This window comes from Actinophytocola xinjiangensis (assembly GCF_001921215.1).
GTDB lineage: Bacteria > Actinomycetota > Actinomycetes > Mycobacteriales > Pseudonocardiaceae > Actinophytocola > Actinophytocola xinjiangensis.
The window spans coordinates 113,370-171,040 of record NZ_MSIF01000014.1 but is presented as its reverse complement, the minus strand read 5'-3'; the positions used below and the strand labels follow the sequence as shown (position 1 = coordinate 171,040).

At 71.6% G+C, this 57,671-nt stretch carries 50 protein-coding genes, 1 tRNA gene and 2 pseudogenes (2 of these 53 cut by a window edge); 12 read left to right on the top strand and 41 right to left on the bottom strand.

Annotated elements, in window-relative coordinates:
* The 4 genes from BLA60_RS26225 to BLA60_RS26210 form a co-directional block, all read left to right on the top strand.
* Positions 1–28: the end of a beta-class carbonic anhydrase gene (locus BLA60_RS26225; RefSeq protein WP_075135656.1), read on the top strand. 464 nt of this gene lie to the left of the window's left edge; the window shows 28 of its 492 coding nt (coding positions 465–492); its start codon lies beyond the left edge, outside the window; it ends in the stop codon at positions 26–28.
* Positions 29–45: 17 nt separating this feature from the next.
* On the top strand, positions 46–921 hold the full coding sequence (locus BLA60_RS26220; RefSeq protein WP_075135655.1) for an HhH-GPD family protein: 876 nt from the start codon (positions 46–48) through the stop codon (positions 919–921).
* A 124-nt stretch (positions 922–1,045) separates the two neighbouring features.
* Complete coding sequence (locus BLA60_RS26215) at positions 1,046–2,056, top strand: peptidoglycan recognition protein family protein (RefSeq protein WP_075135654.1); 1,011 nt, start codon at positions 1,046–1,048, stop codon at positions 2,054–2,056.
* Between the two features lie 72 nt (positions 2,057–2,128).
* Positions 2,129–2,632 carry a hypothetical protein gene (locus BLA60_RS26210; RefSeq protein WP_075135653.1) on the top strand — a complete coding sequence of 168 codons (504 nt, stop codon included), beginning with the start codon at positions 2,129–2,131 and terminating at the stop codon, positions 2,630–2,632.
* On the opposite strand, the gene BLA60_RS26205 is transcribed toward BLA60_RS26210, so the two are convergent.
* On the bottom strand, positions 2,622–3,401 hold the full coding sequence (locus tag BLA60_RS26205) for an alpha/beta fold hydrolase (RefSeq protein WP_245812155.1): 780 nt from the start codon (positions 3,399–3,401) through the stop codon (positions 2,622–2,624). The genes BLA60_RS26210 and BLA60_RS26205 overlap by 11 nt on opposite strands.
* 54 nt (positions 3,402–3,455) lie before the next feature.
* Here BLA60_RS26205 and BLA60_RS26200 point away from each other — a divergent pair, with 54 nt between their 5' ends.
* A complete protein-coding gene (locus BLA60_RS26200) occupies positions 3,456–4,955 on the top strand; it encodes a M1 family metallopeptidase (protein WP_245812154.1) in 1,500 nt (499 codons plus the stop codon).
* A gap of 4 nt (positions 4,956–4,959) precedes the next feature.
* On the opposite strand, the gene BLA60_RS26195 is transcribed toward BLA60_RS26200, so the two are convergent.
* The 3 genes from BLA60_RS26195 to BLA60_RS26185 form a co-directional block, all read right to left on the bottom strand.
* Positions 4,960–5,952 (bottom strand): endonuclease/exonuclease/phosphatase family protein, encoded by a 993-nt coding sequence (locus BLA60_RS26195; RefSeq protein ID WP_154814585.1) that lies wholly within the window; start codon positions 5,950–5,952, stop codon positions 4,960–4,962.
* On the bottom strand, positions 5,945–6,151 hold the full coding sequence (locus BLA60_RS26190; RefSeq protein ID WP_075135652.1) for a hypothetical protein: 207 nt from the start codon (positions 6,149–6,151) through the stop codon (positions 5,945–5,947). Before BLA60_RS26190 ends, BLA60_RS26195 begins: the two co-directional genes overlap by 8 nt.
* Positions 6,152–6,273: 122 nt before the next feature.
* Entirely contained in the window at positions 6,274–8,826 is a 2,553-nt protein-coding gene (locus tag BLA60_RS26185) for an ATP-dependent Clp protease ATP-binding subunit (protein WP_075135651.1), read from the bottom strand.
* Between the two features lie 390 nt (positions 8,827–9,216).
* Between BLA60_RS26185 and BLA60_RS26180 the strand changes: the two genes are divergently transcribed.
* Positions 9,217–9,939 (top strand): (2Fe-2S)-binding protein, encoded by a 723-nt coding sequence (locus BLA60_RS26180; protein ID WP_075135699.1) that lies wholly within the window; start codon positions 9,217–9,219, stop codon positions 9,937–9,939.
* A gap of 37 nt (positions 9,940–9,976) precedes the next feature.
* Here BLA60_RS26180 and BLA60_RS26175 read toward each other — a convergent pair whose 3' ends face one another.
* Entirely contained in the window at positions 9,977–10,948 is a 972-nt protein-coding gene (locus tag BLA60_RS26175; RefSeq protein WP_075135650.1) for an ArsR/SmtB family transcription factor, read from the bottom strand.
* A gap of 66 nt (positions 10,949–11,014) precedes the next feature.
* Here BLA60_RS26175 and BLA60_RS26170 point away from each other — a divergent pair, with 66 nt between their 5' ends.
* Positions 11,015–12,214: an MFS transporter gene (locus tag BLA60_RS26170; protein ID WP_075135649.1), complete on the top strand. Its 1,200-nt coding sequence runs from the start codon at positions 11,015–11,017 to the stop codon at positions 12,212–12,214.
* An 89-nt stretch (positions 12,215–12,303) separates the two neighbouring features.
* On the opposite strand, the gene BLA60_RS26165 is transcribed toward BLA60_RS26170, so the two are convergent.
* Together BLA60_RS26165 and BLA60_RS44290 are read right to left on the bottom strand one after the other, a co-directional pair.
* A complete protein-coding gene (locus BLA60_RS26165; protein WP_075135648.1) occupies positions 12,304–12,651 on the bottom strand; it encodes a histone-like nucleoid-structuring protein Lsr2 in 348 nt (115 codons plus the stop codon).
* 608 nt (positions 12,652–13,259) lie between these two features.
* On the bottom strand, positions 13,260–13,424 hold the full coding sequence (locus BLA60_RS44290; RefSeq protein ID WP_162293008.1) for a hypothetical protein: 165 nt from the start codon (positions 13,422–13,424) through the stop codon (positions 13,260–13,262).
* Between the two features lie 177 nt (positions 13,425–13,601).
* On the opposite strand from BLA60_RS44290, the gene BLA60_RS26160 reads away from it, so the two are divergent.
* Positions 13,602–14,345, top strand: coding sequence for a class I SAM-dependent methyltransferase (locus BLA60_RS26160; RefSeq protein WP_075135647.1), 744 nt, complete (start codon positions 13,602–13,604; stop codon positions 14,343–14,345).
* Here BLA60_RS26160 and BLA60_RS26155 read toward each other — a convergent pair.
* From BLA60_RS26155 to dacB, 21 genes and pseudogenes are all read right to left on the bottom strand, one after another.
* The gene (locus tag BLA60_RS26155; RefSeq protein WP_075135646.1) at positions 14,342–15,118 is read right to left on the bottom strand and encodes a type III pantothenate kinase; all 777 of its coding nucleotides are present in this window, start codon (positions 15,116–15,118) and stop codon (positions 14,342–14,344) included. The two genes, BLA60_RS26160 and BLA60_RS26155, sit on opposite strands and share 4 nt — an antisense overlap.
* A 6-nt stretch (positions 15,119–15,124) precedes the next feature.
* A complete protein-coding gene (gene panD / locus BLA60_RS26150) occupies positions 15,125–15,625 on the bottom strand; it encodes an aspartate 1-decarboxylase (protein ID WP_075135645.1) in 501 nt (166 codons plus the stop codon).
* Between the two features lie 10 nt (positions 15,626–15,635).
* Positions 15,636–16,523 (bottom strand): pantoate--beta-alanine ligase, encoded by an 888-nt coding sequence (gene panC / locus BLA60_RS26145; protein ID WP_075135644.1) that lies wholly within the window; start codon positions 16,521–16,523, stop codon positions 15,636–15,638.
* Complete coding sequence (locus BLA60_RS26140; protein ID WP_075135643.1) at positions 16,520–17,422, bottom strand: Rossmann-like and DUF2520 domain-containing protein; 903 nt, start codon at positions 17,420–17,422, stop codon at positions 16,520–16,522. Before BLA60_RS26140 ends, panC begins: the two co-directional genes overlap by 4 nt.
* Before the next feature lie 79 nt (positions 17,423–17,501).
* Complete coding sequence (locus tag BLA60_RS26135; RefSeq protein ID WP_211288852.1) at positions 17,502–18,611, bottom strand: PrsW family intramembrane metalloprotease; 1,110 nt, start codon at positions 18,609–18,611, stop codon at positions 17,502–17,504.
* A 126-nt stretch (positions 18,612–18,737) separates the two neighbouring features.
* Complete coding sequence (locus BLA60_RS26130) at positions 18,738–21,047, bottom strand: DUF6779 domain-containing protein (protein ID WP_075135641.1); 2,310 nt, start codon at positions 21,045–21,047, stop codon at positions 18,738–18,740.
* Between the two features lie 58 nt (positions 21,048–21,105).
* Positions 21,106–21,585 (bottom strand): DUF3180 domain-containing protein, encoded by a 480-nt coding sequence (locus BLA60_RS26125; RefSeq protein WP_075135640.1) that lies wholly within the window; start codon positions 21,583–21,585, stop codon positions 21,106–21,108.
* A 528-nt stretch (positions 21,586–22,113) separates the two neighbouring features.
* On the bottom strand, positions 22,114–22,611 hold the full coding sequence (gene folK, locus BLA60_RS26120) for a 2-amino-4-hydroxy-6-hydroxymethyldihydropteridine diphosphokinase (RefSeq protein ID WP_075135639.1): 498 nt from the start codon (positions 22,609–22,611) through the stop codon (positions 22,114–22,116).
* Positions 22,608–22,991 carry a dihydroneopterin aldolase gene (folB, locus tag BLA60_RS26115; RefSeq protein ID WP_075135638.1) on the bottom strand — a complete coding sequence of 128 codons (384 nt, stop codon included), beginning with the start codon at positions 22,989–22,991 and terminating at the stop codon, positions 22,608–22,610. The genes folK and folB overlap by 4 nt, the downstream gene beginning before the upstream one ends.
* A complete protein-coding gene (folP, locus tag BLA60_RS26110; protein WP_211288848.1) occupies positions 22,988–23,839 on the bottom strand; it encodes a dihydropteroate synthase in 852 nt (283 codons plus the stop codon). The genes folB and folP overlap by 4 nt, the downstream gene beginning before the upstream one ends.
* A 5-nt stretch (positions 23,840–23,844) precedes the next feature.
* Positions 23,845–24,192, bottom strand: a pseudogene (gene folE / locus BLA60_RS26105) (GTP cyclohydrolase I); the annotation flags it as partial.
* A 522-nt stretch (positions 24,193–24,714) separates the two neighbouring features.
* A pseudogene (locus BLA60_RS26100) lies at positions 24,715–24,972 on the bottom strand (GTP cyclohydrolase I); the annotation flags it as partial.
* 45 nt (positions 24,973–25,017) lie between these two features.
* Positions 25,018–27,378, bottom strand: coding sequence for an ATP-dependent zinc metalloprotease FtsH (ftsH, locus tag BLA60_RS26095; protein ID WP_075135637.1), 2,361 nt, complete (start codon positions 27,376–27,378; stop codon positions 25,018–25,020).
* A gap of 208 nt (positions 27,379–27,586) precedes the next feature.
* On the bottom strand, positions 27,587–28,327 hold the full coding sequence (locus tag BLA60_RS26090) for an ESX secretion-associated protein EspG (protein ID WP_075135636.1): 741 nt from the start codon (positions 28,325–28,327) through the stop codon (positions 27,587–27,589).
* Positions 28,317–29,690: a hypothetical protein gene (locus BLA60_RS26085; protein ID WP_075135635.1), complete on the bottom strand. Its 1,374-nt coding sequence runs from the start codon at positions 29,688–29,690 to the stop codon at positions 28,317–28,319. The genes BLA60_RS26090 and BLA60_RS26085 overlap by 11 nt, the downstream gene beginning before the upstream one ends.
* A 19-nt stretch (positions 29,691–29,709) precedes the next feature.
* Positions 29,710–30,282 carry a DUF3558 domain-containing protein gene (locus tag BLA60_RS26080; RefSeq protein ID WP_075135634.1) on the bottom strand — a complete coding sequence of 191 codons (573 nt, stop codon included), beginning with the start codon at positions 30,280–30,282 and terminating at the stop codon, positions 29,710–29,712.
* The gene (locus tag BLA60_RS43595; RefSeq protein ID WP_075135633.1) at positions 30,279–30,650 is read right to left on the bottom strand and encodes a hypothetical protein; all 372 of its coding nucleotides are present in this window, start codon (positions 30,648–30,650) and stop codon (positions 30,279–30,281) included. Before BLA60_RS43595 ends, BLA60_RS26080 begins: the two co-directional genes overlap by 4 nt.
* Positions 30,651–30,756: 106 nt before the next feature.
* Positions 30,757–31,311 carry a hypoxanthine phosphoribosyltransferase gene (gene hpt / locus BLA60_RS26070; RefSeq protein WP_075135632.1) on the bottom strand — a complete coding sequence of 185 codons (555 nt, stop codon included), beginning with the start codon at positions 31,309–31,311 and terminating at the stop codon, positions 30,757–30,759.
* Positions 31,312–31,327: 16 nt separating this feature from the next.
* Positions 31,328–32,281, bottom strand: coding sequence for a tRNA lysidine(34) synthetase TilS (gene tilS / locus BLA60_RS26065; RefSeq protein WP_075135631.1), 954 nt, complete (start codon positions 32,279–32,281; stop codon positions 31,328–31,330).
* A complete protein-coding gene (locus tag BLA60_RS26060; RefSeq protein ID WP_075135630.1) occupies positions 32,257–33,336 on the bottom strand; it encodes a zinc-dependent metalloprotease in 1,080 nt (359 codons plus the stop codon). The genes tilS and BLA60_RS26060 overlap by 25 nt, the downstream gene beginning before the upstream one ends.
* Before the next feature lie 56 nt (positions 33,337–33,392).
* The gene (dacB, locus tag BLA60_RS26055; RefSeq protein WP_075135629.1) at positions 33,393–36,041 is read right to left on the bottom strand and encodes a D-alanyl-D-alanine carboxypeptidase/D-alanyl-D-alanine endopeptidase; all 2,649 of its coding nucleotides are present in this window, start codon (positions 36,039–36,041) and stop codon (positions 33,393–33,395) included.
* A gap of 77 nt (positions 36,042–36,118) precedes the next feature.
* On the opposite strand from dacB, the gene BLA60_RS26050 reads away from it, so the two are divergent.
* Positions 36,119–36,616 (top strand): inorganic diphosphatase, encoded by a 498-nt coding sequence (locus BLA60_RS26050; protein ID WP_075135628.1) that lies wholly within the window; start codon positions 36,119–36,121, stop codon positions 36,614–36,616.
* Between the two features lie 59 nt (positions 36,617–36,675).
* Here the strand turns inward: BLA60_RS26050 and BLA60_RS26045 are convergent, their stop codons facing one another.
* Both BLA60_RS26045 and BLA60_RS26040 read right to left on the bottom strand, forming a co-directional pair.
* Entirely contained in the window at positions 36,676–38,283 is a 1,608-nt protein-coding gene (locus tag BLA60_RS26045) for an MDR family MFS transporter (RefSeq protein ID WP_075135627.1), read from the bottom strand.
* The gene (locus tag BLA60_RS26040; protein WP_075135626.1) at positions 38,284–38,844 is read right to left on the bottom strand and encodes a MarR family winged helix-turn-helix transcriptional regulator; all 561 of its coding nucleotides are present in this window, start codon (positions 38,842–38,844) and stop codon (positions 38,284–38,286) included. It lies immediately after the preceding gene.
* 179 nt (positions 38,845–39,023) lie between these two features.
* Here BLA60_RS26040 and BLA60_RS26035 point away from each other — a divergent pair, with 179 nt between their 5' ends.
* A complete protein-coding gene (locus tag BLA60_RS26035) occupies positions 39,024–40,589 on the top strand; it encodes a glycoside hydrolase family 10-like protein (RefSeq protein WP_075135625.1) in 1,566 nt (521 codons plus the stop codon).
* A 617-nt stretch (positions 40,590–41,206) separates the two neighbouring features.
* Here the strand turns inward: BLA60_RS26035 and glyA are convergent.
* Both glyA and BLA60_RS44285 read right to left on the bottom strand, forming a co-directional pair.
* Positions 41,207–42,460 (bottom strand): serine hydroxymethyltransferase, encoded by a 1,254-nt coding sequence (glyA, locus tag BLA60_RS26030; protein ID WP_075135624.1) that lies wholly within the window; start codon positions 42,458–42,460, stop codon positions 41,207–41,209.
* Between the two features lie 45 nt (positions 42,461–42,505).
* Entirely contained in the window at positions 42,506–42,952 is a 447-nt protein-coding gene (locus BLA60_RS44285; RefSeq protein WP_075135623.1) for an HIT family protein, read from the bottom strand.
* A 48-nt stretch (positions 42,953–43,000) separates the two neighbouring features.
* Here BLA60_RS44285 and BLA60_RS26020 point away from each other — a divergent pair, with 48 nt between their 5' ends.
* On the top strand, positions 43,001–43,768 hold the full coding sequence (locus BLA60_RS26020; protein ID WP_075135622.1) for a GNAT family N-acetyltransferase: 768 nt from the start codon (positions 43,001–43,003) through the stop codon (positions 43,766–43,768).
* On the opposite strand, the gene BLA60_RS26015 is transcribed toward BLA60_RS26020, so the two are convergent.
* From BLA60_RS26015 to BLA60_RS26005, 3 genes are all read right to left on the bottom strand, one after another.
* Positions 43,759–44,817, bottom strand: coding sequence for a threonine aldolase family protein (locus BLA60_RS26015; RefSeq protein WP_075135621.1), 1,059 nt, complete (start codon positions 44,815–44,817; stop codon positions 43,759–43,761). The genes BLA60_RS26020 and BLA60_RS26015 overlap by 10 nt on opposite strands.
* A gap of 175 nt (positions 44,818–44,992) precedes the next feature.
* Positions 44,993–45,850: a TIGR03619 family F420-dependent LLM class oxidoreductase gene (locus BLA60_RS26010; RefSeq protein ID WP_075135697.1), complete on the bottom strand. Its 858-nt coding sequence runs from the start codon at positions 45,848–45,850 to the stop codon at positions 44,993–44,995.
* 202 nt (positions 45,851–46,052) lie between these two features.
* A tRNA-Thr gene (locus BLA60_RS26005) sits at positions 46,053–46,129 on the bottom strand.
* 95 nt (positions 46,130–46,224) lie between these two features.
* On the opposite strand from BLA60_RS26005, the gene BLA60_RS45695 reads away from it, so the two are divergent.
* The gene (locus BLA60_RS45695) at positions 46,225–48,429 is read left to right on the top strand and encodes a hypothetical protein (protein ID WP_075135620.1); all 2,205 of its coding nucleotides are present in this window, start codon (positions 46,225–46,227) and stop codon (positions 48,427–48,429) included.
* A gap of 1,019 nt (positions 48,430–49,448) precedes the next feature.
* Here the strand turns inward: BLA60_RS45695 and BLA60_RS25990 are convergent.
* From BLA60_RS25990 to topA, 6 genes are all read right to left on the bottom strand, one after another.
* The gene (locus tag BLA60_RS25990; protein WP_084735272.1) at positions 49,449–50,639 is read right to left on the bottom strand and encodes a DNA polymerase III subunit delta'; all 1,191 of its coding nucleotides are present in this window, start codon (positions 50,637–50,639) and stop codon (positions 49,449–49,451) included.
* 589 nt (positions 50,640–51,228) lie between these two features.
* Positions 51,229–53,337: a bifunctional MFS transporter/dTMP kinase gene (locus tag BLA60_RS25985; RefSeq protein WP_075135617.1), complete on the bottom strand. Its 2,109-nt coding sequence runs from the start codon at positions 53,335–53,337 to the stop codon at positions 51,229–51,231.
* A 92-nt stretch (positions 53,338–53,429) separates the two neighbouring features.
* Positions 53,430–54,023: a hypothetical protein gene (locus BLA60_RS25980; protein WP_154814581.1), complete on the bottom strand. Its 594-nt coding sequence runs from the start codon at positions 54,021–54,023 to the stop codon at positions 53,430–53,432.
* A 15-nt stretch (positions 54,024–54,038) separates the two neighbouring features.
* The gene (locus BLA60_RS25975) at positions 54,039–55,265 is read right to left on the bottom strand and encodes a hypothetical protein (RefSeq protein WP_075135615.1); all 1,227 of its coding nucleotides are present in this window, start codon (positions 55,263–55,265) and stop codon (positions 54,039–54,041) included.
* 26 nt (positions 55,266–55,291) lie between these two features.
* A complete protein-coding gene (locus tag BLA60_RS25970; protein WP_075135614.1) occupies positions 55,292–56,038 on the bottom strand; it encodes a CPBP family intramembrane glutamic endopeptidase in 747 nt (248 codons plus the stop codon).
* Between the two features lie 37 nt (positions 56,039–56,075).
* Positions 56,076–57,671: the 3' portion of a type I DNA topoisomerase gene (gene topA / locus BLA60_RS25965; protein WP_075135613.1), read on the bottom strand. The gene runs 1,191 nt beyond the window's last position; the window shows 1,596 of its 2,787 coding nt (coding positions 1,192–2,787); its start codon lies beyond the right edge, outside the window; it ends in the stop codon at positions 56,076–56,078.

The following is a 57,671-nucleotide window of genomic DNA, read 5'->3' as shown; positions in this document are numbered from 1 at the left end:
CACCGCTGAGCTGACCGAGGTCTTCTGAACTAGCATCACCTCTCGATGAGCCTCGATCCCCACGTGCTGACCGACTGGTTCGCCGACCGTGCCCGCGACCTGCCGTGGCGGGCACCCGGCGTGTCGGCGTGGGGTGTGCTGGTCAGCGAGATCATGTTGCAGCAGACGCCGGTCGCCAGGGTCGAACCGTCGTGGCACGAGTGGATGGCGCGGTGGCCGACGCCCTCGGCGCTGGCCGACGCGACGCCGGCCGACGTGTTGCGAGTGTGGGGCAAGCTGGGCTATCCGCGCCGGGCGTTGCGTCTGCGGGACGCGGCGGCGGTCATCGCGCGACAGCACGGTGACGTCGTCCCCTCCGATGTGGACACCTTGTTGGCGTTGCCGGGGATCGGGGCGTACACGGCGCGCGCGGTCGCCGCGTTCGCCTACCGCAAGCGGTGTCCGGTGGTCGACACGAACGTGCGGCGGGTGATCGCCCGCGCGGTGCACGGCGCCGGGGACGCCGGCCCGGCGTCCACCACCCGGGATCTGGCCGACGCCGAGGCGTTGCTGCCCGACGACGACGAGTTCGCCGCCCGGATGTCGGTGGCGATGATGGAACTCGGCGCGCTGGTCTGCACGGCCCGCTCGCCCCGGTGCGCCGACTGCCCGGTCCTCGACGACTGTGCCTGGCAGCGCGCCGGCAAACCCGCCTACGACGGTCCGGCCAAGCCGGTGCAGAAGTTCGCGGGCACCGACCGGCAGGTCCGAGGTCTGCTGCTGGATGTCCTGCGGGACACGTCGATCCCGGTGGCGAAGGCGCGGCTCGACCTGGTGTGGTCGAAAGCGGGCCAGCGCGACCGTTGTCTCGATTCGCTGCTGGTCGACGGCCTGGTCGAGCAGACATCCGACGGATTGTTCGCCTTACCCGGAGAGCACTGAGCCAACCGGCAACAGAAAGCTCTGGTAATTGGGGAACTCTTGTCGTCCTCGCATGTGGTGACTACCGTCAGGGACGCCAGTCACCGATCTGGGGCGAACGCCCCCTTGTCGAGGGAGATCGAAGATGGCCGTATCTCGTCGTGCCCTTTTACGCGGCGGACTCACCGTCACAGCTGTCGGCGCGCTCGGCGCCTCGGTCCCGATCGTCGCGGGTGCCTCATCCGCGGTCGACCGGCCGCAGATGTACGGCTGTGACGAATGGGGAGCCAGGCCGCCCAACGGCACCATCGAAGTGCTCGACCGCACACCCACCTACATCGTGGTTCACCACACCGCCGGCGGGAACTCGCAGGACCTGTCACTGGAGCACGCGTTCGAGATTTCCCGTGGGATTCAGAACTTCCACATGGACGACCGAGGTTGGGTCGACTCCGGACAGCAGTTCACCAACAGTCGCGGTGGACACATCACCGAAGGGCGGCATCGCAGCCTGGAAATTCTGGACGGCGGGACCCAGCACGTGATGGGCGCCCACGTCGGGAACCACAACAGCGAGACCATCGGGATCGAGAACGAAGGTCTCTATTCCTCGGTGGACGTCACCCCGGAGTTGTGGGACTCGTTGGTCCAACTGGTGGCCTACATGGCCCAGCAGTACTCGGTGACGCCGGACCTCATTCGGGGGCATCGGGATTTCAACGCCACCGAATGCCCGGGAGAGGTTCTCTACGGGCGGCTTCCGGAGTTGCGGGAGGCCGTCGGCGCCGTTCTCGGGCTTCGGGTGACCCATCCCGAGACGTGGCCGTTGCTGCGGCCAGGGGACCGCGGCGCGAAGGTCCTTGCCGCACAACACCTTCTGCGGGCCCAGGGTGCCTTGGTCGAGGCCGACGGGGTGTTCGGTCCGGCCACCTTCGCCGCTGTCCAGGGGATGTCGGTTGCCTACGAGCCCTGTTACGCGAGCCGGGTCGCGGACGAGAGCGGGTTCGTCGGGGCTCCCACCTGGGAGCGGCTGGTCCGGACCGTTCGCGCCGGGGAGAACAGTGAGGCCGGGCGAGCCGCTCGGGCCCTGCTGGGCGACCGGGGACGTTCGGACCGGGTGATCGACCTCGCCGAGTGGCGACGGCTGCTCGGTTGATCCACTGACGGGGCCGCGCGCGAGCGCGGCCCCGTTCGGTGTTGAGGTGGTTGGGCTGGAACGCTGGTGGGCATGAGCCACGTGGTGCAGTTCTGGTTCGACGACGGTGGGGATCGGGCTGTTCGGGCACTCCGGGACCGGCTGGAGGAGGCCGGGGTGTCCAGCGTGCGTGGCCGGCCACATGTCGCGTTCGCCGCCGCTGGCAGTATTCCCCGGCAGGCCAGGGACATCCTGGCGGCCGATCTGCGGGTCGTGTCGATCCCAACCCTCTGGTTGGCCACGCTGGCCGCCTCGCCGGGCGGCGGACTGATGCTGGCGGCCGTGGTGGACACCGAGCTGCTCGCGGTGCACTCCGTCGTGCACGACGCGTTGGCCAAGCGGGTCAGGGCACCGTCGGCCTACCACTTCCCGGGGTCCTGGGTTCCGCACTGCCCACTCACCCCCGAGGCGGCCGACGTGTCCGCCGGTTTCGCGGCGCTGCATCCGGTCGAGCCGGTGCGGGCCAGGGTCAGTCAGGTCGCCGTGGTCGACACCCACACCGGGGACGCCCAGACCCTGTTACGCGTCAACGACTGAGCACTTCGCTCAGGAACGCCTCCACCGCGCCCCGGTAGAACTCCGGTGCGTCGCGGTGAACCACGTGACCGGCCCCGTCGGCGATCACGTGGTGGCCGCCGCCGGGAGCTCGGGTGGGCAACTGGCGCATCTGGCCGGGGGGCATCGCCGACAGGCCGGCCTCGATGGCGAGGATCGGACACCGGACCCGCTCCACGTACGGCCAGAAGTCGCGGGTTCCCCATTCCGAGGCGATGCCGTACAGGTCCGTCAGGTCGGCGGTCAGGTGGTAGCCGTCGGGACGCTGGTCGAAGCAGTCGGTGAAGTAGTCGCCCAGCGGCGCGAAGAACTCGCGGATCTGGTCGACGCCCGCGAAGGGAACCGGCCACGACTCGAAGTACTCGCGCCACGGGTCCACGGTCCGGCCGCGTTGGTCGGGGGCCATGTCCTCCACCACGATCCCGCGCACCAGATCCGGTCTGGCCGCCGCGAGCATCCAGGCGTGCAGGCCGCCCATGGAGTGGCCGATCACCACCGCCGGCGCACCGAGGTCGGCCACGATCCGCGCCGCGTCGGCGGCGAAGTCCTCGGTTCGCCAGCCGCCGCCCCGGTGAGGGCTGGCGCCGTGGCCCCGGGCGTCCAGGCCGATCACCCGGCCGTAGCGGGTCAGCCAGCGGGTCACCGGCGCCCACGTCCGCGCCCGGCCCATCAGCCCGTGGAGCACCACGATCGGCTGACCGGCGCCGCCGAAATCGACGACGTCCGGGCGGTCGAATGTCACGTCCGCCACACCAGATACCTTCCAACTCGGTCATCACGGCACCTGCGCCATCATGGCCGAACCATGGTCGAGGCCACCGGAGAACAGGAGCAGCCCACGATGTACCAGGTACGCGCGGCCTGCCTCGCGCTCGCCACGGTCGGCCTCGCCGCGCTCACCTCCTGCACCGGCGGCTCCGACAACGCCGACCCGGCCTCGCCGGCCCCCGACCGGAGCGCCGAACAGCCCCGCCCCGAGCCCACCCCGGGCGCCGACGGCGCCGGCGACCCCTACTACCCGCAGGACGGCAACGGCGGCTACGACGTCGTCGGCTACCACGTCTCCATCAGCTACGACCCGCCCAGCCAGCGCCTCGACGGCGACACCGTCGTCACCGCGACCGCCACGGGGCAGCTGACCGAGTTCAACCTCGACCTGTTCGGGCTGGAGGTCAGCGGCGTCGAGGTCGACGGGCAGCCTGCCGAGTTCGCCCGGCAGGGTGACCACGAACTGGTGATCACCCCGGAGACGCCGGTCACCGAGAACGCACGGTTCGAGACCCGGGTGCGCTACGCCGGCACGCCGTCGATCGCTGGGACCGGCGGGCTGGGTGAGAACGGGTGGCAGATCGCCGCCTCCGGCGGTGCGTTCGTCGCCGGGGAGCCGCACTCGGCCACCACCTGGTACCCCGCCAACGACACCCCCCGCGACAAGGCCACCTTCCGGCTCGACGCCCGCGTGCCCGACGGGTGGAGCGTGGTGTCCAACGGGCTGGAGAAGCCGGCGACCCAGGGCACCGACGGCTGGACCACCTACCACTGGGACGAGCCCAACCGCATCGCCACCTACCTGACCACCGTCGGTATCGACAAGTGGACCTTCGAGCGGTCGACGCTGCCCAGCGGGGTGCCGGTGGTCAGCGCCTACGCGCCCGGCCAGGAGGACAAGACCCAGGTCGAGGAGCGGCTGCCGGAGGTCATCGAGTTCCTGACCGAGAAGTTCGGGCCCTACCCGCAGAGCGCGGCCGGCGGCATCTACATCAACGAGACCATCCCGTTCTCGCTGGAGACCCAGGGCCGCCCGGTCTACGCCGACTGGGCTGAGCTCGACGTCGTCGTGCACGAGAACGCCCACCAGTGGTACGGCAACTCGGTCACCGTCGAGTCATGGGCTGACATCTGTCTCAACGAGTGTTTCGCGAGCTACGCGCAGTGGCTGTGGGAAGAGGCCAAGGACGACGCCGACCTCGACGAGCGCTACCGCACCGAGGTCGCCAGGGCCACCGACCGCCTCTGGGAGGACCCGCTCTACGACATGGGCGCCGGCAACGAGTTCGGCGCCGTCTACCGCAAGGGCCCGCTGGCCCTGCACGCCCTGCGCCGCACCATCGGCGACGACGACTTCGACCGCGTCCTCAAGGAATGGCCGGCCCGCCACCGCGACGCCAACGCGTCCTGGCCCCAGTTCGAACGGTTCGTCGAGGAGGTCACCGGCGAGGACCTCACCGCGTTCTTCGACGCCTGGTTCCGAGGCACCACCCAGCCAGGCGATGACCACCTCTACCCGGGAACCCTGCGCCGCTGACCAGCTACGACGGCAGAACGATCTCGGACAGCACCGCGCTGTGGTCGGTGCCCGGCACGGCGAACACCGCGTAGCTGCCGATCGCGGCACGGCGGTCGACCAGGATGTGGTCGATGGTCACCGGTGGGCCCGTCGGCCAACTCGACCAGGTCGGGGTCATCGCCTGGCCGGTCTCCTCGGCGGCGTCGGCGTAGCCCAGATCGATCAGGTCACGGAAACCACGGTGGTCCAGGCTCGCGTTGAAGTCCCCCGCGAGCACCCGAACCCGCTCCTTGGGCGTCGGCGGCGGCAACATCGCCAGCTCCTCCTGCCAGGTCCGGGCGCCGCCGTCACGCACCCCCGGATACACGTGCACCGCCGTCAGCTCGACATCCTCCGTGCCGTCCAGGTCCACCACGACCGAAGGCTGGGACAAGGTCGTCTCGTCCATCAACACGATCTGGCGCAGCGGGAACCGGGCGGCGATACCGGTTCCCTCGCCGGTCAGGCCGACGTCGTAGACGCGGTGCGGCAGCAGCGAGTGCAGGCCGGCGCGGTCAAGGCCGGACTCGGCCCCGGCGGTCAGCTCGGGAAGCACCAGGACGTCGACCTTCTGCTCGCGGACCAGATCGACGATCGTGTCGGGGTCGGCCCGGCCGACGAAGAGGTTGGCGGCCATCACCCGCAGACGCTCGCCCCCGACACCAGGCTGTTCGTCGGACAGCACCCGGGGGGCGAGCAGGGTGCCCAGGGCGATGGTGAGCAGCAGGACGAGGCCGGCGGCGGCGCGGCGACGCAGGACCAGGGTCAGCAGGGTCCAGAACAGGCCGAACCCCACCAGGTAAGGGGTGATCGCCATGGCGGCGATCAGCCACTCGGTGTTCTCCAGACCCCACAGGCGCAGCACGGCGAAGGTCAGGAAGGCCAGGCTGACCAGCCAGAGGACGAAGCTCAGGGGTCGTCCGCCACGGCGGGGACGACGTGTCGGCGGATCGTCCAGCTCGGCTGTTCTAGCCACGTTCGTTGCCCCGCTTGTAGTTTCCGGTCACCCTGGCCAGAAGTTGCTGGGCTGTCTCGTCGTCGGCCCGCTCCAGGCGGCCCAGCAGAGCCGCCGCGGCCTTGCCTCGGATGGTCGTCACGACCCGGTTGCCTCGGGAGACCAGTACCTGGCCGTTCTTCGTTGCCCGCCAGTCGAACGGGTCGTCCTCCAAGCCCATGGTTATCAGGATGCCTGAAGTGTTGGGCTTTGACTGGTCAATCAGGACTGGTGTGGGTTCGAAGTGACAAAAGAGAAAGCCGCGCTCCCCTGAGGGGAGCGCGGCTTTCCGCGTGCGGGTGCTTAGGCTGACTCCTCGCCTTCGGCGGGGAGGTCGCCGCTGCTGGCGGCCATGTCGACCGGCGGGGCGTCGGGGACGACGCCTGGCTTGGGCTCACCTCGGAAGGTGAACTTGGCCTTGTCGGTGGACGTGCCTTCCTCGCCGTCCCAGCCTTCGACGTCGCAGATGATGATCTGGCCGGGCTGGATCTCGCCGAAGAGGATCTTCTCCGAGAGCTGGTCCTCGATCTCGCGCTGGATGGTGCGGCGCAGCGGCCGGGCACCCAGCACCTTGTCGAAGCCCCGGGTGGCGAGCAGCTTCTTGGCCGCCGGGGTCAGCTCCAGGGACATGTCCTTGTTGCGCAGCTGCTCCTCGACCCTGGCGATCATCAGGTCGACCATCTTCACGATCTGCTCTTCGGTGAGCTGGTGGAAGACGATGATGTCGTCGATACGGTTGAGGAACTCCGGACGGAAGTGCTTCTTGAGCTCGTCGTCGACCTTCTGCTTCATCCGGTCGTAGCTCTGGTCGCCGCCGCCGGAGGTGAAGCCGAGGCTGACCGCCTTCGAGATGTCCTGGGTACCCAGGTTCGACGTGAAGATGATCACCGTGTTCTTGAAGTCGACCGTGCGGCCCTGGCCGTCGGTCAGGCGACCGTCCTCCAGCACCTGCAGGAGGGTGTTGTAGACCTCCTGGTGCGCCTTCTCGATCTCGTCGAACAGCACCACCGAGAACGGCTTGCGCCGCACCTTCTCGGTCAGCTGGCCACCCTCCTCGTAGCCGACGTACCCCGGAGGGGCACCGAACAGCCGCGACGCGGTGTAGCGGTCGTGGAACTCGCCCATGTCGATCTGGATCAGCGCGTCGTCCTCGCCGAACAGGAACTGGGCCAGCGCCTTGGACAGCTCGGTCTTACCGACACCGGACGGGCCGGCGAAGATGAACGAGCCGGACGGGCGCTTGGGGTCCTTCAGACCGGCGCGGGTACGGCGGATCGCCTGCGACACGGCCTTGACCGCGTCCTCCTGGCCGATGATCCGCTTGTGCAGCTCCTCCTCCATGCGGAGCAGACGCGTGGTCTCCTCCTCGGTGAGCTTGAACACGGGGATGCCGGTCCAGTTGGCGAGCACCTCGGCGATCTGCTCGTCGTCGACCTCGGCGACGACGTCGAGGTCGCCGTCCTTCCACTGCTTCTCGCGCTCCGCCTTCTGGCCGAGCAGCTGCTTCTCGGTGTCGCGCAGCTTCGCGGCGCGCTCGAAGTCCTGCGCGTCGATCGCGCTTTCCTTCTCGCGGCGCACGTCGGCGATCTTCTCGTCGAACTCGCGCAGGTCCGGCGGGGCGGTCATCCGGCGGATCCGCATCCGGGCGCCGGCCTCGTCGATCAGGTCGATCGCCTTGTCCGGCAGGTACCGGTCGTTGATGTAGCGGTCCGCGAGCGTGGCGGCGGCCACCAGCGCCGGGTCGGTGATCGTGACGCGGTGGTGCGCCTCGTACCGGTCGCGCAGGCCCTTGAGGATCTCGATCGTGTGCTCGAGCGTCGGCTCGCCGACCTGGATCGGCTGGAAGCGACGCTCCAGGGCCGGGTCCTTCTCGACGTACTTGCGGTACTCGTCGAGCGTGGTCGCGCCGATGGTCTGGAGTTCGCCGCGGGCCAGCATCGGCTTGAGGATGGACGCGGCGTCGATCGCGCCCTCGGCGGCACCCGCGCCGACGAGCGTGTGGATCTCGTCGATGAACAGGATGATGTCGCCGCGGGTGCGGATCTCCTTGAGGACCTTCTTCAGGCGCTCCTCGAAGTCACCGCGGTAGCGCGAGCCGGCGACCAGGGAACCGAGGTCGAGCGTGTAGAGCTGCTTGTCCTTGAGCGTCTCGGGCACCTCGCCCTTGACGACCATCTGCGCCAGCCCCTCGACGACGGCGGTCTTGCCGACGCCCGGCTCGCCGATGAGGACGGGGTTGTTCTTGGTACGGCGGGACAGCACCTGCATGACCCGCTCGATCTCCTTGGCCCGCCCGATGACCGGGTCGAGCTTGCCCTCGCGGGCGGAGGAGGTGAGGTTGCGCCCGAACTGGTCGAGCACCAGCGAGGAGGAGGGGGTGCCCTCGCCCCGGCCGCCGGTCTCCGCGGGCTCCTTGCCCTGGTAACCGGACAGCAGCTGGAGGACCTGCTGGCGGACGCGGTTGAGGTCGGCGCCGAGCTTCACCAGGACCTGGGCGGCGACGCCCTCGCCCTCGCGGATGAGACCGAGCAGGATGTGCTCGGTGCCGATGTAGTTGTGGCCGAGCTGCAGCGCCTCGCGCAGTGACAGCTCGAGGACCTTCTTGGCCCGGGGGGTGAAGGGGATGTGCCCGCTCGGGGCGTGCTGGCCCTGGCCGATGATCTCCTCGACCTGCTGCCGCACGCCTTCCAGGGCGATTCCCAGCGATTCCAGCGCCTTGGCGGCGACACCCTCACCCTCGTGGATCAAGCCCAGGAGGATGTGCTCGGTGCCGATGTAGTTGTGGTTGAGCATCCTGGCCTCTTCTTGGGCCAGCACAACCACCCGCCTCGCGCGGTCGGTGAACCTTTCAAACATCTGCACTCCTGACTGCTGCGCCGGCGGTCCCTGCCCACCGCTTGCGGTGGGTTCAGCACCGTGAGGACCACTGTAGTCGTCCAGCCGGTCGCGCTCAGTACCACTTGCTGCCGGACGTGGTCCTCGGTTGGTCCTCGTCGTTGACGGTCGGACCGTCACATGGCTCAACGTGCGGCAATCGGAATGGATTCCGCAAGCGAGTGGTGTCCGCTGAGCGCGAACAGGGCCTCGCGGAGATCAACAAGGTCCGATAAGGTTAGGCAAGCCTCACAGGTCCTGAGACCCCTGGAGACGCCCGTGTGGAGCAGTACGAGCCTACGGCTCGTGACCGACGAGCGGCGAGCCACGCTCGCCGAGTCGGTGGCGCGCGCGGAGAGTCGCCAGGCCAGGATGTCCCTGACCGTCGGCGAACCCCCCGATTCACACGATTGGGTGAACTGCGGATCGTTACTCTCCGACGTCACGCGGTTCGGCCAGTGGCGAGCCTCACTCGGCGACTGGTTGGTCGACCAGTACGGCGAAGCCCCCGAACGCACCACCGCCGGCTACGTGATGACGTGGTACCTCGGCGTGCCCGGCTACACCGCCGCGCTGCTGTTCCACCACGAACGGCGGGTCCCGTCGTTGCGACCTGAGCAACTGGCGTTCCGGATGGCTCGACCCAGGCCCCACCCGGAGTCCATCGCGTTGCTAGACAAGCGCTTCGTGTGCCTGCCGGACGACCCAGCGGCCGGTACGCCGGATGCCACCGTCGTCCCTGACGAGCGGGCCCTGGCGTCGGTACTGCGCGGACGTTTCATCGCGCACGCGGCCCGGTTCGTGTCGATGTTCGCGCCGACCGTTCGGTTCGGCCGCCGCACGTTGTGGGCCGCCGCCACCGACGCCCTGGACGACTCGATGTTGTTGGTGGGGCGCTACGGAGGCGACGAAGGCGCCGGGGTGGTGGACGGGTCGTTGGTCCTGCCTGGGCGGGTCGCGCCGTTCACCGCCGGGTCGACGATGAGGGCCGAGGGGGCCGGGTGGACCCGGCGGCGGGAGAGTTGCTGTTTCCACTACCTGTTGGAGCGCGGGAAGGGGCCTTGTTCCACCTGCCCCCGGGTGCTTCCCAAGTAGTCGTGTGATCGCTGTCGGTTGTCCACGCCCGAACGCGTCAGGCGGCCAGGGCATCACCCAACGACGTCCGCCGGTACAGCACGGACCGCCCGGACCGGGCCCGGCTCAGCAACCCGGCCCGGTACAGAACAGCCAGATGGCCCCCCACCGCCCCCGGCGCCAGCCGCAACGTCGTGGCCAGCTGCGTGGTGCTGGCCGGCTCGGTCAGCGCCACCAGGACCCGGGCGCGCGACCGCCCCAGCAACGCGGCCAGTGAGTCGGGCGCGGTGACCCGCTCCGGCTCCAGCAGGGCCGCCGTCCCCCTGGCCGGGTAGATCAGCGCATGCGGCCACGGAGGATCCGTGTAGACCGCGATTCGTGGCCAGACGAACACCGACGGGACCAGCAGCAGACCCCTCCCCTCCAGGTCCACCTCCAGGTCCATCCGGTGCTGGAGGCGGATCTCGCCCGACTCCCAGCGAATCCGGCGGTGCAGGCCGCCGAGTGCCGCCGCCCATCCTCCCCGGCTCAACAGGCCCGCACGGTGGATCACGTCCCGCTCGCAGATCGCGCGCATCGTCGGCCAGTCCACCGCTATCAGCTCGTGCCAGGCGGTTTCCATGGTTGACGCGATGACCGTCACGACCTCGGCGGAGTCCAGGATCTCGCGAACCTCGGGCGACGGGGCGGGCGCGTCGGACAGGCTCACGGCGATCTCCTGGCGGGCCAGGTCCAGCGGCGTCGAGCGGACGGCCGCGAGGTCGTCGGCGAGGGTCTGGGCGAGGCTGGCGGGCGGTGGGGCGATGAACGCGGCGCCGTAGCGGCCCCGGTGCAGGGCCAGGACCGCGTCCAGCGGCGTCGTGCGGCGCAGGTGGCGGAACGCGGGGCGCACCCTGGCCAGCCAGCCCGGCGGCAGGCCCGACGGGGCACTGCCACCCAGTTTGCGCAGCAGGTTGTCCAGTTCGAACAGTGGCGACACGGCGAAACGGCTGTTCAGCAGGTCGTCACGGTGGACGGTGAGCTTCAGCACCCATCGACCTTACGTCCGAGGGCGAATCATTCGTGGTGTGGCGGACCGGTCCCGACGATCTGGGACATGACTCAGCTGGCGGAACGGGCGACCTATCGGCAGGCGCTGGCCTCCCCGGTGTTCCGCACGGTGTTCTGGACGCGGTCACTGGCCGTTGGCGCCGACACCCTCCGAACCATGGCCCTGTCGGTCCTCGTGTTCACCTCGACCGGGTCCGCGCTGCTCGGGGCCATGACGTTCGCCGTCTCGTTCCTGCCGCAGGTCGTGGGCGGGGTGCTGGTGGGCGCCCTGCCCGACCTCGTGCGGCCGAAGATCCTGCTGGTCGGCGGGTACCTGGCGGAGGCCGCCGGCGCGACCGTGCTGGCACTCGCCGGCCTGCCCGTGTGGGCCAGCCTGGTACTGGTCGCCGGCATCGCCTGCCTGGCCCCGGTGTTCAACGGGACCGCCGGACGGCTCACGGCCGAGTCGCTGCGCGGCGACACCTTCGTGCTCGGACGCAGCCTGTTCCAGCTGGCCAGTTCGGTCGCGCAGCTGCTGGGGCTCGCGGGCGGAGCGCTCGCGGTCGCGGCGGCGGGAGCCGAGCACGCCCTGCTGATCACGGCCGGGGCGCACCTGGTCGCGGCGCTCGGCGCCGGCGTGTTCCTCCCGAATCTGCCGGCGCCGGGGCGGGTCGGGGAGCGGGCGCTGGTGCGGCGCAGCTGGAACGGGAACCGGGAGCTGCTCGCCGACCCGGTCGTGCGGCGGATCCTGCTCGCGATGTGGCTGCCGCCGGCGTTCGCCACCGGGGCGGAGAGCCTGCTGGTGCCCTACGCGTTGACCCGCGGGTTCGGCGAGTCGACGCCGGGGCTGCTGCTCGGCTGCGTCACCGTCGGCATGTTCGTCGGGAACCTCGTGATGGCACGGCTGGTCTCGCCCGCCAACCGGGAGCGGCTGGTGCCGGTGCTGGTCGCGGCCTGCGGTGCGTCGCTGGTGCCGTTCGCGTTCGGGGTGGGGGTGGTGGCGGCCGGGCTGCTGCTGGCGGTGACCGGGTTCGGGTTCGCCTACGCGCTGGGGCTGCAACAACGGTTCGTCGACGCGGTGCCCGCCGAGCGCAACGGGCAGGCGTTCGGGCTCATGTCGACCGGGCTGATGACGTTGCAGGGCGTCGGGCCGGCGGTGTTCGGCCTGCTCACCGAGGCCGTGCCGGTCGGGGTCAGCATGGGCCTCGGTGGGCTGGCGGCAGTGGGCGTGGCGGTCTGGATCGGCGGGCAGACCCGACGGAGGTGAGGCGTTTTCACCAAACGAAAGCGCCGGTCCCCCACCCACCGCGAAACCACGGTAAGGAAGAACCGGCGCTTATGCCCGCCCGCAATGGCTCAGGCCTGGGCGTTGTAGGCGTCCGTGACCTCCTTCGGGATTCGACCCCGATCGGAGACGTTCATGCCCTGCTTGCGGGCCCACTCACGAATTGCCTGGTTCTGTTCGCGATCCGCCGACGCGGTCCGCGGCGCGCGCCCGACACCGGCCCGCGCGGCGGCACGCTTACGCCCACCCGCGCGCCGGGCGTGCTCCACGTATTCGGCCAGCGCCTCCCGCAACCGCTCAGCATTGTCCTCGCTGAGATCGATCTCGTAGAACGCGCCATCCAAACCGAACTCGACGGTCTCCTCCGCCTCGGAACCATCAAGGTCGTCGACCAGGGTAACCATGACCTTCTGCGCCACTGCGCCCTCCTAGGCTTGAAAACTCGAGGCCGAACTTCGTCCGTCGCACGATATAAATACTCCCACTAAGGAGGTTAACGCAAATCGTCGCGCATGTTTAGTGACGTTCGTGTCTGGACAGTCTCATTCAGGCCGCACCTGCGGAAACAGGTTGGTCTCGCCGGTCAGCCCCATTCCCGGTCGCACCCGACGGCGACATTCGACACTCACCCCGTTCGCGTGAACACGGCGCCGACCAGCGACAACGGTCCGAAACCAGGATCGGTGCCGCCGCGCTGGCCCAACCAGGGCGGGGCCGGCGACACGGTCCCGGCCGGGAAATCGCGGACGAACGCCGGCTCCACCGGATGGGCGCGATCACCTGCCCCCGCGAGGACTCCGCGAGCTTTCCGTGACCGGCTCCCGGATCCCAGCCCGTCCGGCCCACCCGCCCCGGTGGCCCACTGCGTGAGACACCGCGTCGACACCGGTCAAGACCACGCCAAGACCGCGTCCTTGACCGCGTCCTTGACCGCGTCCTTGCGGATGTTTCGATTGATCTCGACCGCTTCTCGATACCGCCCGACCCACCCGCGCATCACCGGCGCCGCGTCGTCCGGAGCAGCCGATCAGATCACATACCGCCGCCGAATGCGTGTTTCCACGTTGCCCGCCCAGTGCATGACCAGCGACGCCCCGCCCGCCATTCGCCACACGTCCGCCAGTACGCCCGGCCGACCGCCACCGGAGGTCATTACCGGGTCGTGCACGAAGTCCTGCACGAATACGCGCACAGCGATGTCGGTAGTTCCGTTCCGTCACCCTGCGCGAGGGTGGCAAAACACAACTTACCTGTATTGCGCGCGAACACGACCCGTCCGGTGACCCGGACCACGTCACCGGTGACGACCACGCCGGCAAATCGGAATAGTCGTTTCGCCGGTCACCACCGCCGAGGTACGTTCCTCCACGTGGAGGAACCGATCAGTCGCGCACGGTCGTTCGGCCGCCGGCCCGTCGACTACCACACCCACCGGCCCTTCTACCCCGCCGAGGCGATCCGCTGGGCCCTGGCCGGCGCGACCCGCGAGGTCACCCGGGCCCTCGACCTGGCCGCCGGCACCGGCAAGGTCACCGCCGGCCTGCGCGCGCTCGGCCTGGACGTCACCGCCGTCGAACCCGACGAGGCCATGCGCGGCGTGCTGGCCGCCGAGTACCCGGACGTGACCGCGCTCGCGGGCACCGCCGAGGCGATCCCGCTGACCGACGCGTCGGTCGACGCGGTGCTCGTCGGGCAGGCGTTCCACTGGTTCGACCGGGACGTGGCGCTCGCCGAGATCGCCCGCGTGCTGCGCCCCGGCGGCGTGCTGGCCGTCCTGTGGAACGGCGAGGACCCCGACACCGACTGGGTCACCGGGCTGATGACCGCCTCCCAGACCAGCGCCACCGGCGGCTGGCACGGCGAGATCGACCCGCCCGAGCACGAGTCCTTCGACCCGGCCGAACACACCGTCGTCGCGCACAGCCTGCCGCGCACCACCGACACGCTGGTCGACTACCTGCGGACCCACTCGCGGCTGCTGATGGTCGACGACGACGAACGCGCCCGGGTCATCGCCCGGGTCCGCGAGTACCTGCGGCACCGCCCGGAGACCGCCGCCGGCGTGTTCGACCTGCCGCTGGTGACCGACGTGCTGGCGCTGCGGCGCCGCTAGCGGGTGTTGCGCTCGAACACCAGCCGCAGGCCGAGCAGCGTCAGATCCGGGCGGTGGTCGACGATCGTCTCCGACTCGTCCACCACCAGCGGCGCCAGCCCGCCGGTCGCGATGACCGTCACCTCACCGGGGTGGGTGGTGCGCTCCAACTCGTCGATGATCCGCCGCACCAGGCCGTCGACCTGGCCGGTGAACCCGTACATGATCCCCGACTGGAGACACTCGACCGTGTTCTTTCCGATCACCGACCGTGGCCGCACCAGCTCGACCTTGCGCAGCGCGGCCGCGCGGGCGGCCAGCGCGTCCACCGAGATCTCGATCCCTGGCGCGAACACGCCGCCGAGGAACTCGCCCTTCGCGGAGATCACGTCGATGTTGGTGGACGTGCCGAAGTCGACCACCACGCACGCCGTCTGGTGCAGGTGGTGGGCCGCCAGCGTGTTGATCACCCGGTCGGCGCCGACCTCCTTGGGGTTGTCCACCAGCAGCGGCACCCCGGTCCGCACGCCCGGCTCGACGATCACCCTCGGCACCCGCTGGTAGTAGCGGCCCAGCATCACCCGCAGCTCACGCAGCACCGCCGGCACCGTCGACAGCGCCGACACCCCGGTGATCGCGTCGGCGTGCTCGGCGAGCAGCCCGCGCATCGTCAGCGCCAGCTCGTCGGCGGTCATCCTGGCGTCGGTGCGCATCCGCCAGTCGTGCACCAGGTCCTCGCCCCGGTACAGGCCGAGCGCGATGTTGGTGTTGCCGACGTCGATCGCGAGCAGCACCTCGGCTCAGCTCTCCGGCTGGAGCAGGGCGTCGAGCAGCGCCGCCTCGACGGTCTCGGCGGGCGAGGCTGGCACGGTGGCCGCGACCGGCTCGGGCGCCCGCTCGGCGCCCGAGGCCAGATCCCTGCCGGCGGGCACGGCCGCCGGGTCGGAGCCGGCGTCGAGGATCCGGTTGTCCTCGTCGACGAAGATCACCTTCGGCTGGTGGGCGGCCGCCTCTGCGTCGTCCATCAAGCCGTAGGCAATGAGAATGACCAGGTCACCGGGGTGGACCAGGTGGGCGGCGGCGCCGTTGATGCCCAGCACCCCGCTGCCGCGCTCGCCCTCGATGACGTAGGTCTCCAGGCGGGCGCCGTTGGTGACGTCGACGATCGCGACCTGCTCCCCCGCCAGCAGGTCCGCGGCCTCCATCAACACCGGATCGACGGTCACCGAACCGACGTAGTGCAGGTCGGCCTGGGTGACGGTGGCCCGGTGGATCTTCGACTTGAGCATCGTGCGGAACATCGGTCCTCCCCTACTGGTGTTCGCCGTCGAGATCGCCGAGGAACACCGAGACATTGTCGATCAGCCGGGTCGACCCGACCCTGGCGGCCACCAGCAGCCGCGCCTCGCCGCGCTCGGGCGCCGGGCCGAGGCCGGTGCCGCGCAGCGTCAGGTAGTCCACGTCGATCTTGGGTTGGGCGTCGAGCACGGCCCGCGCCGAGTCCAGCACCAGCGCCGCGCCGCCCGCGCTGACCCGCGCCCCGGCCGACAACGCCGCCGACAGGGTCACCGCCGCCGCCCGCTGGTCGGGATCCAGGTAGGCGTTGCGCGAGGACAGCGCCAGCCCGTCGGGCTCCCGCACGATCGGCACACCGATCACCGACACGTCCAGGTTCAGGTCACGCACCATCTGCTTGATCAGCACCAGCTGCTGGTAGTCCTTCTCACCGAACAGCGCGTAGTCCGGGCGCACGACGTTGAGCAGCTTGGCGACCACCGTCAGCACCCCGGCGAAGTGCCCCGGCCGCGACGCCCCCTCCAGCTCGCTGCCCAGCGGCCCCGGCGACACCGTCACCTGCCCGCCCGGCGGGTAGAGCGCCTCCCGCTCGGGCGTGAACACCAGCTCCACGCGCTCCTCGCGGCACACGTCCAGGTCGGCCTCCAGCGGCCGGGGGTAACGCTCGAAGTCCTCACCGGCGCCGAACTGCAACGGGTTCACGAAGATCGACGCGGCCAGCACCGTGTTGGGCAGCCGCCGGCCGGTGCGCAGCAGCTGGCGGTGGCCCTCGTGCAGCGCGCCCATCGTCGGCACCAGCGCGATCCTGCGGCCCACGCCGCGCAGCGCGCGGGTGATCCGCGCGACCTCGTCGACGCCGCTGTGCACGTGCAGCTTGCCGGGGGTGAACTTCGGGGTGGTCATCGGTGCTCCTCGTCGGAGCCGCGTTCGAGGGCGGCGGTGACATCGGGGGCGAGGTCGGCGCGCAACAGGCCGGCCTGCTCGGCGCGACTGGCGGTGCGCACGGCGAGCGCGCGGTAGGCGGGCAGCATCTCAGGTGCGTGGTCGGCCAGCACCCGCAGGTGGGCCAGGACGGTTCCGGCGTCGCCCCGGGCGACCGGCCCGGTCAGCGCGCGGTCACCGTGGCGCAACGCGTTGTCCAGTGCGGCCGACAGCAGCGGGCCCAACATCCGGTCGGGGTGGTCGACCCCGGCGGCACGCAGCAGGTCGGCGGCCTCGGCGACAATCGTGACCAGGTGGTTCGCGCCGTGCGCCAGGGCCGTGTGGTACAGCGGGCGGGCCGACTCCGGCACCCGCACCGGCTCGGCGCCCATCTCCACCACCAGCGCCTCGCCGACACTCCACGCCGTCTCGTCGTCGTCGGTGGCGGTGACGCCGAAGCAGCAGGCGGCGACCCGCTCCAGGTCCTCGGCGCGGCCGGTGAAGGTCATCACCGGGTGCAGCGCCAGCGGCAGCACACCGTGCTCGGTGGCCGGGTCGAGCACCCGCACGCCGTGCGCCCCGCAGGTGTGCACCACGATCTGGCCGGCGCGCAACGCGTCGGCGGCGGCCAGGCCCCGGACCATGCCACCGAGGGCGTCGTCGGGCAGGGCCAGCAGCACCAGGTCGGCGCGGCGCACCACCTCGTCCGGTGGCAGCAGCGGCACCCCGGCCAGCAGCTCCTCCGCGCGGTTGACCGACGCGCGGGACACGCCGGAGGCGGCGACGACCTGGTGGCCGGCCCGCGCGAGCGCGGCCCCGAGCACCGCGCCGACCCGCCCGGCGGAGACCACCCCGACGGCCAGTCGAGCCGGTCGGTTCATCGTGCGCTCGCCTCCTGTTCGCCTGTCGAATCGAGCGTAACCACCGGGAAAGCGCGGTCCACGAGCCGGGTGAGCAGGCTCACCGGCCGGCCGCGCGCCGCTGGGAGAGGTTCGCCCTGGACGTCACCAGGGCCGCGACGAGCTGGTTCTCCCGCTCCGGCGCGCCAGCGTCGGCCAGGCCAAGCCGGTCGGCGTGCCACAGGAACGCGAGCTCGGTGACCGCCGCCTGGTAGCCGGCCAGCGTGCGGGCGGCGGCGCGGCCGTCGCGGCGCGCGACCCTCGCCCGCCACGCCCGCCGCGCGGCGAGGTTGCTCAGCCGGCGCAGGTCGGTGATGTCGACCCAGCCGCGCTCCACCATGCCCGGCAACGCGTCGGCCACGATCCGCTGCTCGCGGCGCCGGTGCCAGCCGACGAACAACACCCCGGAGATGAAGATCGGGACCATGACCAGGAAGTAGACGTTGAGGAAGGTCTGCGGGGTGCCCAGCGTCGCGGCCGCGTTCCACATGGCGTGCAGCACGACGGCCGCCAGGTAGCCGCCGACCGGGGCGAGGATGCGCACCGCCCGGTTGGGGGTGCGCACCGAGACGCCGATCCCGATGCCGATCATCGCCGTGAACAGCGGGTGGCAGAACGGCGCGAGGACCCCGCGCAGGATGAACGCGGTGATCACCCCGGGCGTGGTCGGGTCACCGAAGCCGTACTCGGCGAACGCGCGGCCGAAGTAGTAGATGTTCTCGGTGAACGCGAACCCGGCGGCGACGAACCCGGCGTAGACGACGCCGTCGATCACCCCGTCGAGCTCGTTGCGCAACCAGATCATGATGCCGACGACGAACGCGCCCTTGGCCGCCTCCTCGAACAACGGCGCGGACACCACGGCGCTGATCGTGTCGCCGTGCCCGTTGCCCAGCAGCGCGTCACCGACCGCCTCGGCGGTGTTGTTGATCAGCAGCGCGGTGATCGCCGCGACGCTCGCGCCCCAGCCGAACGCCAGCCACAGCAGCCGCGCCGGCTCCGGCTCCCACCGGTCCACCCACAGCAACGCGGCCACGATCATCATCACCGGGACGATCGCCGCGACCACCCCGACCAGCTCGGCGACCAACCCGACCTTGGCGGTGCTGATGGCCAGCAGCGCCAGCCCGCTCCCGGCGAGCACGACCAGACCGACGGCCGGCAGCATCACCGTGCGCCTGCGCGTGGTGTGCCGGTGCTGGATGGGGCTCTGGCTCACGGATAGCCACCCTACGGTGCGGTAGCCGACAGTCCCGGCATCTTGCCCGGGAATGACGCTTTCGTGACTTGCGGCGGGTTAGTCCTTGCGCCGGCGGCGACGCGGAGTGTTCGGGCGCCCGCCGCCGTGGGAGGCGAGCAGCTCGGAGACCGACTTGCCGGCGGCGTGCGACCCGGAGGCCGGTTCGGGGGTGCCGGCGTCGCGGGACTCCTGCCAGGTGGGCTGGCCCTCGGCGCGCCGACGCCGGCCACCGCCGTCGACCGGTGGTTGGGCCGGTGGCTGGCCGTGGCCATCGGCGCGGTTCACCGGCGGACGGTAACCGTCGGCCGGGTTGACGGCCTGGCCGTAGCCGGACGCCTCGGCCCGGTGGCCCGGTGGCCGGTAGCCGTCAGCGGGGTTGACCGCGTGGCCGTAGCCGGACATCTCGGCCCGGTGGGCCGGTGGGCCGTACCCGTCAGCGGGGTTCCCCGGGGGGCCGTAGCCGTCGGCGCGGTTGACCGGCTGGCCGTAGCCGGAGGCCTCGGCCCGGTTGATCGGGGGGCCGTAGCCCGAACCGCCCGGTCCCGCGCCGAAGCCGCCGGGCGGCGGTTCGGTGTGGGAGAGGTCGCCACCACCGGGACCGAAGCCGCCGGCGGCCGACCCGTAGTCGGCGGGCACGAACCCGCCGGAAGTGGCGGCGAGACCGTCAGGTCCGCCGGGGCCGAAGCCGCCCGTCGCCGAGCCGTAGCCAGAGGACTCCGGCCCGGGGAAGCCGCTGCCGGGCCCGAAACCGCCGCCCGCCGCGCCGAAACCGTCTGCCCCGGAGCCGCTCGCCGCCGCGCCGTAACCGGAACCTTCGGGGCCCGCGGCGAAACCACCGGCCGCCCTACCGAAACCGGAACCCTCTGGCCCGCCGACGAAACCCCCCGCCGACTGACCGAAACCGGAGCCCTCGGGGCCGGCGCCGAAACCAGCTGCCGCACCGAAGCCAGAGCCTTCCGGACCAGCGGCGAAACCACCGGCCGCCCTACCGAAACCAGAACCCTCCGGACCAGCCGCGAAACCACCCGCCGGCTGACCAAAACCAGAGCCCTCGGGACCGGAGCGGAAACCACCCGCCGCCTTGCCGAAACCAGAACCCTCAGGCCCAGCGCCGAAACCACCCGCCGGCTGACCAAAACCGGAACCCTCGGGACCCGAGCGGAAACCACCAGGGGCTGAACCGAAACCGTCGGGGCCACCGGAACCCGGGCCGCCAGGGCCCGACCCGAAACCCTCGGGGCCAGGGGCGAAACCGCCGGGCGGCGGGCCGGGGTTGTCGGATTGGCCGAGCCGGGAGCCGCCGACCGCTGAGCCGTAGCCCGAGCCCTCGGGGCCGGTCGGGAAGCCGTTCTGGTCGGCGCGGGCGACCGCCGGGAGCACGCCGGAGTTCTCCGCGCGGCCCGGGGCGTCCGGTCCGGGAACGGCCGGGCCGTAGCCGGAGGACTCGGCGTGCCGGGTCGGCGGGCGGTCGTGGGCCGGGTCCGGCAGGCGGCCGGAGCGGGGCGCACCGACCGGTTCGACGTAGTCCGACACCACGGCGGAACGCTTGTTCGGCTGGGCCTTGCGCCGCGAACCCTTGGCGCGAGGCTCGGCGGGCGCCGGGGACGGCGCCGGGGTCGGCGTCGGTGCCGGCGTCGGGTTGGTGCCGAGGCCGTCGGGGACGAACCAGCGGTCGGACTGCTCGGCGGGATGCACCGGGCGGCCCTCGACGACCGGCGGCTTGCCCGGGCGCGGCGGCGTCGCGCGGCCACCGGGGCTGCCGGGGCGGCGGGGCAGCGGCTCGACCTTGCGTTTGGGTGACGTGCTCGGCTTGCCGACCGGCTCGATCAGGTCGGTCTGCGCGTCGTGGACGATCGCGGTCGCCGGAGGGAGGCGCTTGAGCTCACGCTCGTCGGGGATCGAACGCATCCTGGTCGACTCGGCGCGCAGCGCGTACCGCTCGACGAGGAACTCGCCGCCGAGCAGGCCCTCCAGGGTCTGGCGCAGGCCGAACATTTCCTGTCGCAGCGCGGCGAGGTCGTCACGCGCCTGCTCGTCGGCCTCGCGGCGGGCCTCGGCGGCGACCTCCAGCTCGTACTCGCGGCGGGCGGCGATCTCCTTCTCCAGCTCCAGCTGGTAGCGCTCGTGCCGTTCGGCGAGCACGTCCTCCTGGTCGACGACCTGCCTGCGGTACCGGGCGGCGACGAACGCACCGGCGAGCGCCGCCCACAAGGCGGCGACGATGCCGAGTTTGAGCCAGCGCCCCTCCTCGGTCAGGACCAGCGCGCCGGTCGCACCGAGACCGAGCAGAACCGCTGCGGTGAGTAGCAGGCGACCGCCGAACGAACCACGCGAAGCCTCGCTGGACGAGTCACGACGCGCGTTCATGGCACACACCGTACCGGTCCGTTATCTGGACGAGACCGAGACGATGCCGACCAGATTGTCAGGCGGACTCGCCGGACCGATACCCGGGCGGCTGATTCTCCTGGTCATCCGGGGTGCGGCAACACCACTCGAGATACAGGGCGGCGCCGATCAGAAGCACGGAACACCCGATTCCGATCACCGCGCCGGGGGTGTCGGACGCGGCGGCGGTGAGGTCGAGGCGGCGCGGCAGGACGTACGCGAGCAGCGCCAGCCACACCCCGAACATGATCGCACCCAGTAACGAGGAGGCCTTGGCGAGCGCGACGGCCCGGGCGGCGGTGAGCGCCTGGACCGGCCGGGCCCCGTCGCGGTGCCGGATCCGCGAGCGCAGCGACCCGCCCAGCACGGCCTCGACGACGGCCAGGACCAGCAGCGTGAAGCCGGCGTAGCGGGGGATGCGGGGCAGGTCGGCGTAGAAGGTGCTGAACAGGATGTACCCGACCCCGGCCGCCAGCAGGCCGGCGACGACCAGATCGCGGGCCCGGGTGAAATGCATGCACCAACGGTACCGGCGAGACGTGACCTCCCATGACGGGAAGGTCCGGCACGGGCGCGTGTTCACGCTCGGCGAGCGGGCGAGACGGACGGGTCCGAAGCACCCGCACACCGACCGGCTGGCCACCGCCTCGACGACGCGGTGGCGATGCCTCGGGGAGACCGCGGGCGACGAATCGTTATCCACACCCCGCCCAGTTGGCGGCCATTTCTGTGGACACGTGCTCCCGCGATGTCGGTCCTTGCCGGCGCGGGGTGGCCGCGCGGGGCGGATCATCGCGACCCTCCGCGCCCCGACGAGCTGACCGGGCCGGCGAACCGACCGAGGTGGCCCCAGTCCACATCAGCCAGCTCGCGGAAGCCGGCACTGTCGGTGGCGACCGGTAACGTTGAAACCGGGGGGACCCCCGGGCGCTTCCGGTGGTTGCCGTGTTCGGCTCCCGCGTCGGCCCGGGCACGAGGTCCACACCGGAGTCCGGGTCGTAAGCCGTTGCCGGCGACCAGGCCTGAGGTGGCGACGAGGGCCGGGTCAGCGAGCCAGGGAGAGATCGGGTCGCAGGTGGACGTCGGCGACGGCGTCGGCGGGGAGAGCGTCCACGAGGGACGTGACGGGGCCGTGTCCGGGAAGGACGGCGGCCGGGTCGATCGTCAGCCAGGGGATCAGGACGGTGGCGCGTTCGGGGGTGCCGGGGTGGGGCAGCAGCAGGTCCGGGTGGTCGCTGGTCACACCGTCCACAGTGACCACGTCGACGTCCAGCGTCCTCGGGCCCCAGTGTCGGGTGCGGACCCGGCCCGCCTCACCTTCCAGGGTCTGGGCCCGGTGGAGCCAGGTCCACTCGTCGGCGTCGGGGTCGTCGACGACGACGACCGCGTTGAGGAAGTCGGGTTGGTCCGTCACGCCCCAGGCCTTCGTCTCGTAGACCGGGGAGGTGGCCACCAGGGAGTCGGCCAGGCCGGTGGTGGCCAGGCGGAGGTTGGCCAGGCGGTCGCCCAGGTTGGAGCCGATGGACAGGACCGCGCGGGTCATCCCCGGCCGCCCCGTCCGCCCCGGCGGGAGCGGCGGACGGTGACCGACACGTCGGCGAACGTCAGCGGGATGGGGGCGTTGGGCTTGTGCACGGTGACCTCGACGGCGTGCAGGCGCTCGTCGGTCATCACCTGGTCGGCGATGTCGACGCCGACCGTCTCGATCAGGTTCCTCGGCGGGCCGGCGACGATCTCGGCGACGCGTTGCGCCAGCTCTCCGTAGTGGAGGGTGTCGGCCACGTCGTCGGTCTCGGCGGCCCGGTCCAGGTCGATCCACGCCGTGACGTCGACCAGGAAGTCCTGGCCGTCGCGCTTCTCGTGCGCGAGGACGCCGTGGTGGCCGCGTACCCGCAGGCCGGTCAGCGTGATGCGGTCGGTCACTCGGAGTCTCCCTGGAGGGCTTCGGCCACCAGAACGGCGTCCAACGATCGGGTGACGTCGTGGACACGGACGCCCCAGGCGCCGGCGGTGGCCACCAGCGCCGAGATCGCCGCCGTGGCGTCCTCGCGGCCTTCGGGTGGGCGGGGGTTGCCTTCCTTGTCGGCCAGCAACGACCCCAGGAAACGTTTGCGGGACGCGCCTACCAGCACCGGGAAACCCAACGCCCGCAGCACGTCCAGGTGGCGTAACAACGTCCAGTTGTGGGCGGCGCGCTTGGCGAAACCGAGACCGGGATCGAGCACCAGCGCCGACGGGTCCACACCGGCCGCCACCGCCGTGTCGACCCGGGCAACCAGCTCGTCACGCACATCGGTGACCACGTTCGTGTAGCTGGCGAGCGAGTCCATGTGGTCGCTGTGGCCGCGCCAGTGCATCAGGATCCACGGCACGCCGGCCGCCGCGACGACACTGGCCATCGTCGGGTCGGCCAGGCCGCCGGAGACGTCGTTGACGACCGTCGCACCGGCGCCGACGGCGGCCTCGGCCACCTCGCCGCGGGTGGTGTCGACGCTGACCGCCACGCCGGCCGACGACAGGTCCCTGATCACCGGTAACACCCGCTCGATCTCGGTGGCCGCGTCGACCCTCGCCGCGCCAGGCCGGGTGGACTCGCCGCCGACGTCGATCAGGTCCGCGCCGGCCGTCCACATCGACAGGCCGTGTTCGAGGGCGTCGTCGAGGTCCAGGTAGCGGCCGCCGTCGGAGAACGAGTCGGGGGTCACGTTCAGCACGCCGACCACGGCGCACCGGCCAGGGCGCGGCAGCCCCGGATGCGGCGCCGGCTGCACCGGGATCACCTTGTCCGGCCGCGGATCAGGTCCAGTGCCTCGGACCGGGAGGTGGCCGACGAGCGCAGCATGCCGCGCACCGCCGAGGTCGTGGTGCGCGCGCCCGGCTTGCGGATGCCGCGCATCGCCATGCACAGGTGCTCGGCCTCGACGACGACGATCACCCCGCGCGGCTCCAGCTTGCGGACCAGCGCGTCGGCGATCTGGGAGGTCAGCCGTTCCTGGACCTGCGGGCGTTTGGCGTACAGGTCGACCAGGCGCGCCAGCTTCGACAGGCCGGTGACCTTGCCCTTCACGTTCGGGATGTACCCCACATGGGTGACACCGTGGAAGGGGACGAGGTGGTGTTCGCAGTTGTGCGTGAGGTGGCCGGCGACCAGGAACGTGGGGTGCGGGTCGCAGGTGAAGCTGTAGACCGTGAACGGCGAGTCGCCCGGCGACTCGAACGGGCGCACGGTGGTCACCGGCAGCCAGCGGGACTCGGCCAGCTCGGTGTGGTGGGACTCCTTGGCGAACCCGTGGCGCAGCCACCAGTCGTCGCCGCCGGCCGGTTCGACCGGGCGGCGGCGGGGCAGCGCCAGCGACAGCGGGCGCGAGGCCAGCGCGCCGGGCTCGGTCCACTCGATGGCGGTGCCGGCCACGCCGGCCGCCTCGGCCCAGCCGTCGGGGGTGGCCAGCGGATGGTCGGGGGTGACGACGAAGCTGCCGCCGTCGGTGACCACCTCGACCAGCTGGCGCGCCGGGCGGGTGGTGATCCGGGTGACGGTGGTCGTCTCGGCGCGGCCCTCGGCCAGGGTCCACAGCCGGTCACCGACCCGCACGTCGGCGGCGTCGCACGGCCCGCCGACCGCGTCGACCGGTTGACGCCCCGGCAGGCACGTCGAGTACGTGGGAATGTCGGTGACCAGCACCAACTCGTCGTGGCACTCGTCGAACGTCTTGTCGAGCACCGTGTCCGGGTCGGTGTACAGGCCGGCGAACATCTCCAGGTAGGCGCGAGCGACCCTGGCCGGGGTGTCCTGTAAACCCTCGCGGTCGGGGTCCTCGCCGCAGGCCAGCAGCAGCTCCCGCACGGCCTTCTCGGCGCGGGCGTGGTCGAACACCGGAACGGACCCGCTGTCGTGGTGATACAGCGGGCCGCCGGTCGAGCTGTCAGCCGTCAACTGTGCCTCCGGGCGTCAGCGCCCAGCATCCCACTCCGGGCCCCGGCCCCGCTCATCCGGATCGGTCGGTCCACCAGGTGGGCCTCCCGGTCCACGCTGATCACGACCACGGTCGTCCTGCGGCTGGTCCCACGCCGGCCGCCACGGCTGCTGACCTGGGTTGCCGCCGGGCGAGGTCGCCGGGGTCCACCCGGGTGGCGCGCCGTAGTTCGGCGGGCCGGAGCCAGGGTTGGGCTGGCCGTACGGGCCCGGTCCCGGCTGGCCGGGGTAGGGCTGGCCGTACGGGCCGGGCGGCGGGTGCGGCAGGCCGTTGGGCACCGTGCCGTTGCCGCCGGGCTGGGCGGTCCCCGGGTGGGGCACCCCGCCGGGCAGGTCGCCCGCGCCCTGCGCGGTGCGCACCGGCGTCGGCTCGGGCTCCTCCTGGACCGGCGGCCACGGCTCGCCGCGCTCCTTGGCCAGCTCGCCGGGGGTCTTGATCGGCGGCTTGTCCGAGGGCGTGCGGCCGCCGAACTCGTTGAACGCGGTGATCCGGGGGCGCTTCTCGACGTTGGAGAAGATCCGCTCCAGGTCGCGGCGCTGGAGGGTCTCCTTGTTCAGCAGCTCGATGACCAGGTTGTCCAGCACGTCGCGGTAGGTGTTGAGCACGTCCCACGCCTCGGTGTGCGCGGCCTCGATGAGCTTGCGCACCTCCTCGTCGATCTCGTGCGCGACCTCCAGCGAGTAGTCCGGCGCGTGGCCCATGGACCGGCCGAGGAACGGGTCGCCCTCGTCCTTGCCGTACTTGACCGCGCCGAGGCGGGCGGACATGCCGTACTCGGTGACCATCGCCTTGGCGATCTTGGTGGCCTGCTCGATGTCGCTGGACGCGCCGGTGGTCGGCTCGTGGAACACCAGCTCCTCGGCCGACCGCCCGCCCAGGGCGAACACCAGCCTGGCGATCATCTCCGAGCGGGTCATCAGCTGCTTGTCGTCCTCGGGCACGACCAGGGCGTGGCCGCCGGTGCGTCCCCGGGGCAGGATCGTCAGCTTGTAGACCGGTTCGAGGTCGGGCATCGCCCACGCGGCGAGCGCGTGCCCGCCCTCGTGGTAGGCGGTGATCTTCTTCTCCTTCTCGGAGATGATCCGGCTCTTGCGGGCCGGACCGCCGATCACCCGGTCGACCGACTCCTCCAGCGCGGCACCGTTGATCATGGTGCCGTTCTGCCGGGCGGTGAGCAGCGCGGCCTCGTTGATCACGTTGGCCAGGTCGGCGCCGGACATGCCGACGGTGCGCTTGGCCAGGCCGTCGAGGTCGGCGTCCGGGTCGAGCGGCTTGCCCTTCGAGTGCACCTCGAGGATGCGCTTGCGGCCCATCAGGTCCGGTGCGGAGACCGGGATCTGCCGGTCGAACCGGCCGGGGCGCAGCAGCGCGGGGTCGAGGATGTCGGGGCGGTTGGTGGCCGCGATCAGGATGATGCCGCCGCGCGCGTCAAAGCCGTCCATCTCGACCAGCAGCTGGTTGAGGGTCTGCTCGCGCTCGTCGTGGCCGCCGCCGAGGCCGGCGCCGCGCTGGCGGCCGACCGCGTCGATCTCGTCGACGAAGATGATGCACGGCGCGTTCTGCTTGGCCTGCTCGAACAGGTCACGGACACGCGAGGCGCCGACACCGACGAACATCTCGACGAAGTCCGAGCCGGAGATCGAGTAGAACGGCACCCCGGCCTCGCCGGCGACCGCGCGGGCCAGCAGCGTCTTGCCGGTGCCGGGCGGGCCGTAGAGCAGCACGCCCTTGGGGATCTTGGCGCCCAGTGCCTGGTAGCGGCCGGGGTTCTGCAGGAAGTCCTTGATCTCGTAGAGCTCCTCGACCGCCTCGTCGGCACCCGCGACGTCGGCGAACGTGGTCTTCGGCATGTCCTTGGGCAGCTGCTTGGCCCGGGACTTGCCGAAGTTGAGCACCCGGTTCCCGCCGCCCTGGACGTTGTTCATCATCCACATCAGGAGGATGAGCAGCAGGCCGAGCGGGATCAGGAAGATCAGGATCTGGGTGAGGAAGTTCTCCTGGGTGACCTTCGCGTCGGAGACCGTGCCGTCCTTGGCGTCGTTCTGCAACGCTCGGTAGATGTCCAGGGACGCGGCGGCCGGGTACTGGGTGATGATCTGGGTGACCTTCTGACCCTCGACCTCGATCGGCTCACGCAGGGTGAGCTTGAGGCGTTGCTCCTTGTCCTCCTGCTCCGCCTCTTTGACATTGCCGTCCGTGATCTGGGTCACAGCCTTGGAGGTCTGTACCTCGGTGTAACCGCGGGTGTCGTCGAACAGCATGCTGATCAGGAAGTAGAGCAGCAACACCACCAAGATCCACACCAGCGGGTTGCGCAGCAGGCGCTTGCGGTCCATCAACTTACGGCCGCGGCGCGGCCCGACCCTCCCTGACTTGCTGTAGGGCAATGGCGCCCATTACCCGGCCGGACAAGGCACTCCGGTCAACCCAGCGTACCGCCCACACAAAAGTGCCCACGTCGCGAAGTGCCCGGCGTGGAGCCCTGCTCAACACAACGGTTACCCGGGCGAATCGGTTCCCTACACCCCGCCGCAGGTCAGGGGGCTATCGCCGGTCGGAGGTCACCTCCGCGACCAGTTCACCGAGGCGGTGGCGCAGCGTCGCGGCGTCGGTCGGGGCGATCGTGGTCCAGCCGTCACGGGTCTGGGTCAGGTACCGGCCGCTGACGTTGTCGAACCACGACAGCACCGGCGAACGGCGCCGCCCGCGCATGTCCGTGCGGCTGTTGACCGCCAGCTGCCCGCCCCGCCGGTTGGCCATCCCGTTCAGCTTGACCAGCGACTTCCGGTCGACGTCGCTGACCCGCGCCGGGCCGCCGGCCGACACCAGGGCCAGCTCCTCGGCTGGCATCGAGATCGACTGCTCGGTGCCCCGGGGCGCCGCCGGCAGCAGGCCGACGATCGCCGAGACCAGACCGTCGCGCTGGATCGGCGCCAGCCGCAGCTCCTGCTGGTGCTGCACCGCCAGCACCGCGCCCGCCCGGCCGGCCGCGGCCAGCGCCAACACCGGCTGGGCGGCCAGTTCCGGCAGGAAGATCGCGTCGATGCTCAGGTCCGGCTGGGCCAGCGTGCCGAACCAGTCCTCCAGCTCCGGCTCCAGCCGGCCACGAGGGTCGATCAGGCCGTTCGCGACCAGGTCCTCCCGGACGCGGCGGCGCAGCGCGTCCCGCTCGTCCACGGTGGCGCCGTGCGAGCGGGACTCGAGCGGGTAGGGCAGCTCACCGACGCCGAGGGCCTCCCACAGGAAGTCGACGGCCAGCGGCCCGAGGCGCCGCTCAGGCGCCATCGTCGTCGCCGCCGATCACCGACGGCGCACTGACCTGGTCGTTGCCGAACGCGCTGTCCGGGTCGCCCTCGACCAGGTAGGCGGGACGGTCGTGCTCGTCGTCGTCGTCGCCCTCGGCACGCCGGCCGCCCGCGCCCATGCCGCCGCCGGGACCCATGCCCCGCCCGCCGCCGGGAGCCATCCCCGGACCCAGGCCGCGCGCGGCCGGACCCTGGCCGGAAGCCGGGGCGCCGCCACCGGCGCCGGTACCGCCCGGACCGCCCAGCCCGGTGCCGCCGAAGTTGCCGAACGCGCCACCGAAACCGCCGGCACCGGCCGCCGGCATCGACGGGCCGCCGGCACTCGGGCCGAAGGCCGGCCCCGTGCCGGGCGCGACCGGCGGCGCGGAGGTGGGCGTGTAGCCGGAGGCCGAGGTGCCGGGCAGGGTGCCCGGGATCGTCAGGTCGTCGATCTCCTCACTGGCGAAGCCGGGCCCGTTCGAACCGGGGTGGCCGGCCTGGCCGCCCGGGTTGACACCGACGTAGCCGCCGGTCGGGCCGCCGGTGGAGGTGCCGCCGCCGGACGAACCGTCGCCGGTCTGCGGGATCTGCACCAGGGCGCCGTGCACCGAGCCGCTGCCGCCGGCCGTCGGCTTGATCCGCCCGGTCGGCGGCGGGACGAAGCTGGGGGTCTGCGCGTCGACCTCCGACATGGCCTTGGTGTAGGCCTGCAGGTAGCGGATCTGCTCGCGCTTGACCTCCTTGGCGGCCTCGTCCTGGGCCTTCAGGTCGGCCTGCATGGCGGCGGGCCCGCCGGCCATCCCGGCCCGCAGCGCCTGCCCGGCGTCGAACTCGCGGGGCGGCGGGAGCTCGCGGACCGCGGCCGCCGCCGTGGACTGGCGCGACATCTGCACGCCCATCATCTGCGCGGTCTGCCCGGCCTGGCCGGCCGCCCTGGCCAGCGGCGCGAGGGCGCCCCTGGCCGAGTCGGAGGCGGTACCGGTCCACGCGCCCTCGATGGCGGTGACCGCCTCGAACAGGCCGTTGGCCGCCTCGGCGAGCCGGTTGCCGCCGTCGTTGAACGCCCGGCCGAGCGAGTCGGCGGTGTCGGGGGCGTTGTCGGTGGTGGCGAAGGCGTAGAGCTGCTGGCTGGAGAAGCCGTCCCAGTTGGGGACGTTGCCGATGACCCGGTCGTCACCCATCCGGACGTCGTCGGACAGCTCACCCGACTGGGTCGCGATGGCCGAGTGCCGCGCGAGCTCCTCGAGCCCGGGGAGCCACTGCCCGTAGGGGTTCTCGTTGTCGCCCGAGTAGTCCTGGGTGTCGTAGTGCTCGTCGTTGTTGTTGCCGTTGCTGTTGCCGCTGTTGTTGCCGTTGGGCGCCATGGCGCTCCCCCTTTGTTCCCTACAGGTCCTTGACCCTCGGCACGACAATGGCCGCGAACTCGTCCGCCACCACACACGGGTCGTACTTGCCCTCACCGGCCGACAGCGGCGCCGCGCTGGCGCCGACGAGGTTGTCACTGGCCGTCTCCACAGCGATCTCGCAGGCGTTGATCGACGCGGTCCGCACCTTGATGGCCGGCACGCCGGCGACGGTGGTCTCGGTGACGGTGACGTCGTCGCTGGGCCGCACGGTGGCCAGGTCGCGCCCTTCCTGCAACCGGACGACCAGCGAGGTCTCGTTCGACCAGGTGCAGATGGGGTGGCCGTCGCTGATGCTGTTGCCCGGTCGGCCCGGGGCGGCCGCGCCCATGTCCTCGGCCTCCTCGGCGGTGAGCAGCCCGCACAGGTCCGACAGCGAGTAGTCGCCGGACTCGTCCTCGCTCGACGGCGGACTCCCGGCCTCGGCGGAGGTGCTCGCCGGTGGGTCGGTGGCGGCCGGCTCGCCGGCCGTGGACTCACCCCCGCAGGCGGTGAGCACCGTGAGACCGGCGGCGCCGAGGAACAGCGCCACCTTCGTCACGGCACGGGTCACGCCTGGCGCCCGTAGTTGTCGGCGAAGTCGTCGTCGATCTCGATGTAGTTGTCGATGCTGCGCCGCAGGGCCTCCTCGGCCTTCTGCGTCTCGTCGAGCAGCAGCCGCAGCGCGGCGGTGAAGGAGTCGGAGCCCTCGTAGCGGCCGACGGACTTGCTGGCCATGGCCTGGCCGACCGGGTTCGCCCCCAGCCGCACGTCCCAACCCCCACCGCCGAAGCTGGTGCCCTGCAGGAGCGTGATCAGTTCGTCCTTGACCTTGGTGATCTTGTTGAGGGCGTCCTCGGCGGCGGCGGCCTCGATGGTCACCTGGCCGCTGGCCGCGGCGCTGCTGAACGCCGTGACGGCGCTTCCGACTGACTCGTACACCCGATGCTCCCCATGGTGTGGCCGGTTCACACCGCCTCCGTGCGGCGCTCCACCGAAGTCGAGATTATCTCACTGCCCCTACACCCGGGAACCGAATGACGCAACGTCAGGAGGAGTACACCTTGGGATCCAGCGTGCCGATGTAGGGCAGGTCGCGATAACGCTCCGCGAAGTCCAGCCCGTAGCCGACGACGAACTCGTTGGGGATCTCGAAGCCGACGTAGCGCACCGGCACCTCGACCTTCACCGCGTCCGGCTTGCGCAGCAGCGTGCACACCTCCAGCGAGGCGGGGTTGCGCGACTGGAGGTTCTTGAGCAGCCAGGACAGTGTCAGGCCGGAGTCGATGATGTCCTCGACGATCAGCACGTGCCGGCCGGCGATGTCCCGGTCGAGGTCCTTGAGGATCCGCACGACCCCCGACGACGAGGTCGCCGAGCCGTAGGAGCTGACGGCCATGAACTCCATCTGCACCGGCACGGTCAGCGACCGCGACAGGTCGGTCATGAACATGACCGCGCCCTTGAGCACCGCGACCAGCACCAGGTCGTCGCGATCACCGCGTTCCGGGTAGTCGTCGGAGACCTGTTTGGCCAGCTCCCCGATCTTCTCGTGGATCTCCTTCTCGGTAATCAGCACGGAGGCGATGTCGTCGCCGTACACATGGACCCCTCTCCACTCACCCGGTCACCACGAGCCTGCCACGTGCCCGGCTGACCTCCAAGCCGCCGGGCAGCCACACACCGCCCTGTCCGTGCCACTCACCGATCAGCGCGTCGACCGACCGGAGGTGGGCGTCGGTGAGTTCCCGTACACCGGCGCCGAGGAGCCATCGTCGCAGCACGCGGCGGCGCAGTGCCGGCGGCTCCCCCGCCAGGCCCGCGACCTCCAGCGGACCGTCGCCGGCCGGCCGCTGACCGGCGAGCGCGTCGAGCGCCTCGGCGTCCTCGCGCAGCTGCGCGGCGGTCCTGGCCAGCGCCGGGGCGACGCCGCCGTTGAGCACATCCTCCAGCAGCGGCAGCACCTCGCGGCGCAGCCGGACGCGGGTGTAGGACGGGTCGGCGTTGTGCGGGTCCTGCCACGGGTCGAGCCCGAGTTCGGCGCAGGCGGCGGCGGTGGTGGCGCGCCGCAGGCCCAGCAGCGGCCGCCCCCACGGCGGGTCGAGGCGGCGCATGCCGGCCAGGGAGCGGGGGCCGGAGCCCCGGCCGAGGCCGAGGAGCACGGTCTCGGCCTGGTCGTCGAGGGTGTGGCCGAGCAGCACGAGACGGTCGGGCGCGGCGGTGCGTAAGGCGGTGTAGCGGGCGCGGCGGGCGGCGGCCTCCGGCCCGCCGGGGCCGTCGACGTCGACCGCGAGCACCCGGACCTCGACGCACCCCAGGTCGCGCAGCTGGCCGGCGGCGGTGGCGGCGACGGTCGCCGAGCCCGGCTGGAGCCGGTGGTCGACGACCAGGCCCAGCAGGTGGGTGCCCCGGCGTCGCGCGAGCTGGGCGGTGGCGGCGGCGAGGGCGAGCGAGTCGGCCCCGCCGGAGACGGCCAGCGCCACGGCCGGCGGGTCACCGGCCTCGTCGAGCAGTGACCGCACGGCCCGCCGGACGTCGTCGAGTGGGCTCACGGATGGACGCGGGCGACCCAGGCCGCCGGGTCGCCGAGTTCGGCGCGCAGCGGCAGGGTGTCCGGCGAGGTCCAGATGGCGTTGAAGCCGTCCATGCCGACAGCGTCGACGACGTGGCGGGTGAACGCGGCGCCGACGGCGTACTGCTTCACCTTGGCGTCCACGCCGAGCAGGGTGCGCAGGATCCGGTCGAGCACGCCGCCGCCGCGCCGCCGCGCGGTGAAGCGGGCGCGGATGGTGGCGACGGTGGGCACGACGGTGGGGCCCACGGCGTCCATGACGTGGTCGGCGTGGCCCTCCAGCAGGGTGGACAGCGCGATCAGCCGGTCGAACACGGCGCGCTGGCCGGGGGTCTGGAGCATCTCGACGATCCCGACCGGGCCGCCGCTGGAGGTGGTGTCGTCGTCGGAGCGGCGGCGCAGGGTCTTGATCATGTCCGGCAGGCGGTTCATGGCGCCGCTGGCCGTCTCGTCCAGGCCGGTGAGGAAGTTGCGGACCTCGCCGGAGAAGTAGTCACGCAGCCACGGCACGGCGGTGAACTGGAGCCGGTGGGTGCACTCGTGCAGGCAGACCCACATCCGGAAGTCCTCGCCCGGCACGTCCAGCGCGCGGTGCGCGGCGACGATGTTCGGCGCGACCAGCAGCAGCCGGCCCTCGCCGCCGCCGAACGGGTCGTACTGGCCGAGTACCCGGCTGCCGAGGTAGGCGAGCACCATGCCGGCCTGGACCCCGGCGCTGCCGGCGAGCACGCCGCCCATGGCCCGGTTCGGCGTGTTGGCGGGCAACGCGCCGTCGGTCAGCGCCGCCAGGCCCTCGGCGGCGGCGGCGACCCAGCCCCGCCGGTCGACGACGTCACCGGGCAGCAGCGGGAGCCCGGCGCCGAGGCCGGTCAGTTCGCGGACGTGACTCTCGGCGACCCCGGTGACCTCGCGCAGCTGCTCGACGGTGCGTTCGGCCTCCTCGCGGGGGACCACCGGACCCGGTTTGACCAGTCTGTTGGCGGTGGCCACGGCGATGCCCCAGTCGACAGGCTCGCGATTCCCCGTCGACTCGTCCGATTCCGCGGCAGCACTCACACCAGCGACGCTACCGGACGAATCGCACGGTGGCGCCACGGTGGCGCCATGGTGGCCTATCCGCAACCACAGCCACGCAGGGTGGCGGCGATGGCGTCGAGGGCGGGGCGGGCGCTGGAGTCGGTGTCGCCGGTCATCAGCGCGAACACCATGACCCGGCCGTCCTGGTTGAGCACGACCCCGGCGAGGGAGTTGACGCCCGAGAGCGTGCCGGTCTTGGCGCGGACGTAACCCTTGCCCGCCACGGCTTCCTGGGTGCCGTAGCGGTCGTCGAGGGTGCCGCTGCCGCCGGCGACCGGCAGGCCGCCCAGCAGCGGGCGGAGCTTGGCGGTGCGGGGGTCCTCGCCGTCGGGCGCGGCGGCGACGGCGAGGATCTCGCCGAGCAGCTTGGCCGGCACCCTGTCCTCTGTGGACAGTCCACTGCCGTCGGCGAGCACCACACCGTTGATGTCGAACCCGTTGTCGCGCAACACGTCCAACGTCGCCTGGCTACCGCCGTCGAAGGAGACCTCCTTGCCGGCGGTGTGCGCGACCTCGCGGGCGATGGCCTCGGCCAGGACGTTGTCGGAGGTGCGCAGAATGGTGTCGACCAGCTCGACCAGCGGCGCCGAACGGACCTCGCCGAGGACCTTCGCGCCCTCCGGGGCGGTCTGCTCGGCGGAGGTCGGCACGCTGGCGCCGATCCGGGCGGCGAACTCCTCGGCCAGCGCGCGGGCCGGGTTCGCGGTGCGGGTGCCGTTCTGCGCGGTGGCGTCCGAACGGCCGCCGTCGAGCATCGCCGGGACGATCGGCGTGATGTACCCGGCGGCGATGTCGGCCGGCAGCCAGCCCCTGGCCGAGCTGTCGCCGGCGAAGCGGCTCAGGTCGACCTGGACGGAGTTCACCGGCGTGCCGGCGGCCTTGACCTGCTCGACCAGGTCACCGAGGCGCGCGGCGCCCGGGTAGACCGACTCGACGCCATCCTTGAGCGAGGACAGCGTCGGGTCACCGCCGCCGACGATGATCACCGAGCCGGGCTCGGCGCCCTCCACGACCGTGGTGCTGAACTGGGCGGTGTGCTCGACGCTGAGCAGCGCGGCGGCGGCGGTGAGCAGTTTGCCGGTCGAGGCCGGGGTGAGCGGCGTGTCCGGGCTGGCCTGCCAGAGCGTCTCGCCGGTGGCCGGGTCGACCACGACGCCGGTGAGCGTGCCCAGGGCCGGCGAGGACGCCGGGCCGGCCAGCGCGGCCTGCACCCCGGCGGCGCTGGGCGCCGGCGCGGCACCGTCGGGCGCCCGCAGTCCGGGCTGGAACTCCACCGGCGGCGCCGGCGGCTCGACGACGACCTCCGGTTCGCCGTCGGTGATCCCGAGCTTGTCCGACAGCCCCGGCACACCGAACACGACGCCGGCCGCCAGCCCCAGCACGGCGACCACCGCGACCAGGGTGATCACCAGCCGCCGGCGGTTGCCCGGGGTCGGGGTGTCCTCGTCGGTGTCGGGCTCGTCGGGCGGCGGGGTGTCCTCGGCGCGCGATTCGGCGCGTGGCTCGGTGCGTGGCTCGACCCGCCACGGTGCCGCGCGGGGCGGTTCGGGCGGTGGCCACTGGTCCTGCCGGCCGGGTTGGACCGGTTGGACGCGCACGGTCGCCTCGCCGGGCGGGCCCTGCTGGAACGGCGGTCGGGGCGGGTCCGGTCTCCTCGGGTCGGACCAGGAACGCTCGTCGCCCCTGAGCCGTCCCGGCCAGAGGTGGGCGCCCTCGGGCCGCGCGTCGCCGTCGAGACGCGCGGCGAGGCCGCCAGGACTGTCCGGTCTGTCCGGGTTGTCGGCGGGGCCGCCGAAGCGGGTCGTCCGGTCACCGGGGCCGTCCGGGCGCTCCCGGGTCTCCGCGGGTCCGCCGAACCGCGCCGTCCCGTTACCGGGGCCGTCCGGGCGGAACCCACCGGGACTGTCCGGGCCCTCCCGACCACTCGCGGCCGGACCACCGAAGCGCGCGGCCCCGTCACCAGCCCTCTCCGGACGGAACCCACCGGGGCTGTCCGGGCCACGCCCCGCCGGCCCATCGAAGCGCGGCGGCCCGTCACCGGCCCCCGCCGGACGGAACCCACCGGGGCTGTCGGGGCCTTCCCGGCCGCCGGCGCGCTCGTCATCGGCGCGCTCGTCGAGACGCGTCGTCGCGGAGCCGGGGGCCCAGGTGTCGGGCCGGTCGTCGCCGACGGTGCCGGTGGGGCCGGGCGGGGCCGAGTCGTCCCAGTAGGCGCCGCCGGCCGGTTCGTCGTCGGCCGGGGAGTCGGGCGGGGTGTCGGGCGGGGTGTCCTTGGCGGGGCGGAACTGGTCGTGGGAGGGCGGTTCGGCGGGTGTCCCGTCGGCCGACGGCCAGGTCCTGGCGGGTTCGAACAGGCCTCGGTCACCCGCTGCCGGCGGCGCCGCGTCGTCGGCGGGGGAGTCCGCCGACGAGTCGGCCGGGGAGTCGTCGGTGGCCGACCCGAACCAGCTGGAGTGGTCCTCCGAGGACTCGCCCGGCCAGGCTCGTTCAGTCCCGTGAGACTTGTCACCCTGTGTGAGACTTGGCTCATCGTCGTCGGCCCCCGGCCAGGGGCGGTCCGGTTCCGCCTCGGTCGGTGCTGGCCAGGCCGGCTGCGCCTGACCAGCGGACGAGTCGTCCGTCGGGCCGGTGACCGGCGTCCCGTCGTCGTCGACGGTCGGCCAGCCATCCCCTGACTGCGGCACGTGCCCTCCCCGGTGTGATTCCCTCCGGTGCATCACACTAATGGCACCGCAGGAGGAGCCGACTTGAGCGAGGCGCAGTGGAGTTCGACGTAACGATCGAGATCCCCAAGGGGGAGCGGAACAAGTACGAGATGGACCACGTCACCGGACGCATCCGGTTGGACCGGACCCTCTTCACCGCCACGCAGTACCCGGCCGACTACGGCTTCGTCGAGAACACGCTCGGTGAGGACGGCGACCCGCTGGACGCGCTCGTCCTGGTCCAGGAGCCGACCTTCCCCGGCTGCCTGATCAAGTCCCGCGCCATCGGCATGTTCCGGATGACCGACGAGAAGGGCGGCGACGACAAGGTCCTGTGCGTGCCGGCCGAGGACCCGCGCACCGAGCACCTGCGCGACATCCACCACCTCGCCGAGTACCACCGCCTGGAGATCCAGCACTTCTTCGAGGTCTACAAGGACCTCGAGCCCGGCAAGAGCGTCGAGGGCGCGACCTGGGTCGGGCGCACCGAGGCCGAGGCCGAGATCGTCCGCTCCTACCAGCGGCTCAAGGACGAGGGCATGCCGGTGCACTGACCGGACGAGGAAAGGCCCCGCGCCGTGCCGGCGCGGGGCCCCACCTCTCCCCTGGGTCCTCAGTGGACCTTCGCGGTGGTCTCCTCCGCGTCGGCGGCGGCCCGCTCGATCCCGGACTTGTCCGAGAGCGGAACCTCGCGCAGGAACCACATCAGCAGGAACCCGATGGCCACGACGATCCCGCCGACGGTGAACACCGTGCTCACCCCGGAGGTGAACGCCTCCAGGATCGGCCGCGCCTGCTCGGGCGGCAGCGTCGCCAGGAACGACGTGTCGTTCAGGTCGACCCCGCCACCGCCACCGCCACCGCCGACGGCCGGCAGGTTGTTGAGCGTGACGGTGAACAGGATGGACAGGAACACCGCCGTGCCAACGGTTCCGCCGATGGACCGGAAGAACGTCGCCGACGAGGTGGCCACGCCCATGTCCTTGGCCGGCACGTCGTTCTGGATCGCCAGGATCAGCGTCTGCATGCACAGCCCGAGGCCCAGCCCGGCCAGGCCCATGATCAGCATGGTGACGCCGAGCGCGGTGTCCACCCCGATCCGCGCGAACAGGAACATCGACACCGACACCACGGCCAGGCCGGTGAGCGGGAACCGCTTGTACCGGCCGGTCCTGGAGATCAGGATGCCGCTGCCCATCGAGGCGACCAGGATGCCGGCGGTCATCGGGATGGTCAGCAGACCGGACTCGGTCGGTGTCGCACCCTTGACGATCTGCAGGTACAGCGGCAGCGACATCATCATCCCGAACATCCCGAGACCCATGATGAAGTTGATCAGGTTGGTCAGCGAGAACACCGAGCGGCGGAACAGCCGCAGCGGAAGTAACGCCTCGTCACCCATGGCCCGTTCGACGAGCAGGAAGGCGACGATGCCCACCGCGCCGATCCCGAACATCGCCAGCGAGGTTCCCGATCCCCAGCCCCATTCGCGGCCCTGTTCGGCCACGATCAGCAGCGGGACCAGTGCCAGGGTGAGCGCGCCGGCGCCCCAGTAGTCGACCCGGTGGTTGACCCTGGTGTGCGGCACGTTGAGGAACTTCGCGACGACGAACAGCGCGACGATGCCGATCGGCACGTTCACCAGGAACACCCAGCGCCAGCCGTCGATCCCGGCGAAGGTGCCGGCACCGGCGAAGAACCCGCCGACGACCGGACCGGCGACGCTGGAGATTCCCCACACGCCCATGAAGTAGCCCTGGTAGCGGCTGCGTTCCCGGGGCGGCACCAGGTCGGCGATGATCGCCAGCGCCAGCGACATCAGACCACCGGCGCCCAGGCCCTGCACGGCGCGGAACGCGGCCAGTTCGTACATCGAGCCCGCGACCCCGGAGAGCACCGAGCCGACCAGGAACAGGGTGATCGCGGACAGGTACATCGGTTTGCGGCCGAGGATGTCGGACAGCTTGCCGTACAACGGGGTCGACAGGGTCGAGGTGATCAGGTACGCGGTGGTGACCCAGGCCTGGATGGTCTGGCCGTGGAGCTGGTCGGCGATGGTCTTGGTGGCCGACGCCATGATCGTCATGTCGAGGGCGGCGAGCAGCATGCCCAGGATCAGGCCGGCGAGCACCGTGAGGATCTCGCGGTGCGACAGTGCGGTTGGTCCCCCCTCGGACGAACCTCTCACCTCGCTCGCGTCGCGCGAGGTTGGTTGCGACATCTAGTCCTTCTCCCCTTCGGAACGCGCTGTGGCGCATTCGCTGATCATCGTTGGTAGCGCGCGTTCGTGGTCGACCACGAAGCGCTCAAGCAACTCGAGGAACTGGGACACGTCGTCGGGTTCCCACTGCGTGACCACCTTGGCCAGGGCCATTCCCACCCGGTGCCGCTGGCGTTCGAGCATCTCGACGCCGGCGGTGGTCGGCGCGAGCACGCTGGCCCGGCCGTCGGCCGGGTCGGCGCGGCGCTCCACCAGCCCGTCGCGGACCAGGCCCGCGACCTGGCGGGAGACCGTCGACGGGTCGGAGTGGACCGCGGCGGCGAGCTCGCTCGATCGGCTGGGGCCCAGGGCGACCATCGTCTTGAGCAGGACGATCGTCGACCGGTCGACACCCGATCGGCTCATCTTGTGACCCAGCGTCGCCTGTTGCTTGCCCAGAGCGAAGATCGCCCCGGCCAGCCGGCGGCCGACCTCGGCGTCGGGGCCGGTGTCGGGGTCGGTGGTGGTGTGATCGGGTTCCGCCGGTGGTCCGGATCGAGCGTGGGCGTCCGGAGCGACCATGGCTTCTCCAACCTTGCTTGCAGCATCCAAGTAGTTGCTCGATACAAGCATGAACCGCTGACGGGCGGGTCGACAACTGAATAATCTGTGACCCCGGTCGCTTTCGGGATGGATTCAGCGACAATCCAGACAAACTGGTGGGCTTCCCTGGCGGTGCGCGAGCCAGCAGACTCTCGCCCATGCGCCGAGTCGTCCGTGCACTACTGACCGTTGCCGTTGCCGCCGTCGCGCTGACCGTGCCGCCGGCCGCCACCGCCGCCCCACCGACCGATGGCCGTGACTGCCCCGCTCCCGATCCCCGAACACCCAAGCGGCAGCTGCGCGCCGAGTGGATCGCCAGCGTGTCCAACATCGACTGGCCCTCGCGCCCCGGCCTGACCGCCGACCAGCAACGCGACGAGCTGACCGGCTGGTACGACGAGGCGGTGGAGCTGGGGCTGAACGCGGTGGTGGTGCAGGTGAGGCCGACCGCCGACGCGTTCTGGCCCTCGCCGTTCGAACCGTGGTCGCGGTGGCTCAGCGGCACGCAGGGCACGGACCCGGGCTACGACCCGCTGGCGTTCGCGGTGACGGAGGCGCACGAGCGGAACCTGGAGTTCCACGCCTGGTTCAACCCCTACCGGGTGTCGATGACCACGGACGTCAACGCCCTGGTCCCCACCCACCCCGCCCGAGTGAACCCCGACTGGGTGATCCCCTATGGCGGCAAGTTGTACTACGACCCGGGCCTGCCCGAGGTCCGCGACTTCACCACCGACGCGATCATGGACGCCGTCACCCGCTACGACCTCGACGCCGTCCACTTCGACGACTACTTCTACCCCTACCCCGTGGCCGGCCAGACCTTTGACGACGCCGACACCTACGCCGAACACGGCGCCGGTTTCGACTCCCTCGCCGACTGGCGCCGCGACAACATCGACCAGCTCATCGAGGGCCTGTCGACCAGGATCCGCGCGACGAAACCCCACGTCCAGTTCGGCGTGAGCCCGTTCGCCATCTGGCGCAACGCCTCCACCGACCCCACCGGCTCCCCCACCCAGGGCGGCGTCCAGACCTACGACGACCTGTACGCGGACACCCGCAAGTGGGTCCGTGAGGGGTGGCTGGACTACATCGTCCCCCAGGTGTACTGGAACATCGGTTTCACCGTCGCCGACTACGCCGCCCTGGTCCCCTGGTGGTCCGACGTGGTCACCGACACCGACGTGTCCCTCTACATCGGCCAGGCGAACTACAAGGTCGCCGATCCGGCCCAGGCCGCGCCCTGGCACAACCCGAACGAGATCAGCGACCACCTGACGTTCAACCGCTCCCACCCCGAAGTCCAGGGAGACATCTACTTCTCGGCCGTCCAGGTCCGCGAGAACGCCCTGTCCCACATGGACATCGTCGCCCGCGACCACTACACCACCCCCGCCCTCACCCCCACCCCCGACCGCCTCGCGGCCAAGGCCCCCCGCCGCCCCGTCATCACCAAGGCCACCCGAACCGGGACCGGCGCCCAGCTCCGCTGGGTGAGCACCGACCACCGCACCGACGGCTACGCCGTGTACCGCGTGGACGGAACGTCGGCCCACTGCGCCACCACCGACGCCCGCAACCTGATCGCCACCACGACCGGCCGAACGACCACCTACACCGACACCACGGCGGCCAAGGGCAGGAAGTACACCTACGTCATCACCGCCCTGGACCGCACGAACAACGAAAGCACCCCCAGCAACCCCAAAACCCTGAAATAGGAAACCCACACCCCGCAACCGAAACGGCGACACAGCGAACGGACACGAACCAACACGCCGACCATGACCGCAAGCACCACGAAACCAACACCGTCGATCACGACCGCGACGACTCGGTGTGGCCACAGCTTGGCGTACCGGGAGCGGTGAGGGCGTTGGGGTTGTCGGCGGGCCACGGTGGGGCAGGGCGCCAGCCCTGCCCCATGAGCCCTGCGTCAGGGCGGCGGAGGCTCACGGGTCAAGAGGCCCACAGGTGAACACGAACCCAGACCCCAGCCCATGTCAGGGCCTTGAGGCGTGAGGGGCCGCCCGCACAATCCGCCGACAACCCAACCCCACCCCGCGCAACACCCACCACCCAGCCCCCTCAAACACCCCACAACCCAACAAACCAACAAACCCAACAGGTAGGTAGACCCCCACCCTCCACGGGGGCACCCCTCAAGCCATTCTAATCGAGAAACGGGCTGGAAAGCCCTCTTCGGGCCCGGCCTGTGGACAACTCGAAGCACCCAACCAGCCAGGAACGAAGCACCCGCAACGAAGACCAACGCGCTCTCGGTCAGCGGCCCGGCCCGCGCCGGCCCACGAGCCACTGACCGAGAACGGCGACCTCTTTACGCCCAGCCCGGCATCGGGTAGCCGGCCAGCAGTTCGGCGACCTCGCCGGCGATGGCCGTCAGCTCGGCGTCGTCACCGGCGGCGACCGCCCGGTCGATCCATTCCGCGATCTGCGGCATCTGCTCGACGCCGAGTCCACGGGTGGTGATCGCGGAGGTGCCCAGCCGCACCCCGGACGGGTCGAACGGCTTGCGCGGGTCGAACGGCACGGTGTTGTAGTTCAGCTCGATCCCGGCCTGGTCCAGCGCCTTGGCGGCCGGCTTGCCGCCGATGCCCTTGTTCGTCAGGTCCATCAGGATCAGGTGGTTGTCGGTCCCGCCGGACACCAGTTCGAACCCGCGCGCCACGAGCGCGTCGGCCAGCGCCTTGGCGTTGGCGACGATGTTGGCCGCGTACTCGCGGAACGAGGGCTGCGCCGCCTCGGCGAGCGCGACCGCGATGGCGGCCGTGGTGTGGTTGTGCGGGCCACCCTGCAACCCGGGGAACACGGCCTTGTCCAGGGCCTTGGCGTGCGCGGCGTCGGACATCAGCATGGCGCCGCGCGGGCCGCGCAGGGTCTTGTGCGTGGTGGTGGAGATGATCTCCGCGTGCCCGACCGGCGACGGGTGCGCCCCGCCGGCGACCAAGCCGGCGATGTGCGCGATGTCGGCGACGAGCACCGCGCCGACCTCGCGGGCGATCTCGGCGAAGGCGGGGAAGTCGATGGTCCTGGGGATGGCCGTGCCGCCGCAGAAGATCAGCTTCGGGCGTTCGGCGAGGGCGAGGTCACGCACCTCGTCGAGGTCGATGCGGCCGGTGTCCTTGCGCACCCCGTACTGCACGGAGCGGAACCACTTGCCGGTGGCCGAGACCGACCAGCCGTGGGTGAGGTGACCGCCGGCGGGCAGCGCCATGCCCATGACGGTGTCGCCGGGCGAGGCGACCGCCAGGTAGACGGCGAGATTGGCCGGCGACCCCGAGTAGGTCTGCACGTTGGCGTGGTCAACACCGAACAGCGATTTCGCCCGTTCGATGGCCATCGACTCGATCGGGTCGATGAACTGTTGCCCTTCGTAGTACCGCTTGCCGGCGTAGCCCTCGGAGTACTTGTTGGTCAGTACCGTTCCGGTGGCTTCGAGGACCGCCGTGGACACGTAGTTCTCGGAGGCGATCAGCCGCACCTTCTCGAACTGACGTTGGGCCTCGCCCTCGATGAGCTGAGCGAGCACGGGGTCGGCCGCTGCCAGGTGCGAGATCGCCGGCTGGTGCATGGTGAGTGCCTCCCTGGACGGGGTTGGAGGGGCGCCTGCCGAACACTATCTGCCCTGCCGCTGGAGGTGTGCCCGCAGCCCGCTGACGACCCGGGCGACGTCAGCGACATCACCGAGCGGGGCGTCGGGCCACTCGCCCAGCCGCGACCACCAGTACTCGCGGGGCGTGCCCGGGTAGCGCGGGACGAGGTGGACGTGCAGGTGGTCGATCTGGTGCCCGACGACCATGGAGTACACGTGCTCGGCGCCGGCGTCGGTGCGCAGCGCGTCGGCGGCGCGGGCCAGCCAGCGGCCGAGCGCGGCGGCCTCGTCGCCGGTCAGGTCCCCGAGGCCGGCGACGTGCCGGCGGGGTTCGACGACCAGGTGCCCGAGGTAGACCGGGGCGCCGTCCTGGCCGGGCGCGTCGTGGGCGACGTGCGAGACGACGACCAGGTCGTCGCCGTCGACCTGTCCGGCCGGGTCCCAGTGTTTGGCGCAGATGTAGCAGTCCACCCGGGCGAGCCTACAAATCGGCTTGCCCCGCTGTGCTGGACTTGCCGCATGGCTGACGAGGTGCTCACCGCGTTCGACTCCCAGTTGCGCGACGTGGTCCGGCCGTCGCTGGACGGTGGCCTGTTCGAGCGTGTCGGGCCGGTGATCCGTTGTCTGAGCAACGACCCGTCGGGGTGGAACGGTGTGGAGTGGTCGTCGCTGGACGAGTCGACCGCCGATGCGGTGATCGCCGACCAGATCGCCTACTTCACCGGCCACGGCCGGCGCTTCGAGTGGAAGTACTACTCCTACGACCGGCCGGCCGACCTGCCGGCGCGGCTGCGTGCCGCGGGTCTGAGCGCGGGCGAGGAGGAGACGGTGCTGGTCGCGGCGGTGGCCGACACGCCGCTGGACACGCCGCCCCCGCCGGGCATCACGCTGCGCGAGGCGACCACCGACGAGGACCTGCGGCTGGTGAAGCGGGTGCACGACGAGGTCTTCGGCGGCGACCACGGCCCGATGGTCGAGGCGATGCGCGCCCGGATGGCGTCCGGTGCGCTGGCCGCGGTGCTGGCGTTGGCCGGCGACGAGCCGGTGTGCGCGGCCAGGGTCGATTTCCATGTGGGCACGGACTTCGCGAGCCTGTGGGGTGGCGGCACGGTGGCGCGGTGGCGGCGGCGCGGGATCTACCGCGCGATGGTCGCCCACCGGGCGCGGCTGGCCGCCGACCGGGGCTACCGCTACCTGCGGACCGACGCGCTGCCGACGAGCCGCCCGACGCTGGAACGCTTGGGGTTCAAGCGGATCTGCACCACCGTTCCGTTCACTCAGGACTGACCGGCGGCGCGTTCGAGCAGCTCCCGGTAGAGCGCGACGACCTCGTCGGGCGTGAACTCCATGGCGTTCTCGGACACCGTGACCTCGACGGTGCAGCGCCCGGGGTGGCGCGGCTGGGCGCGGGAGATCACCTGGAGGCCGCGCTCGGCCATGATGTCCTGGTTGGCCCGGTCGAGGTCGGCGGCCGCGACGGGCAGGGACAGGTGGAACATGGCCGTGCACGGCGGATCCGGGTACACCTCGGCGATCCCGGCGGCGGACAACGCCGAGGCGATGGCGACCGCGTGGTCGCGGTAGTCGGCCATCCGCGTGACGCGTTCGTCGAGCCCGGCGAGGCCCGCGAGCGCGAAGGGCCAGGGGTCCGGCAGGTCGCCGCCGAGCCGCCGCCGCCACACGACCGCGGCGTCGATGACCTCGGCCGGCCCGGCGAGCATCCCGCCACTGATCCCACCGAGTCCTTTGTAGAGGGACACGTAGGCGGTGTCGAACAGCGCGGCGATCTCGGCGTGCGGCCGGCCGTAGAAGGGTTGCGCCTCCCAGAGGCGGGCGCCGTCGAGGTGGGTGGCGGCGCCGTGCGCGTGCGCCCAGTCGACCTGGGCGACCAGGTCGTCCCAGGTGGGGAGAGGTCCGCCGATCTCGCGTTGGGGCAGTTCGAGCAGCAGCGCGGCCGCGGGTTCGATGGTGGCGCCGGTGAGGTCGTCGAGGGTCAGCAGGCTGTGCGGTTCGCCGACGGGTTGGAAACGCAGGCCGTGGACGTCGGCGTAGCCGTGTTTCTCCCAGAGTTCGAGGTGGTTGGTCGGGTGGGCGAGGAAGGAGCGTCGCCCGGTGCGTTCGGCGTGGACGCGCAGCGCGACCTGCTGGGTCATGGTGCCGGTGGGGAACAGCAGCGCCCGGGGTTTGCCGAGCAGTTCGGCGACCCGCCGTTCCAGCTCGGCGACGAGCTCGGCGCCGGTCGCGTGTTCCGGGACGGTGTCCAGCAGCCGTCGGAGCACGACCTGTGGCCGCCGCCGCGACGGAGCGTGACTGACGAGCGTGCGCTGGATGTCCATTGCTCCAGTGTGTCCACCCTGTCGACCCGGTTTACCCGGTGACTCACGAGCGCGCGCTGGACCTCCATCGCCCCAGCGTGTCCACCCTGTCGACCCGGTTTACCCGGTGACTCACGAGCGCGCGCTGGACCTCCATCGCCCCAGCGTGTCCGCCCCGTCGACCCGGTTTACCTGACTACCGCCCGATCCGGAACCGCCGCGCGAACGCCGTGAGCTGGTCCCGCTGCCGAGCGGGATCGGTCTCGGTGGCGCTGACGACCAGCCGGGTCACCCCCTGCGCCGCGAGCGCGTCGACCTGCCCGACGGTCAGGTCGATCGACCCCCACCGCGTGTACTCCAGGGCGTCGGGGTCCCGCCCGTTCCGGGCGGCGGTGTCCCTGGCCAACGCCAGCCGCGAGGCCCGCTCGTCCGGCGTCAACGCGCCCCCCGGGAAGTACCCGTCCCCCCGGCGTCCCGCCCGCCGCGCCGCCGCCCGACTGGACCCCCCGACATGAATCGGCAGCACACCGCCCCCGTGCGGTTTGGGAAAGCTGCACGCGTCCTCGAACGAGAAGAACTCCCCGTCGAAACTGACCCCGTCCTCGCCCCCCGACCACAACAGTCGCATCACGTCGATCGCCTCATCAGCCCGCCGCCCACGCGCCGCGAAGTCCACCCCCATCGCCGCCGCCTCCCCCGGCAGTGTCCCCAGGCCGACGGTCAGCAGCCGCATCCGCCCCTTCGACAGCACGTCCAGGGTGGCCAGCCGCTTCGCCAACACCACCGGATGGTGGTAGGGCAACAACAACACACCCGTCCCCAACAGCAACCGATCCGTTGCCGCGGCGACAAAACTCAAACACTCCACCGGATCCGCATACGGCAACCCCGCCGGGATCTCGTGCGCCCCCACCTTGGCCCCCGGGAACACCACGACATGCTCCGGCAGGTACAGCCCCTCGAAGCCGCACTCCTCAGCATGCCGCGCATACCCCACCAACCGCTCCGGCTCCACCCCGAAGTAGGGCGTGCTGTAACTGACCGAAAATCTCATTCCCACAACGCCGACGCTAAACATTGCCGTAGACGTCACAGCAAGCCCCAGACACCGCCCCCACGGTCGACACAGCAGGGGCCGCCGCCGACAGCCCCGACCCGGGGAGCGTCCGCACGGCTCACCTGACCGGCCGTGACACGAGCAGAGGCCGGGCTCGCGTCACGCGAACCCGGCCTCCGAGTGCTACAGGTCTCTGACCTGGAGCCGCCTGTCGGAATCGAACCGACGACCTGCTCATTACGAGTGAGCCGCTCTGGCCGACTGAGCTAAGGCGGCGAACGGTGTCAGTGTAGCCAAGTGTCGGGCGTCACTGTCAGGGCACCGTCTCGTTAGAGGAGACGGACTCGCTTCGTGGCAGGGAGGACTCCGGGATGCGTGGGCGTTCACTCGTCGCGACGGCGTTGCCGCTGGTGGCGGTCGTACTGGTGTTCTCGGCGGCGCCGGCGTTGGCGCAGCCGATCACGACGCCGGTGCCGACGCCGACCGATCCGAGTTCGCCGCAGATGTCGGAGCTGGCGGCGGATCGGCCGGCGGGGCGGGTGGTCGCCGACGCCGGGACGGGGCTGGGGATCGTGCGGATCCTGCCGAACTCGGTGCCCACCAGGGCGATCGTGCCCGGCGCGGAGGACAAGCTGCCCAAGCAGCCGGCCGTCGAGGTCGGGTTCGGGATCTCCTCGGCGCAGGTCAACTCCGAGTCCTACCTCGAGTTCGAGCACGCCATCGCCCAGGCCGCGCCGGGTGGGCTCGCCGTCCAGGGCGCGACGCCGCAGGCGCCCGGGGCGCTGGCGCAGACCGCGCCGCCGAACAACCCGCGGCCGACCCACGGCGGGCTCACGCTGCCGAGGACACCGCTGGACACGATGATCACCGGCAGCGCGCTGCAGGGCCAGGTGCACGCCCAGTGGGACGACACCCTCGGCCCGTGCGTCCGCACGATCGCCGACGCGTCCACCGAGGTCGCCAGCCTGTCGCTGGTCAACGCGATCCCGACACTGCCCACCGTCACCGACCTGACCGGCGTGTTCGACGCGCCCCGACTCGACGCCCGCGCCGACCAGGAGATCATCGCCGGCCTGCGGCGGCTCGCCGGCCCGCTGAGCAGCCTCGGCGGCGTGCTGGCCGGCGAGGGCGCGCCGCGCGCGGACGGCACCGGGTCGCTGGTGAGCCTGCCGAACACGCTGTCGACCAGGTCGGTCGTGCGGCTCGTCGACCTTCCTGGCTCGCCGAACAAGGCCGTGCAGGCGACGTCGACCTTGCAGGTGGCGGCCGTCACACTGCTCGCCGGGACCCCGTTCGCGATCGAACTGCGGGTGGTCGGCCAGCCGACGCTGCAGGTCACCGCCACCGGCGACCCCAGGACCTCCACGGTTCACTACGTCGCCCCGGTGATCGAGGTGTGGCAGGGCGGCCGGCACATCGGCGGCCTCGACGCCGCCAACCCCACCGTCGACATCCCCATCGGCCTGCCGCTGCCCGGCGGCCCTGGGCAACTGCCCGTCATCGGCGACCTGCTCGCCAACGGGCAACGCGCCACCGACGCCCTCCGCCGCCTCGACCTCGGCGTCCTGCGCCTGGGCGTCGCCCAACTCGACGAGAAGCGCGAACCCATGACCACCCCGTTCCCCGGCCACCAACTGGGGGCGACCGCCAGGATGCTCGACGTCCAGGTGCTGCCGACCCAGGCGCTGGGCCTACCCAACCTGCCCTCCGCGCTGGCCCAGGTCTCCCTCGGCGAACAGATCGCCCGCGCCTACGCCCCCACCGGCGGCGTCGTCTGCGGCACGACCGGCCAGCCGGCCCCGCCGCCCGCGCCGACACCGCAGGGCAAGCAGCCGCCGGGACTGGCGTACACGACGCTGGCGTACAAGACCGTCCCGATGTTCTGGACCGGCACGGCGATGCTGCTGATCGGCGTCGTCCTGGTCGCCGCCATCCCGGCGACACGGTTCCCCCGGCGCGCGGTGGCCGGCCCACCCACCGACCCCGAGCCGCCGAGGCCCGACACGAAACGTCCCGACGAGGATCCGGTGGCCGCTGACCCGGAACCACGCGAGGTGGAGCCAGCCACCGCAACGCCGACCGACGACACCTCGACCCCAACCGTCGCAAGCCCCGCCGCGGAACCGCAGCCCGCCAACTCCGCCGGGGCCGAATCTGACGACCAGGGCGCGGACAGCCCGGAGCAGCCCGACACGAACCCGGTGGACCCGAACCCAACGGACGCAGAACCCACCGAGGCGGATCCTGCCGACACAGCACGGGCCGACGCGGACCCGGCCAACACCGAACCGACCGACGCGAACTCGACCGACCCGCAACCGACCGAGACGAGTTCCGCCGACCCGCAACCAACAGAGGCCAGTTCGGCCGGCCCGGAACCAACAGAGACGAGTTCCGCCAACCCAGAACCAACAGAGACGAGTTCGGCCGGCGCGGAACCGATTGTCGAGCTTGCCGATGCGGAGCCTGTCGAGAATCCCGCCGACACGACTCGGGTCGAGAAGCCCACCGAGGCGAACCCGGCCGAGACGGAGTCGACCAGCGCGCCCACGTCCGACGACACCGGTCGAAGCTGAACGGCAGACAGACCGAACGCATCCCCCTGGAACTCGGGGCCCCGGGGGTCCCCCCGGTTTCAACATTACCGGGCGAGGGTGACAGGTCTGGGTGGTCAGAGCTGAGTTGTCCACAGGGTCGGCGCGCGAGTGGAGACCATTCGCGGAAGGTGCGGCCGGTGCCGAACACAGAGGAGCGGTTCAGGGAAGGCGCGGCAAGCATCGGCGAATGAGCGATGTGCGCATCCCGCTACGGGCGAGAAGAGCGCACCGTGCCCATGGACCAGCCCCGGATCCAGTAGGCGCGGGCGAGCACCTCGGTCTTGGGGAAGCCGAAGTCGTCGCAGAGAGCCGAGCGGCGCAGAGTCCGGGCAGGTGGGGCCGTCCCGTCCATCGCCAGGCGGGCTGCGCGGTCTGGGCGAACATCAGCGGCCTTGTCGTCCAGCAGCAGCGCCCGGCGCGACGCCCGGTACCCCTCGCCGACGCCGGCCACGGTCGATTCGAGACACCCCCGGTCACGTGAGGACAGTGATCGCGCGTGGCGCGGACAGCAGGGCATTCCACGGGCCACGGTCCGCGCCAGGCGAGCTGCGGCAACCGTGCGACACCACGAACTTCCAGCCGCCAAAGCGATTCCGCGCCTCACGCGGCCAGCCAGGACGAGCCCGGCCCCAGGGCGCAGGGACAGCGGGGAGCTTGCTGCGGAGGACACCGCCATGTCGGGGCTGGCCGGGGCGCCCCTGATCGTTGTGAGTTTCCTGGAACTCCGCGATGCCTGGCTGCCGCACTCGCGGTCGGCCCGGACTGCTTGACCCCGCCGAAGGGGGCGCCGACGTCCAGGCCGGCGCCGTTGAGGCCTTCGTGCCGAAGGGCACGGGTGGTTTCGCGGGCGTTGCGTTCATGTCCGGGCGAGCGGAGCCAGCGCAGGACACCGGACCTTGCGTTGGTGGCAGGGCGGCGGCTGTGGGGCAGGCGCCGATCGCGGGCGCGGGATGCGCCCGGTGCGGCGGTCACACCACCGATGGAGCCCGACGGGGAGGTCAGCCCTGGTGGAGGGTCATCAGCATGGCTTCGATGGCGATGCGGGGTTTGACGTTCAGTTCCAGCGCTTCGCGGCAGGTCAGGACGGCTTCCAGGCGTTTGAGGGTGGAGTCGGGGGGCCAGCGGGTGGCTGCCTGGCGGGTGTCGGCGGCGCGGTCGGGGTGGTTGAGGGTGGCCGGGGAGCCGGCGGTGGTGATCAGGACGTCGCGGTAGAAACCCGCCAGGTCGACGAGGGCCAGGTCGATCGCGTCGCGTTGGGTTCGGGTGGCTCGGGATTTCTGGCGGCGTTCGAGTTCCTTGATGGCGGCGGCGCTGCCTCGGGTCGCGGACGCGGTGCCCTTGCCGGTGCCGCCGTGGCCCATGGCGGTTTTGAGGGCCTCCTTCTCGGCCTCGTCCCTGGTGCCGCTGACCTCGCTGGCGTCGGCCTCGGCGGACTTGACGAGGTCGTCGGCGCAGGTGAAGACGTCGGCGATGCGGGAGAGGTTCATCGGGATCCGCAGGACCGACTCGCGGCGGCGGCGGGCGGCCTCGTCGGTCGCCAGGCGCCTGGCGCGGCCGACGTGGCCGCCGCACACCGACGCGGCCCAGGTCGCCATGTCCTCGGGCAGGCCGTCGCGGGTGCGCAGGACCTCGGCGATCGCCTCGGCGGACGGGGTGCGCAGGCCGAGGTGCCGGCACCGCGACCGGATCGTCACCGGCACGTCCTCGGGATGGTCCGACGGCGCGCACAGCAGGAACACCGTGCGCTCCGGCGGCTCCTCGACCGCCTTGAGCAGGGCGTTCGCCGCGCCTTCTGTCAACCGGTCGGCGTCGGTGATGATCACGACCTGCCAGCGGGCGCCGGTCGGCCGGCGGGCGGAGATCTGCACCAGCGCCCGCATCTCGGCCACCGAGATCGACAGGCCCTCCGGCACCACGACGTGCACGTCGGCGTGGGTTCCGGCCATCGCCGTGCGGCACCCGGCGCACTGGGCGCACCCCGTACCGCTCTCACACTGCAACGCCGCGGCGAACGCGCGCGCCGCGACCGACCGGCCCGACCCTGGCGGGCCGGTGAACAGCCACGCGTGCGGCACCGCCGACGCCGACCCGCTGAACGTGCCATCCACCATCGACGCGGCCACGGTCGCCGACGCGGTCAACACCGCGACCGAATCCGGCTGACCCACCACCTGCGACCAGACACTCACCCACCCAGTCTCCACCTTCGCCCCCGCCGGCCCGGGCGGGGGCCGGGCGACCAAGACCAACCGCCGGCCGTGGCGGTCCCGGTTCTGGCGACAGCCACCTGCCAGGGGCGCGGCGGGCCAACCGGCCGGCGGTCGCGCTCACCAGCACCCCGCCGGTGAGTGTGACCAGTTCCCGGCACATCAGGACCGGTCGCCGGCCCGCTGCCGAGCCGCCACTCGGCGAGCCCGCGCGGTGAAGCCTCGGCGGTCAGCGGCGTGACGGGCCAGGTCGTCGGGCCGGTCACGCGGCGGGAACCGACTGTTCCGGCGTGACGAGTACGCACCGCAAGCGGACGTGGACCACGGGGGACGTTCGCCACCACGACCCGCCGTGACGACAGCGCGGGCGCCCCCGGCGTGTCGGCCGCCGGCCCACCTCGGGTGAGCGGCACACCGCGCGGCAAGCGCCATCCGCCGGCCCGGGGTCACCCACCTGCGCCTGCGGTTTTCTGTCGGTGCCGAGTTGTAGTGTTGAGCGAGGGGTCCCCCCGGGCCGAGGCGGATGAGCGCGGGGTCGTGGGTTCGCTTTCGCACACGGTGCGGTATGGGGCTAGGGCTTCGCTGAAGTGGTCGCGGGGGCGGGGCTGTCGCTGGGCAGCAGGTTCGCCAGCCGGCGGCCGGCGAGTGCCGTCTGGACGGCCGTGCGCACCCGAACGGCGACCTGTTCCGGTGTGCCGTCCGCGTCCACGACGACGTAACGGTCCGGGTCGGCCGAGGCCATCTCGGTCAGGACCCGCTGGACGTGCCAGTGGTGGCCGGGGGTCGCGCTGCGGGGTGAGGTCAGCAGGCTCGGGTCGCGGTCCAGCAGGATCGTGACGTCGGGGCGCAGGCGGGCGGTGGCCCAGTCGGCCAGGCCCTCCAGCTCGGCCGGGTCGAGGCCGGCGGCGGCGGACAGGTGTGCCAGTGGGCTGTCCACGAAGCGTTCCATCACGACCAGCGCCCCCCGGTCGAGGGCCGGGCCGATCTGGCGTTCGACGATGTCGGCGCGGACCGCCGCCGCCACCAGGGCGTGGGCGCGGGCACCGGTCAGTCGGGCGCCGGTGAGCACGGAGTGCAGCCGGTCGTCGTCGAGGGAGGGGTCGCTGGCGAGGACGACCTCCTTGTTGCCGGGGTGGCGCAGCCAGTCGGCCAGCAGGTCGGCCTGGACGGCGGTGTCCTGGGCGGTGTCGCCCTCCATCGCGATCAGCAGGCCGGTGGAGCGGCGGGGCTTGCGGCGGATCACGGCCAGCAGGTCGGCCAGGATCGGTTCGCTGCGACGGTCGTCCATCTGGCGGTAGGCGATCACCCCGACGACGGCGGCGATCACGCCGCCGGCCAGCAGCACGGGGCGGGTGCCGTCGATGGTCATCGTGCGGCCCCAGACGTCGACGCGGCTGGGTTTGACCAGGCCGACGAGGACCGGGGTGATGCCCATCGACGCAGCCAGGATGATCTTCATCAGGGACTGGTAGATGGCGTTGATCCGGCCGCGGATGGCGTCCTCGATCTGCGAGCCGATGATCGTCACGCCGGTCAGGAACGCGACGCCGGCGCACGCGCCGATCATCATCACCGTCACCAGCGAGACCACCAGGTGCGGGGACACCGCCACCAGGCACAGCACCAGGCCGGCGAGCACGATCGCGATGCCGAACAGGCGGTTGTGCGGCAGACGCCGGGCCAGGTTCGGCGCGCCGGCCATGCCAGAGGCCAGGCCGATGAACAGCGCCACCAGCAGCAGGCCGAAGGTCGACTCGCCGCCGCGCAGGCTGTCTGCGTAGAGCTTCGCGGAGCCGATCAGCGCGCCGGCGGCGGTGATGGCGCCGATCAGGCCGACGAGCAGGCCGCGCACCAGCGGTGTGCTGCGCACGAACCGGGCGGCGTCGCGGATCATGTCGCGGAAGCCGGGCTTGTCCTCGCCGGCGTCCTGTTTGGGCGCCGACGGTGACACCACGCGCCGCGACAGCTCCGGGATGCGGGTGGCGACCAGGATCGCGCTGGTCAGGTAGAGCAGGCCGTTGAAGACCAGGATGATCTTGGCCATGCCCATGCCGTCGGGATCGGGCTGGAGTTCGAGGTTGGTGGTGATACCGGTGATGGCCGCGTAGAGGCCGAAGCCGCTGATCGCGGCGAAGCCGTAGGTCATCACCATGCCGAGCTGGCTGGCGGTCTCCACCTGGTCGGGCCGGCGCAGCAGGTTGGGCACCGCCGCGTCCTTGGACGGGATCCACATCATCGCGCAGCAGCCGATGAGGAAGTTGCCGATGAACAGCCACCACGTGGTGCCCACGACGACGATCGACAGGAACAGCCCGCAGCGCAGGACGTCGCAGATCACCATGACCTTGCGGCGGTCGAACCGGTCGGCGAGCAGACCGCCCAGCGGGGCGAACAGCAGGCCGGGCAGCAGCTGGGTGAGCACGACCCCGGCGAACGCGAAGCTCTGCGCCGGATAGCCCTCGGTCAGCTTGGTCAGCAGACCGGTCAACGCCAGCAGCGACAGCCAGTCACCGATGCTGCACAGGTAGGTGACGCCCCACAGTCTCCGGAAGCCCCGGATGGCGAGCACGCTGCGCGCGCGGTGGGTGATCGACGCGTGTGACTCGGCCGGTGCCCTGACACCGGCTTCCGAGTTCGAACTCGTTCCCCCGCTGATCCCAGCCACCCCATCTCCACGCATCCCGCCCTACCAGCGTAGCCGGCGCGGGAGCACGTCCGGATGATCGGACGGTAGTAGGTGGCCGGGTTCGCCGTTGCTCGGGGTAGTGAGAACTAGCTGAAAATTGACGCCAAAGTGTCAATCAGACTAGCCAGTACCACTATCGCGATAACGCCGATTACCACCAGTAGCGAGAAAATGATGGCGACACTCGGTGCGGAGGATTTCCGGCCGACGGCCGACGCCGGGCGTGGCACCGGCTCATGGCGGCGCAGCAGCCGGGGCCAGTCGAACGGCAACCGGCGGGTCCCCTCGACGGCGCCCGGCGCGGACGCGGCGCCCGCCGGCCCCTCCGGGGCCTTCTGGGCCGGCACCCCGAACGGCGGGGTCGGCGCGGGATCCGGCGCGGCGGCTGGCTCGGCGGGCGGCTCAGGCGCCGGAGCCGGCGGCTCGGCCGGCGCCGTGGCCTGGGCCGGAATGTCCGGTTCGTCGCCGATGGCTCGCTTGACCAGACCGAGATCCAGCTCGGAGTCGTCGTCGAGCATGCCGGCCATCGCCTCGCGGACCGCCGTGATGTCGGGCATCGCCGGCTCGACCACCCGAACGGTCACCGGCTCCGCCTCGTAACGACTGCCGGTGACCAGCCCGGACAGCGGATCCGCCACGACCGGGGGCGGTCCTGGGTCCTGCGTGCCGTCGTTGGTCATGCGGTACTCCCTGCGCTACCTGTCGGTGACGGTCCGCATACCAGGGTAGGAGCCAACGGCCCGCCGGGCGAGATAAACCTGCCGAACCGCGAGACTCGTCCTGACCTCGGCCAGCAGCGGGTCGAAGAACGCCTTGCGGTAGTGCGGATCCGTGGCCGCCGACGCGGTGAAGTACAGCCCGGAGAACACCGACAGGAAGATCGACACCTGCACCAGCGCCCGGCTCACCGGCAGCTCGATGCCGAACAGCCGGCCCGACGCCAGCCCCTCCCCCAACCAGGACACCACCACCGACTCACGGATCGCCAGCGCCCCGAACAGCACGAACAACACGAACACCAACAGCGCCAGCACCGCGATCTGCAACGCCTGCGCGACGAACAGCACCACCGTCACGTTCGCCCGCTCGGACCGCGACAGCGGCTGCGGCGCGACCGCCTCCTCGCCGCCGGTCAGACCGGCGAACGGGGTGTCGCGCAGCTGGCCGGCCAGGTCGTCGAGGCCGCCGGCACTGGCCCGGTCGGTCATCTCCCGCAGCTCGTCGGCCTGGGTGGCGATCATGAACAGCACCGAGAGCCCGGCGAGCAACGCCACCACCGACCACAGCTGGTAGCGGGGCAGCGCGTCGGCGATCTGCCACATCTCGGTGGAGAAGAACGCGAACATCACCACCAGCACCAGCAGCGGCAACGCCTTGGTGGCCATCGTGCCCACCGTGCCGAGCTGGCGCACCGCGTGCCGCAGACCCCACGCCAGGATCGAACCGGCGCCCACGTAGACGGCCAGCAGCACCAGCAGCGTCGCGCCGACGTTGATCGTCAGGCTGACCCACACGTTGTCCCGCAGACCGACCGCCCGGTCGATCACCGGCAACACCGGCACGTTGAGCACCAACACCGCGATCGCCAGCACCCGCCGGCCCGACGCGTCCAGCCGGCGCCGCCACCGGGTCACCAGCCACGCCACCAACGCCGGCAGCACCAGCGCGGCGACCGCCACCACCACCAACTGGCCGACCACGAACGCCGGATTGGCCAGCAGCGCCTCCAGCTCCCCGCGCGGCCGGTCGGCCCACAACGCCAGCAGCGACACCAGCGGGTCCAGCGTCAGCAGGAACACCAGCGCCGGAATCGCCCGCTGCAACAGCGCCGACCCGCGCCGGTCCTGGCGCACCACCAGCGGCAGTCCGCGCCGGCGGAACCACGCCTCCACCGCCCGGCGGTCCAGCTCGTGCCCGTTCACCCGGCGAGACTAACGCCACGCCGACGTCAGGCGGGCTCGATCCGGTGACGCCGGACCACCACCACGACACCCAACGCGACGATCACCAGCACGCTGAGCACCGGCAGCGGACAGCTCTCGCCGGGCACCACCGTCGCCGAGATCAGCGAGAAGTCCCACAGGCCGTGCACCAGCGCCGGGACCAGCAGGCCGCCGGTGCGGCGGCGGACCAGGTAGAAGAAGTAGCCCGACAGCGCGGCGGCCACCACCTGCACCAGCGCCGACCTGCCCTCGCTGACCAGGTTCGTGGCGTGCGCCAGGCCGAAGATCACCGTCGTCCACAGCGCGACCCAGCCCTCGGTGAACCCGTTCGCCCGGAACACCGTGACGCCGAGGCCCCGGAACATCAGCTCCTCGGTGAACCCCACCGCCAGCGTGCTGACCAGCAGCAACGCCGTGAGCCCCAGACCCCGTTCGGCCAGCCCGCCGTAGTTGGTCACCGCCACCACGGCCACCAGCTGCACCACCGGCACCACGACCACCCACGACCGCACCGGCCGGTCGTCGGCCAGACACGGGCGCCACCACCGCAGCACCGTCACCACCAGCGCCACCCACACCAGCGACGCCAGCACCGGCACCGTGATGCCCCGCCACAGCGAGTCGACACCGCTGGCCGAGGCGTACTCGATGTCCCGGCCACGGGTCAGCAGCAGGCCGACACCCTGGACGACGACCAGGTAGACCACGACCACCGCGACATAGGCCAGCACCGACAACCGGCGGGTACCCATCCGCCGATCGTCGGGCAGCGGCGCGGTGGCCGCGAACTCAGGCCTTGGAGCGGGCCGTGGACTTCTTCGCCGGGGCCTTCTTCGCGGTCGTCGACTTCGCGGGAGCCTTGCGCGTGGTGCGCTTGGGCGCAGGGCCCTTCGCGCGCTTCTCCGCCAGCAGCTCCGCCGCCCGCTCGTCGGTCAGCGTCTCCACGCTGTCGGACTTGCGCAGCGACGCGTTGTACTCGCCGTCGGTCACGTACGGGCCGAACCGGCCGTCCTTGACCACCATCGGCTTGCCGGACACCGGGTCGTTGCCCATCTCCTTGAGCGGCGGCGCGGACGCGGCGGCCTGCCGGCCCCGGCGCTTGGGCTCGGCGTAGAGCTTGAGCGCCTCGTCGAGGGTGACGGTGAAGATGTCCTCCTCGTTGCCCAGCGAGCGGGAGTCGGTGCCCTTCTTCAGGTACGGGCCGTAGCGGCCGTTCTGCGCGGTGATCTCCTCGCCGCTGGCCGGGTCGTTGCCGACCACCCGGGGCAGCGACAGCAGCCGCAGCGCGTCCTCAAGACCGACGGTCTCCACCGACATCGACTTGAACAGCGAACCCGTGCGCGGCTTGGCCTTCTTCGCCTTCGGGTCCTCCGGCTCGGGCAGCACCTCGGTCACGTACGGGCCGAACCGGCCCTCCTTGGCGAGGATCTCGTGCCCGGTCACCGGGTCGTTGCCCAGCGAACGGCCCTCCACCGGGGTCGCGAACAGCTTCTCCGCCAGCTCGACGCTCAGCTCGTCGGGCGGCAGGTCCTCGGGCAGGTTCGCCCGCTGCGGGTGCTCGGCGCCGTCCGGGCCCTCGCCGTCGCGCTCCAGGTACGGGCCGTAGCGGCCGACGCGGACCACCACGGTCCTGCCCGTCTCGTCGGTGAACAGCGGGATCGAGTTGATCTCCCGCGCGTCGATGGTGTCCACACCGGACCCGACGAGCTTCTTGAGCCCACCGGCCCGGCCGATCGAGCCCTGCGGGCCGACGTCGCCGCCGAAGTAGAACCCGGTCAGCCACTTGGTGCGCTGCTGCTCGCCGGCCGCGATGCGGTCCAGCTCGTCCTCCATCGCGGCGGTGAAGTCGTAGTCCACCAGGCGACCGAAGTGCCGCTCCAGCAGACCCACCACCGAGAACGCGATCCACGACGGGACCAGCGCGGAGCCCTTCTTCCAGACGTAGCCCCGGTCCTGGATGGTGTTGATGATCGACGCGTAGGTCGACGGGCGGCCGATCCCCAGCTCCTCCAGCGTCTTGACCAGGCTCGCCTCGGTGTAGCGCGGCGGCGGGCTGGTGGTGTGGCCGTCGGGGTTGAGCTCGGTGGCGGTGACGCCCTGGCCCTTGGTCAGCCTCGGCAGCCGGCGCTCGGCGTCGTCGGCCTCGCCGCCCTCCTCCGAGTCGACCGCCTCGACGTAGGCCCGCAGGAACCCGGCGAAGGTGATGGTGCGCCCGGACGCGGCGAACGTGCACTCCTCGCCCGAGGCCGCCGTGCCGGTGATCCGCACGCTCATCGTGGTGCCGCGCGCGTCGGCCATCTGCGAGGCGACCGTGCGCTGCCAGATCAGCTCGTAGAGGCGGAACTCGTCGGACTCCAGCTCGCCGGCGACCTGGCCGGGGGTGCG

Excerpts from the sequence above, each read along its gene's own strand:
- BLA60_RS26220 (WP_075135655.1), top strand. The coding sequence starts at position 46 with ATGAGCCTCGATCCCCACGTGCTGACCGACTGGTTCGCCGACCGTGCC.
- BLA60_RS26215 (WP_075135654.1), top strand. The coding sequence starts at position 1,046 with ATGGCCGTATCTCGTCGTGCCCTTTTACGCGGCGGACTCACCGTCACA.
- BLA60_RS26210 (WP_075135653.1), top strand. The coding sequence starts at position 2,129 with ATGAGCCACGTGGTGCAGTTCTGGTTCGACGACGGTGGGGATCGGGCT.
- BLA60_RS26200 (WP_245812154.1), top strand. The coding sequence starts at position 3,456 with ATGGTCGAGGCCACCGGAGAACAGGAGCAGCCCACGATGTACCAGGTA.
- BLA60_RS26190 (WP_075135652.1), bottom strand. The coding sequence starts at position 6,151 with ATGGGCTTGGAGGACGACCCGTTCGACTGGCGGGCAACGAAGAACGGC.
- BLA60_RS26185 (WP_075135651.1), bottom strand. The coding sequence starts at position 8,826 with ATGTTTGAAAGGTTCACCGACCGCGCGAGGCGGGTGGTTGTGCTGGCC.
- BLA60_RS26180 (WP_075135699.1), top strand. The coding sequence starts at position 9,217 with ATGTCCCTGACCGTCGGCGAACCCCCCGATTCACACGATTGGGTGAAC.
- BLA60_RS26170 (WP_075135649.1), top strand. The coding sequence starts at position 11,015 with ATGACTCAGCTGGCGGAACGGGCGACCTATCGGCAGGCGCTGGCCTCC.
- panD (WP_075135645.1), bottom strand. The coding sequence starts at position 15,625 with ATGTTCCGCACGATGCTCAAGTCGAAGATCCACCGGGCCACCGTCACC.
- panC (WP_075135644.1), bottom strand. The coding sequence starts at position 16,523 with ATGACCACCCCGAAGTTCACCCCCGGCAAGCTGCACGTGCACAGCGGC.
- BLA60_RS26140 (WP_075135643.1), bottom strand. The coding sequence starts at position 17,422 with ATGAACCGACCGGCTCGACTGGCCGTCGGGGTGGTCTCCGCCGGGCGG.
- BLA60_RS26130 (WP_075135641.1), bottom strand. The coding sequence starts at position 21,047 with ATGAACGCGCGTCGTGACTCGTCCAGCGAGGCTTCGCGTGGTTCGTTC.
- BLA60_RS26125 (WP_075135640.1), bottom strand. The coding sequence starts at position 21,585 with ATGCATTTCACCCGGGCCCGCGATCTGGTCGTCGCCGGCCTGCTGGCG.
- folK (WP_075135639.1), bottom strand. The coding sequence starts at position 22,611 with ATGACCCGCGCGGTCCTGTCCATCGGCTCCAACCTGGGCGACCGCCTG.
- ftsH (WP_075135637.1), bottom strand. The coding sequence starts at position 27,378 with ATGGACCGCAAGCGCCTGCTGCGCAACCCGCTGGTGTGGATCTTGGTG.
- BLA60_RS26090 (WP_075135636.1), bottom strand. The coding sequence starts at position 28,327 with ATGGCGCCTGAGCGGCGCCTCGGGCCGCTGGCCGTCGACTTCCTGTGG.
- BLA60_RS26085 (WP_075135635.1), bottom strand. The coding sequence starts at position 29,690 with ATGGCGCCCAACGGCAACAACAGCGGCAACAGCAACGGCAACAACAAC.
- BLA60_RS26045 (WP_075135627.1), bottom strand. The coding sequence starts at position 38,283 with ATGTCGCAACCAACCTCGCGCGACGCGAGCGAGGTGAGAGGTTCGTCC.
- BLA60_RS26040 (WP_075135626.1), bottom strand. The coding sequence starts at position 38,844 with ATGGTCGCTCCGGACGCCCACGCTCGATCCGGACCACCGGCGGAACCC.
- BLA60_RS26035 (WP_075135625.1), top strand. The coding sequence starts at position 39,024 with ATGCGCCGAGTCGTCCGTGCACTACTGACCGTTGCCGTTGCCGCCGTC.
- glyA (WP_075135624.1), bottom strand. The coding sequence starts at position 42,460 with ATGCACCAGCCGGCGATCTCGCACCTGGCAGCGGCCGACCCCGTGCTC.
- BLA60_RS26020 (WP_075135622.1), top strand. The coding sequence starts at position 43,001 with ATGGCTGACGAGGTGCTCACCGCGTTCGACTCCCAGTTGCGCGACGTG.
- BLA60_RS26015 (WP_075135621.1), bottom strand. The coding sequence starts at position 44,817 with ATGGACATCCAGCGCACGCTCGTCAGTCACGCTCCGTCGCGGCGGCGG.
- BLA60_RS26010 (WP_075135697.1), bottom strand. The coding sequence starts at position 45,850 with ATGAGATTTTCGGTCAGTTACAGCACGCCCTACTTCGGGGTGGAGCCG.
- BLA60_RS45695 (WP_075135620.1), top strand. The coding sequence starts at position 46,225 with ATGCGTGGGCGTTCACTCGTCGCGACGGCGTTGCCGCTGGTGGCGGTC.
- BLA60_RS25985 (WP_075135617.1), bottom strand. The coding sequence starts at position 53,337 with ATGCGTGGAGATGGGGTGGCTGGGATCAGCGGGGGAACGAGTTCGAAC.
- BLA60_RS25980 (WP_154814581.1), bottom strand. The coding sequence starts at position 54,023 with ATGACCAACGACGGCACGCAGGACCCAGGACCGCCCCCGGTCGTGGCG.
- BLA60_RS25970 (WP_075135614.1), bottom strand. The coding sequence starts at position 56,038 with ATGGGTACCCGCCGGTTGTCGGTGCTGGCCTATGTCGCGGTGGTCGTG.